Raw genomic sequence first — 57,671 nt, forward strand, 5'->3', positions numbered from 1 at the left:
GTGCTGGTGGTACTGTACGTCTTGCTGATCTTCTTGATGAAGCAGAAGAGCGTGCAAACAAGCTAATCGAAGAGAAAAACCCAGAATTAAGTGCTGAAGAAAAAGCAAAAATTGCAACAACAGTTGCAATGGCTGCGGTTAAGTACTCTGATCTTTCTAAGCACCGTACTACAGACTACATCTTCGATTGGGACAACATGCTAGCATTTGAAGGTAATACAGCACCTTACATGCAGTATGCTTACACTCGTATTGCGTCTATCTTCAAACGTGCGAATGTTGAACTGAAAGATCTAACATTCCCTATCGTTATCAATGACGAAAAAGAACAATCACTATTATCTAAGTTACTTCAATTTGAAGAAGCAGTGCAGTCTGTTGCTCGTGAAGGCCAGCCTCACCTAATGTGTACTTACCTGTTTGAACTTGCAGGTCTGTTCTCTAGCTTCTACGAAGCATGTCCAATTCTTAATGCGGAAGAAGCTGTTAAGCAAAGCCGCTTGAAGTTAGCTCTACTAACGGCTAACACGCTTAAGAAAGGCTTAGATCTACTAGGTATTGAAACACTAGAGCGTATGTAATTACCCTTTATGTGATAGCTACTTATAGCACTAGTGACTTATTGCACTAGTAACTGATTGAAGTAGCAACATAACAAAAAGCCTTCATTCGTGAAGGCTTTTTTAATGCGACAAAATCTAATCATTATTGCCCGAATCGTAATCCACCATCATGTAACCATGTCAGTTCTTGTTTGGTAGATAACCGCCCTTTTACTGCATTTCGATGTGGAAAGCGCCCAAATTCTCTAATTACCTGAAAATGACTATTGGCAAAAGCATAAAAACTGTCAAACACGGCTATATTCTCAAGCTGTACGTTTTTACGTAGTAAATCAAATCGAAATACACTTTCTTCTTGATCTTCTAAATCTTCTGAATGCTCTAACGGTAAATAAAAAAACACACGTTCAATTGACGCAAGTTCAGCATCTTGGTTAAGGGCTAAACCTCGCTTACAAATTGCCAACGCTAATAAATCATAACGAAAAGCCGCATTTAATCCGCGATAAATATTACGTGGAAATTGATCTAATAAAATAATTAAAGCAAGACGACCATGCGCGGTATCACTCCAATGATTAAGCTCACCATTACCCGCCATGCTTACCCACGATTGAAATTGAGAGATAATGTCAGCATCAACCTCAGCCCCACCTAAAAACCATAGTGCATGTTTATTATTCTGGGTCACTTCACCGTTTAGCTCACCAAACCAGTAATCAAGAATAAACTGATACTCAGCTACCATTGTAAGCCCCCCATTAATACACACTTTAACAACATTTTTATTGGATAATCATTATCAATTAAGTAACGATTACGTATCCTTAAAGGATAATACCAATTACGTTAAATTAAGCTTACTATAATAAATATTGCTCAAGCTTGTGAGCTAGAATGTACTGTTAAGGAATAATTACATGAATTTCACTCTTCATCCCCAATTAATGGCAGATACAACAATACTTGGCGATTTACCTTTATCTCGAGTATTACTTGCTAAAGAAGCCCTTGGACCATGGCTTATTTTAGTTCCTCGTTATGAATCGCTACGTGAAATTCACCATTTATCAGAACAAGATCAACAGCAACTTATGCGTGAATCATCAGCAGTTGCCGCCTTGTTAGAGCAAGACTATCAAGCTAAAAAGATTAATATTGGTGCGTTAGGTAATCTTGTGCCTCAACTTCATATTCATCATATCGCGCGTTTTAGTGATGATATTGCATGGCCAGGCCCTGTATGGGGAAATACAAAAGGTATTCAGCGTAGCGAAGAAGTACAGCAAGCTTTAGCAGAAGAATTACGTCAAGAACTGAGCAATATTGCAGGTTTTAGTGCCATTAACGCTTAGTTTTATTACTACGCTTATTATTACAGCACTCTTACATTTGTAGGGTATTTGATATAAAAAAAGCAGCCTGTAGGCTGCTTTTTTAATGGACGCTATTTACTGTTAACGCATAACGGTTACTGACAACTCATTCGCGGCTAAACATCGATACCACACATCTTTAGCTGTTTGGCAGCATTGTGTACTATCGCAGCCCACTAATTCCTTGCCTATTGTTCCTTTTCGAATCCAAACGGCAAGCATCGCATCAACACCGTCTTCAGACATACCAAAATGAATCGCAAGCTGCTTACGACTACTTCGCCCATGCTCGGCAATATACTGTTTTAATTGTTGTAAAATCATTCAAACAATAACCCTTCTAAATGAGATTGCTTTTTACCTTGTCGTTTCATCAACAAGTAAATTCCAACATTAATAATAATGAAGAACGCAATCCAAAATGAACTACTAGCAGGATGTTGTGTAAAATCTGCAATTTGATAGAACAATGATGCAAAAGTATATGCCAATAGCATTGTCCAACCGGCAATAAAGCCCGCAAACTTCTTACCAAACTCACGCACATACGCGCCCATAGCTGCCGCACATGGCGTATAAAGCAGAATGAATATCAAATAAGACATTGCTGCTGCGCCACTAACAAAACGTGATTGAATGTTACCGTAAACAGATTGATCAACACCTTGCTCTTCAGCAACCGTCGTTTGGTTTTCAAGACTACCTACTTTAATACCAAGAGGATCACTAAAACTTAGTGCTGCAAGATTATCACCAATAGAAGCAACCGCCTCTTTCAAGCTTCCAACAAGATCATACTCTTCGCTATTACCATTCAGCGCGGGAGCATATAAACTATTAAGCGTACCGACTACGGCCTCTTTAGCAAAAATACCAGTAATAATACCTACGGTTGCGGGCCAGTTATCGGCTTTAACACCAATAGGTTCTAATACTGGAGTGATCACTTGTGCTGCATGTGATAATACTGATTTTGACGTATCTTCATTACCAAATGAGCCATCAGTACCTAACGAATTGAAGAAACTTAAAATTGTCACTACAACGACAATCGTTTTACCCGCACCAAATACAAAACGTTTTAGCTTCTGCCATGTTTTAATAACAACATTACGCATTGTTGGTAATTCATAGTTCGGCATTTCCATGATAAAGCTATCACTAGAGCCTGGGTAAAGCGTATTACGTAAAATCAAGCCGGTCATTACCGCAGCAACAATACCTAAGATATATAAAGCAAAAACAACATTCTGACCATTATCAGGAAAGAAAGCCGCTGCAAATAATGCATAAACAGGCAAACGTGCACCACATGACATAAACGGTGCCATTGCTGCTGCCAGTTTACGTTCACGCTCTTGTTCTAAAGTACGTGTTGCCATTATTGCGGGTACGTTACAACCAAAACCAAGTACCAACGGCACAAACGCTTTACCCGGTAAGCCTACTTTTTGCATCACTTTATCAAGTACAAAAGCAGCACGCGCCATGTAACCTGAACTTTCTAATACAGCAAGGAAAAGGTATAGACAGGCAATTACAGGAATAAAGGTCGCAACAGTTTGAACACCACCACCAACACCATTCGCAATAATCGTTACTAACCACACGGGTAAATGGTTATCTAATAAATAGTGGCCACCATCAACTAAAATTGCACCGAAACTAATATCAAAAAAGTCTATAAATGCACTACCCACGTTAATTGCAAACATGAACATCATGTACATTACTAAGAAGAAAAATGGGATACCAATAGCACGGTGTAGTAATACGCTGTCAATTTTATCAGTTAAACTATGGCTTAAACGACCTTCTTGACGACGAACCTTTTGACACAATTGATGTAAAAAAGTGTATCGCACATCCGCAACTTGAATATCAGGATCAACCAGTTCCAGCATTTTACTGCGAATAGTACAGGCTTGTTGCTTATGTTCTTCTGATAACGTGTAAATAACTAACGTATCATTTTCTAACACTCTAATTGATTGAGCGCGAGGATTTAGTTTTTCATCATGAAGAAATAATGGTTTTAATTGTTCAACCGCCGCTTCAAAATCATCACCATAATCTAGTGAAAAATCAGAAACAATAACCCCTTGAATTAGCATTTTATGAAGTTTAGATTTAAATTCGCCAATTCGTTCCATGTTATTAGCAGATAATGCAACAACCGGACAACCTAATGCTTTTTCTAATGCTTTAAGATCTAATACCTGTTGTTGACGCTTCAATACATCCATTTTATTAAGTACAACCACCATTGGTCGACCTAATTCACGCAGTTGTAACGTCATGTATAAACTACGTTCAAGCGATGACGCATCAACAACGTTAATAATAATATCGGCTGGTGTTGTTAAAATTGCTCGGGATGCAATTGCTTCATCAAGACTGTTAGCATCATTCGCACTATCAAGGTTATAAATGCCGGGAAGATCGGTAAGAGAGAAATCATCACCATTATGTTGATAGAAACCAGTCTTCTTTTCAACAGTGACACCAGCCCAGTTACCCACCTGCTGTTTTGAACCTGTTAGTCCATTAAACAGTGTTGTTTTACCGCTATTCGGGTTACCAACGGTAAGAATGTCATATTGCATTATTTAACCTCAACTTCTATATCTTCAGCAATTTTTTTGCGGATTGCAATGTCAACACCACGCACTCGTACCTGAAGAGGATCACCTAATGGTGCTAAACGAATAACAGTAATTTCTGTATGTGGTAATAACCCCATAACCATTAATTTTTTACGCGTTACTACAGGTAACGCAGACATATTAATCACTGTACCGCTGTGACCACACGACATATCTGACAGTTTCATAACTAAATGGCTACCTTAATAAGAATTATTTACATTACGATATGGAGGATTTTACACTTTGATACGAAATTAGTCTTGTCTTAAATCAATTATTTCATGCCTGAACTTAAATAATAGTTATCACTTATTAAGTGTACTATTTTGACATAAATAACCAATAATTTAGCATTTTTATCACTTATCATTTGTTTTTAACGCCAACAAAAAAAGCGTACCTTTCGATACGCTTTTAAGAATAACTTTTTATATTTATATTAACTTGGCATTTTTATGTTTAATTGCTTTTTATACGCTTTAACATTACGCATAAATTGAGTTCGAGTACTACCTCTTAGCGGCTCGGCTTGTGGCAACGGCACTTTCATTGCATTGACTGGTCGCCCATTCTTGAGTAATTCAAAATGTAAATGTGGTCCTGTTGAGCGCCCAGTATTACCACTTTTTGCAATCCGTTGTCCCATTTTAACTTTATCGCCCACGTTGACTTGGCGTTTACTTAAATGCAAATAACGAGTCACATATTCACGCCCATGTTTGATCACAATATAGTTGCCCGCGAGCGAGTGATACTGTGATTTAACCACCACTCCATCACCAGCAGCGAGAATAGTAGTGCCAACAGGAACCGCAAAATCAGTACCATTATGTGGCGAGCGACGTTTGGTGATCGGATGTAGACGATTTGGATTAAATGATGAACTAATTCGGTATGATTTAAGCGTTGGTATCCGTTTAAAACCACGGTTCAAACTACGCGCATCTTGATCATAAAATTGGTCATCAGCCCCACGAACAATAAATATTGAATGTCCTCGACGTTGGCTTTTATAGTAAAATGCATTAATTTTACCTTTACCCACCGCTTTACCATCAATAAATTCACGATCTAATACCACCCCAAATGAATCACCTTTATGCGCATCGCGACCAAGGTTCATCTTCCACTGTAACGCTTTAACTACATTACCAATTTGGGTTGGCGTTAACCCGGCATCATGTGCAGAATTATAAAAACTACCCGAGACACGTCCAGTTAATATCACTGGCTTAATATCACCTTTTTGTTCAACTTCTTTATAGGTATACCCTTTTTTAGTTAGGGTATAAGTATCCGTCACTTTTTTACTACGAATAATACTCAGCGAAGTCAACTTACCGTCAGCATCAACTTCCCATTCTAATACTTGTCCTACACGTAACTGTTGTACTGATTTATTAGCATCAATTAAACGGTACATCTCTGATATAGGTAAACCATATTGAGAAAATATAGCCCCTAAGGTTTCCCCAGATGAAACTCGATGTTTAGATTCTGTTTCTGCGTGGGCTTGTACTAATTGTTGTTCAATTTCATCTTTTGGAGCCTGAAATTGAGGATCATTTTGATCTAAAGATGCACCCAGAGGTTCACTCTCGGATTCTGACAACTCAAGCCCCGTAAGATTAATTGGCACACTAATCGGGGCTGGCTTTTTAAAACTGGGGAAAGGGATTGTATGTTTAGATGGCTGCCATGCAATAGCAGCCACCATCAAAACAGTGGTTGAGAATAACGCAATTTTATGCTGCAGCGATAACATCTTCAATGATGCAACCGTAGCGATATAATATTTCATGATTAATTAAGACACTTACTAAATCGTTCTCCAAGTTCATTCAGAAAACGGACATATCCCCCCTTGCCCTCAACGATATCCGTTGCCATTGGGTCAAGAGTCCCTATTTTAACATTCGTTCCTTTGGTTACAGACTTCACAACAGCAGGCGAAAATTGTGGCTCACTAAAAACACAATACGCTTGGTTGTTTTTTAATGCTTCACGAATAGATAATAATGTTTTAGCGCCCGGACGACGATCAGGTTCAACGGTAAAGTGTCCCAGATTATCTAACTTAAATTGTTGCTCAAAATAGCCATAGCCATCATGAAAAACATAATAACCTTTATCACTTAATGGTTTTAACTGCTTATTAAGCTGAGTAACCGCTAACTGAACTTCTGTTGTGAATGTAGAAAGATTAGCTGTATATGTATTTTTATGCAACGGGTCATACTTGATCAATGCCTTAGTTATGACATTTGCTGCTTGCACTGCTTGATCTGGTCCTAGCCATAAATGAGGGTCGATTCCATTATGGTTATGGTGATGCCCTTCATGTTCAGATGCATGATCATGTCCTTCATGCGCGTGATCTGCTTCAATTTCAGTTTCATGTCCTGCATGTTCTTGCTCATCTTCCGCATAATAACGAAAGTTAATCTCATGTTGTTGACTCAATGCAATATTTTCAGGTTTTGATGCCATTGTTTTAACTAAAAATGACTCTAATTCAGGTCCAACCCAAACCACAAGATCGGCTTGTTTTAACTTTCTAACATCAGAGGGACGTAATGCATAATCGTGTGGTGATGATCCTGATGGAATAACAAACTCACTGGTTGCTACACCTTGAGTTAATTCACTAACAATAAGATTTAAGGGCTTAACAGTAGTCACCACATTAAAGGTATCAGATGCTAATGCCGAGCCAGAAGCAACAAGAGCAGTAGCACAAAATAGAGAAGTTAAACGGTGCATGATTTTTCCCATAAAATATAAAAACAAAAATTATTGATTATCAGTAAAGAAATTTTTCTCTATTGGCTATAATCGGCGCGTATTAACAGTAACACATGTAAAACATAGATGTTATAATATAACATAACATTTTGACAAACTCTTATTTTAAGCATGCTTTATGACAACATTAGTAGAATTACAATCACTCACAGTGGCCTTCTCTGGACGTAATGTTTTAGATAATGTTGCACTCAAATTAGAGCGTGGTGAAATCACAACTCTTATTGGTCCTAATGGCGCAGGTAAATCCACGCTAGTTAAAGTAATCACTGGATTACAAAAACCAACATTAGGAAAAGTCATTCGTCAGAAAGGAATTCGCATTGGTTATGTACCACAAAAACTACACCTTAATAGTACGTTGCCACTTTCCGTCGATCGATTTATGCGTTTAGCTGGTCGTTATTCATTGGAACAACGCCAAGAAGCATTGACCATGGTTAACGGTTCACGCTTAATTGATAGTGACATGCACCGTTTATCAGGTGGTGAAATGCAACGGGTATTATTAGCTCGTGCATTGTTACAAAAACCTGATTTATTAGTCTTAGATGAACCCGTTCAAGGGGTTGATGTGACGGGACAATTAGAGCTATATCGCTTAATTCAGCAATTACGTGATTTACTCAATTGTGCAATATTAATGGTTTCACATGATTTACATCTGGTCATGGCAAAAACCGATAAAGTAATTTGTTTACAACATCATATATGTTGCTCTGGCAGCCCATTTAGTGTGACCAACCACCCTAAATATATTGCATTATTTGGCCGTCAAGCCAGTGAACAACTTGCGTTATACCAACATCAGCATAACCACCAACACGGTGATTCAACAACACCATCAACGTGCTGTAATAATCATCAGGATAATAATAAATAATGATTGAGTTTCTACTTCCCGCATTAATTGCGGGTATTGGGATTGCCTTATTAGCAGGTCCTTTGGGATCATTTGTTGTATGGCGAAAAATGGCTTATTTTGGTGATACGCTGTCGCATGCGTCATTACTGGGCATAGCTTTAGGATTTTTGTTTAATATTAACTTAAACCTTGCGTTAGTTATTTGCTGCTTAGTCCTCGCGGTTATTTTGGTAACCTTACAAAAGCAACGTTATGTTGCAACAGATACCCTACTTGGTATTTTAGCCCATAGTGCATTATCACTTGGCTTAGTCGCGGTGAGCTTTTTAGACAATGTTCGTATTGATTTAATGGCGTATTTGTTTGGTGATTTACTGGCTGTTACGACCAACGACCTAATGTGGATTTATGGCGGTGGCACGATTGTGATCGCATTACTTATCTACTTATGGCGACCATTATTATCAATGACCATCAGCGAAGAAATGGCACAAGTTGAAGGCGTCAATGTTGATTTAATGCGATTATTATTAATGTTAATGGTCGGTATGGTGATCGCTGTCGCGATGAAATTTGTGGGTGCTTTAATCATCACCTCACTGTTAATTATTCCAGCAGCAACAGCGCGACGTTTCGCTCAGAGTCCTGAATCAATGGCCGTTATTGCCTCTATTATTGGTTCAATTTCAGTGGTACTTGGACTGGCAATGTCATGGCACTATGATACTCCTGCTGGCCCTTCCGTCGTGGTATCGGCCGCAGCACTATTTATGTTAAGTCAATTTAAGCCGACCCAACGCTAACCGTATTCATTACATAAAAATCACCAATAAAAAACCCGCAACACAATTGTGTAAGCGGGTTTTTATTAACTTAATTTTTATGCACTAAACGTTATACTCAATATTAACTTACCAATTGGTCACTTCGCGTAATGCCTTACCAATATCAGCCAAGCTTTGGACCGTTTTTACACCCGCAGCTTCAAGGGCTGCAAATTTTTCTTCTGCAGTCCCTTTCCCACCTGAAATAATTGCACCAGCATGGCCCATACGTTTACCTTCAGGCGCAGTAACACCTGCAATATATGACACTACAGGTTTAGTAACATTGGCTTTAATATATACAGCTGCTTCTTCTTCTGCAGTACCACCAATTTCACCAATCATTACAATCGCTTCTGTCGCCGGATCTTTTTCAAACATTTCAAGAATATCAATAAAATTAGAGCCAGGAATCGGATCACCACCGATACCAACACACGTTGATTGACCAAAGCCTTCATCGGTTGTTTGCTTTACGGCTTCATACGTTAAAGTTCCTGATCGTGAAACAATACCCACTTTACCTGCTTTATGAATATGACCGGGCATGATCCCAATCTTACACTCATCCGGTGTAATAATACCTGGGCAGTTAGGGCCGATCATACGTACGCCTTTAGCATCTAAACGTACTTTAACATCCAGCATATCTAAGGTCGGAATACCTTCAGTAATAGTAACAATCAGCTCAACACCTGCATCAATGGCTTCTAAAATCGCATCTTTACAAAAAGGAGCAGGTACATAAATGACGGTTGCCGTTGCGCCCGTTGCTTTAACCGCATCACGGACTGTATTAAATACAGGTAAGCCCAGATGCATCATGCCACCTTTTCCCGGAGACACACCGCCGACAAGTTGTGTACCGTAAGCAAGCGCTTGTTCTGAATGAAATGAACCTTGGCTACCAGTAAAACCTTGGCAAATGACTTTAGTATCTTTATTAATAAGTATCGACATTATTTACCCTCCGCAGCAGCAACAACTTTCTCAGCGGCTTCTGTTAACGAAGTGGCAGCAATAATATTGAGACCACTATCAGCCAGTTTTGCAGTGCCAACTTCAGCATTATTACCTTCAAGACGTACCACAACCGGCACTTTCACACCGACTTCTGCAATAGCACCAATGATACCGTCAGCAATCAAATCACAACGTACAATACCGCCAAAAATATTCACTAAAACGGCTTTTACATTACTGTCTGAAAGAATAATTTTAAACGCTTCTGTGACGCGTTCTTTGGTTGCACCACCACCAACATCTAAAAAGTTTGCTGGATGACCACCATGAAGATTAACAATATCCATCGTTCCCATCGCTAAACCAGCACCATTGACCATACAGCCAATATTACCGTCAAGTGCAACGTAATTAAGCTCCCACTGTGCAGCATGGGCTTCTCGTTCATCTTCTTGTGAAGCATCATGCATTTGGCGTAATTTAGGCTGGCGATATAATGCATTCGCATCAACATTCACTTTGCCATCTAAACAGAGAAGTGTACCGTTCCCCGTAATAATAAGAGGATTCACTTCAAGCAATGCTAGATCACACTCAGCAAACATCTTACCAAGCCCTAAAAATATCGTGGTAAATTGTTTTACTTGATCGCCTTGTAAACCGAGTTTAAAAGCTAATTCTCGCCCTTGATAAGGTTGAGGTCCCACTAAAGGATCTATCGCTACTTTATGAATGAGATGAGGTGTTTCTTCAGCTACTTTTTCAATTTCCACACCACCTTCTGTCGATGCCATGAAAACAATACGCTGTGAACTACGATCAACAACTGCGCCAAGATATAATTCGGTCGCAATACTAGATGCAGCTTCTACCAATACTTTTGTTACGGGTTGACCCATAGCATCCGTCTGGTAAGTCACTAAGTTTTTACCTAACCAACGTTGAGCAAATTGCTTAATACCTTCTTTGTTATCATGTAGCTCAACACCACCAGCCTTTCCTCGACCACCAGCGTGAACTTGACATTTTACCACCCATTTTTCACCGCCAATTTTACCTGTTGCTTCTGCTGCTTCTTGTGGGGTATCACAAGCATAGCCTTCTGGCACAGGTAAACCATATTCAGCGAATAGTTGTTTTGCTTGATACTCGTGCAAATTCATAATGTTTTATCCCTTTGGGACTCATTAAATCCATTTGAGATATTCTTTGATACCTCTTCATCACTACGTCATATTTACTGTTTTCATTAAACGGGAAGGAAGTTAACCGAATAATGAGCACTGATTCGGTTAACTATTTAGTCCTTTATACGTCGAGTAATAAACGGGTTGGATCTTCAAGTAATTCTTTAATTGTTACTAAATAACCCACAGATTCACGACCATCAACTAAACGATGATCATAAGAAAGTGCAAGGTACATCATTGGCAAAATTTCAACTTGACCATTAACTGCCATCGGACGATCTTGGATTTTATGCATACCTAAGATAGCCGCTTGAGGTAGGTTAATAATTGGCGTTGACATTAACGAACCAAATACCCCGCCGTTAGTAATGGTAAAATTACCACCAATAAGATCATCAACCGTTAATTTACCATCACGACCTTTAAGCGCTAAGTCACGAATACCTTTTTCAATCTCAGCCAAACTTAACTTATCACAATCTCGCAACACGGGGGTAACTAAACCACGAGGTGTTGAGACGGCAATGCTAATATCAAAGAAGTTATGATAAACAATGTCATCACCATCAATCGATGCATTCACTTCTGGGTAGCGCTTTAATGCTTCAACAACCGCCTTCACATAGAACGACATAAAGCCAAGACGAATACCATGGCGCTGCTCAAACACATCTTTATATTGCTTACGCAGATCCATAATTGGCTTCATATTAACTTCATTAAATGTTGTTAACATGGCGGTACTGTTTTTCGCTTCCAGCAAACGTTCAGCAACGCGCTTACGTAATCGTGTCATTGGTACACGCTTTTCACTGCGGTGCGCTAAAGGTAATTCATGCTCAATTTTAGCTTCCACTGTTTTTGGTGTCGCAGCGACTGCTACAATATTTTTCAAGTAAGTATCAACATCTTCACGAGTAATACGTCCACCAACACCGGTACCCTTTACTTTTTCAGCCGCAATACCATGTTCACCTAATAAACGGCGCACAGCAGGGCTTAATGCTTCGCTATTTTCTTCGTTTAATGACGCTGTATTACGTTTATTTGGCGATGATTCAGCATCAGCCAACACATCTAATGTTGGTTCGCCTGCAACAGCATTAACTCTGATTTTACCAATCAATTGCCGAGTTAATACTGTTGTCCCTTCTATCTCAAAAATAGCCTCTAACACACCATCTTCAGGAGCCGGAACTTCAAGTACAACTTTATCAGTTTCAATGTCAACCAAGACCTCATCACGAGTAACAGTGTCACCGGGTTGTTTGTGCCATGTGGCTACAGTTGCATCAGCAACAGATTCCGGAAGGTCAGGAACCAGAATTTCGATTGTCATATCGGTATTGTCCTTTTGTTCTCGTTCTAATTATTAGAATGGTCTTGAGATTCAATAGTTAATGCGTCTTCAACTAACGCTTTTTGTTGTTTCAAGTGTACAGACATATACCCTACAGCGGGTGATGCTGATGCTGGACGTCCGGCATAACGTAATAGTGATCCGGCAGGTAAAGCAGAATAGAAATTATGTTGACTAGAATACCATGCCCCTTGATTTTGAGGTTCTTCCTGACACCACACGAAATCTGTTACATGTTTATAATCTGCAATAGCCGCTTCAACATCTTCTTTCGGGAAAGGATACAATTGTTCAATCCGCACAATTGCAACATTCGTCTGTTCATTTTTACGGCGTTGCTCTAACAAATCGTAATACACTTTACCTGAACAGAATACCACCCGCTGTACGTTTTGAGCGGGTAATTCATCCACCTCACCAATGGCAGCGAAGAAAGTACCGTTCGCCAATTCATCCAATGTCGATGTACACAATGGATGACGCAACAATGACTTAGGTGACATTACAATCAGAGGACGGCGCATTGGACGTACAACTTGACGGCGAATCATATGATAAACTTGAGCAGGTGTTGATGGCACAACTACTTGCATATTCTGTTCAGCACATAATTGTAAATAGCGTTCAAGACGTGCCGATGAATGTTCAGGGCCTTGACCTTCATATCCATGAGGCAATAGCATGGTTAAACCACACATCCGGCCCCACTTTTGTTCGCCAGAACTAATAAATTGATCAATCACCACTTGAGCACCATTAGCAAAATCACCAAACTGCGCTTCCCAGATAGTTAAACCACTGGGCTCAGCGGTTGCATAACCATATTCAAACGCAAGCACAGCTTCTTCAGATAACACTGAATCAATCACTTCAAATGGCCCTTGACCATTGTGAATATGAGTTAATGGAATATAGGTACTGGCATCTTCTTGATTATGTAATACCGCATGACGGTGGAAAAACGTACCTCGACCTGAATCTTGGCCAGTAATACGGATTCGATGCCCTTCATCAACCAATGTTGCATACGCCAAGTTTTCAGCCATCCCCCAATCAAAGGCTTTCTCACCCGCAAACATGGCTAAGCGATCGTTATAAATTTTTTGAACGCGGCTTTGTAATTGATGACTGGCTGGATATTGGCATAAACGACTACCAAGCTCTTGCAAACGCTGCTCATCAACTTTACTGTTCCAATCAATTGTCCAGTCATGACCTAAATAAGGAGCCCAATCGACAGAATGTAATTTCATTGGTCGCCATTCTTTAACAACACACTCACCACGATCTAATGCATCACGATATTCATTCACTAAACCTGTTGCGATATCTAAACCAAACGCACCAATTTCAGTTAAATAGTCAGCATATAATTTACGTGGCGTTGGGTGCTTTTTAATTTTTTGATACATCAATGGCTGGGTAGCATTGGGTTCATCAGCTTCGTTATGACCATGACGGCGATAACAGACCAAATCAATCACCACATCACGCTTAAACTCATGGCGATAATCAAACGCCAGTCGCGTCACAAAAGCAACCGCTTCAGGATCATCCGCATTTACGTGGAAAATAGGCGCCTGTACCATTTTAGCAATATCAGTACAGTATTCAGTTGAGCGTGTATCTTGTGGGTTTGACGTCGTAAAACCCACTTGGTTATTGATAACAATACGAACCGTACCGCCAACACTATAACCACGCGCTTGAGACATATTAAAGGTTTCAGCAACAACACCTTGACCTGCAATAGCTGAATCACCGTGAATAGTAATCGGCAACACTTTATCGCCAGTATCATCACCTAAACGATCTTGTCGTGCTCGCACTGAACCGACAACCACTGGATTTACAATCTCAAGGTGTGATGGGTTAAATGCTAATGCTAGATGAACATCACCACCAGGGGTTGCAAAATCAGCAGAAAAACCTTGATGATATTTCACATCACCGGTTCCCCAACTTTCACCATGTTTACCTGCAAATTCATCAAATAAATCTTGCGGCTTTTTACCTAATACGTTAACTAACATATTTAAGCGGCCACGGTGAGCCATGCCCACAACTACTTCACGCACACCTTGTGAGCCTGCATGACGAATTAACTCTTTCATCATTGGAATCATGGCATCGCCACCTTCTAATGAGAAACGTTTTGCTCCTGGGAATTTTGCACCTAAATAACGCTCAAGACCTTCAGCTGCCGTTAATTCATCAAGAAAACACAATTGTTCTTCAGCAGTAAAAGACCCTGTACCCATGACTGATTCAAGTCGCTGTTGGATCCAACGTTTTTCATCAGTATCAGTAATATGCATATATTCAGCACCAATTGACCCACAATAGGTCTTTTTAAGTGCGGCATATATTTCACTGAGTTTCATGGTTTCTTGGCCAATCGCAAACGAACCAACATTGAATGTTTCATTGAAGTCATCAGCGGTTAACGAGTGAAACTCAGGATCGAGATCAGCAACATGATCACGTTGCCATAACCCCAAGGGATCTAGATTGGCATTTTGATGACCACGAAAACGATAAGCATTGATTAACTGCAATACTTTAACTTGCTTAGCATCAACATCAGGATCGTTAACGACAGCACTTAAAAAATGGGTTTCTTTTGCTAGACGTCTAAAGTAATCACGTACACGAGAGTGAGGCTGTTCAATAATTACGTTATTAACAATAGGCAGATCAACAAATACTTTTTGCCATTGGATATCAACTAACTCTGGATCGCTAAGATACAACTCGTAAAGATCTTCTATATAAGTTGCGTTGGCGCCAGCTAAATGTGAAGACTCAAGCCATGCCTTCATAACGCTATTCTGCATTATTTTCCCTTAACTACTGATTTATCGCCATTGGCATCGGTCTAATACCGAGCATTCCGGTTAGTGAGTCTTGCAAACAACATTGACTCACTAACATATCGATATTTTTAAACTGCTCGCTTAAGCAGCATAGATTTTATGTGTCCAATCGCTTTGGTGGGATTTAATCCCTTAGGACAAACATTTACACAGTTCATTATGCCATGGCAACGAAAAACACTAAATGCATCATCGAGATCAGATAATCTTTCATCCGTTGCCGTATCACGGCTATCAATTAACCATCGATAGGCCGCCAATAAACCGGCGGGGCCAATAAACTTATCAGGATTCCACCAAAATGATGGGCATGCGGTTGAGCAACAGGCACACATAATACATTCATATAGACCATCTAACTGCGCACGATCTTCAGGTGATTGCAGATTTTCTCTTGCAGGCGGAAGAGTGGCATTATCAATTAGAAATGGTTTTACTTTTTCATAGTTACTGTAGAACTGGCCCATATCAATGATTAAATCACGAATCACGGGCAACCCTGGTAACGGACGAATAACAATCGCACTGGTATTAATTAAAGCTGATAATGGCGTAATACAAGCTAAACCATTCTTACCATTCATATTAATACCATCAGAACCACACACTCCCTCACGGCAAGAGCGACGGAAAGACAAGCTAGCATCTTGTTCTTTAAGTAAAATTAACGCGTCTAGTACCATCATATCTGAGCCATCAGGTACATCAAGCTGATAATCTTGCATATACGGAACATCATCAGCATCTGGGTTGTAACGGTAAATTGAAAAATTCAGTTTCATCGTGGTGATCTCCCGTTAATAAACACGCGCTTTCGGCGGAAACGCTTCACGATGAATCGGTGCCATATTGACATCACGTTTCGTCATCGCTTCTGTTTCTGGATTATAAATAGAATGGCATAACCAATTTGTATCATCACGATCGGGAAAATCAAATCGAGCATGAGCACCACGACTTTCAGTACGGTAATTAGCGGCAATCGCTGTTGCCATTGCGGTTTCCATGAGGTTATCTAATTCTAAACATTCAATACGCTGAGTATTAAACTCGGTTGAAGTATCATCTAATCGTGCATGCTGCAAACGTTTACGAATCACTTTAAGTTCTTCCAAGCCCGCAGCCATTGCCTCGCCCTCTCTAAATACTGAGAAGTTATTTTGCATACACGCTTGCAAATCTTTACGAATTTGAACCGGGTCTTCGCCTTCTTGGGTATTGTTCCAGCGATTAAGACGAGCAAGAGACGCTTCAATATCAGCATCTGTCGCGGGTGTTGCATCGGCTTGCGCTAATAATGTTTGACCTAAATGCAGGCCTGTTGCCCGTCCAAAGACAACTAAATCAAGTAATGAATTGCCACCTAAACGATTAGCACCATGCACTGATACTGATGCTATTTCACCACAGGCAAACAAACCTCGAATTTCTTCATCAACACCTGCTGCATTTTGTTTCAATGCTTGGCCTGATACTTGAGTTGGCACACCACCCATCATGTAATGACAGGTTGGAATTACGGGAATAGGCTCTTTAACCGGATCAATATGCGCAAATGTACGTGATAACTCACAAATACCTGGTAAGCGCGATTCAAGTACGTCTTTACCTAAGTGATCAAGTTTTAACTTCAAGTGAGGACCCCATGGGCCATCGCATCCACGTCCTTCTCGAATTTCAACCATCATTGAGCGAGCAACTACATCACGACCAGCTAAATCTTTGGCATTTGGCGCATAACGCTCCATAAAGCGTTCGCCGTCTTTGTTAAGTAAATAACCCCCTTCACCACGACAACCTTCAGTCACTAATACGCCAGCGCCTGCAATACCCGTCGGATGGAATTGCCACATTTCCATATCTTGCATTGGTACACCAGCACGCAATGCCATACCGACACCATCACCCGTATTAATATGGGCATTAGTGGTTGATGCATAAATACGCCCAGCACCACCAGTAGCTAAAATTGTCGCTTTAGCTTTGAAGTAACACACTTCACCCGTTTCCATGCACAAAGCAGTACAACCCAAAATAGCGCCATCTTCATTTTTAACTAAATCAAGGGCATACCACTCAGAAAATATTGTGGTTTTATGTTTAATGTTTTGCTGATAAAGCGTATGGAGCAATGCATGGCCAGTTCGATCAGCTGCGGCTGCAGTACGTGCCGCTTGCTCACCACCAAACTCTTTTGATTGACCACCAAATGGACGCTGATAAATACTTCCATCATCAAACCGAGAAAAAGGTAAGCCCATTTTTTCAAGTTCAATGACAGACTTAGGTCCATTTTTACACATATATTCAATCGCATTCTGATCACCAATATAATCAGAACCTTTAACGGTATCGTACATATGCCATTGCCAGTTATCAGGATGCGAATTACCTAATGCAACAGTGATCCCTCCTTGTGCCGACACTGTATGAGAACGGGTAGGAAATACTTTTGATAACAAGGCACATTTTAAGCCTTGTTCTGATATTTGTAGTGCGGCGCGCATACCTGCACCACCAGCACCGATAACAACCGCATCAAATTCACGAATAGCAATAACCACTACACACCCCACACAATGAAGAAACCTGAAAATAGATAAATAAATAGAATCGTGACAATAACAAACTGCAAACAAGCTCTTAATACTGCAGGTTTAATGTAATCAGTCAGTACTTGCCATAAACCAATCCACGCATGAATTAAAATGGATACCAAAGCGAGCAGAGTAAAAACTTTAGTGGTCAGTTGCCCAAAAAATGCTTGCCAAGAAACAAAGGTTATTTCAGGGCCAAACGCAAAAAAACCTACTAAATAAAGAGTATATAACGTCAGAATAATGGCAGTTACACGGATTAAAATAAAATCATGCACACCATTACGTCCAACAGAAGAGACATTGGCTACCATACTAATACTCCTGCAAATAAGGATAATATGGCCACAATAATAAAGCTCACTTTGGTACTCGTAATACCTATATCCATTTCTTCAAAATACCCCAGATCCATCAATAAGTGACGAATACCTAGAACAATATGATAAAACAGTGCAGTTAATATTCCCCATAATACAAACGTCACTATCCCACTGTCAGTAATACTGACAGCTGTAGAGAAACCGTCGGGAGAAGATAAAGACAAGTTCAGGAGCCATAATAAAATAGCGATAGCAACGAACGTAATCACGCCCGATACTCGATGTAGGATTGATGCGATCGCCGTTAAAGGAAAACACATAGTTTGTAAGTCGAGGTTAACTGGTCGAGGTTTCTTTACTTTCACATTTTGCTCACTCAGCTTTATTAAAGCATTTTATTTTTATTAAACGCATTGATTGTTTCTATAGTGAGCCATCAAGAAACAGTTAAAAAATGCTACGCTATCATTAAAAGCAAAGTGTTGAGCAATATAATCGCTTTGTCTTTCAACCGCATTCCTTACGCAGTCCATTAACAACATTTCATCTATACTACAACCAAATATCAACGTAACTATACCTAGCGTAACATTCAAAAACAAACCTAGTTACATGTTATTACACGCCAAGTTCACAAAAAACACACAAATATAGAAAAGTTATTAACAACTGCACATTAATGAATACAAAAATTGACAATTGGCTTACCTGGCGGTACAACAAATATACATCCGTTTCGGATTCAGGATTCTACAAATAACAAAGGAGATTGTTATGGCAGATAAGAAAGCTACTCTTCATATAGAAGGGAAAGCACCTATCGAACTGCCGATTATCGAGGGCTCAGAGGGCCAAGATGTAATCGATGTGCGAAAACTAGGCGCAAGCGGTTTTTTTACATTTGATCCAGGTTTTCTAGCGACAGCCTCATGTGAATCTCAAATCACGTATATTGATGGTGATAAAGGAATTTTGTTACATCGTGGCTTTCCTATCGATCAATTAGCGAATAATGCTGATTACTTAGAAGTTTGTTACGTTCTGCTTTATGGTGAAGTACCTACCCGTGCTGAATATGAACAATTCCGTACTACCGTTACACGTCACACCATGGTTCATGAACAAATTGCGAGTTTCTTCCATGGCTTCCGCCGTGATGCCCATCCAATGGCAATTATGTGTGGTGTTGTCGGTGCATTATCAGCGTTCTACCATGATTCATTAGATATTAATAATGATCTTCACCGTGAAATAACCGCTTTTAGACTACTATCAAAAATGCCTACTTTGGCGGCAATGTGTCATAAATACACCACTGGTCAGCCATTTATTTATCCGCGTAATGACCTTGATTATGCAGAGAACTTCCTACATATGATGTTTGCTACGCCATGTGAAGAGTACGAAGTTAGCCCTATTGTTTCTCGAGCAATGGATAAAATTTTCACCCTTCATGCTGACCACGAACAAAATGCATCAACCTCAACGGTTCGTTTAGCCGGATCGTCTGGTGCTAACCCATTTGCTTGTATTGCAGCGGGTATTGCATCACTTTGGGGGCCTGCACACGGCGGCGCTAATGAAGCTTGTCTAAAAATGCTTGAAGAGATTGGTTGCGTAGAAAATATTCCTGAGTTTATTGAGCGCGCTAAAGATAAAGATGATCCATTCCGCTTAATGGGCTTTGGACATCGGGTATATAAAAACTATGACCCACGTGCAACAGTCATGCGTGAAGCCTGTCACGAAGTACTTGACGAACTAAAGATTGACAATCCATTACTTGATGTTGCAATGGAACTTGAACGTATTGCACTGTCGGATGAATACTTTGTCAGTAAAAAGCTATATCCGAATGTTGATTTCTACTCGGGTATTATCCTTAAAGCGATTGGTATTCCAGTATCAATGTTTACGGTTATTTTTGCGATGTCACGTGTTATTGGCTGGATTGCGCATTGGAACGAAATGCACAGTGATCCGACGAACCGTATTGGTCGTCCACGTCAGCTTTATACGGGTTATTCACAACGAGAGTTTAAACCTCTCCATGAACGTGAATAACTGAGGTTCGAGGTTCGAGGTTCGAGGTTCGAGGTTCGAGGTTCGAGGTTCGAGGTTCGAGGTTCGAGGTTCGAGGTTCGAGGTTCGAGCAGAATAAAAAAGGTTGAGACTAAGGCTCAACCTTTTTTATTCTATTAATGATAGGTTATTACACCATTTTGGAAATAATACCAATCACTGCAATTTGTTATACTGGATTATTAATATCTATAAATTCAACATCAAAACCATGTTCTTTTGCTAGCCATTCACCTAATGCCTTAACACCATAACGTTCTGTCGCATGATGCCCTGCTGCAAAATAATGAATGCCAAGTTCACGTGCAATATGGGTTGTTCGTTCAGAGACTTCGCCAGAAATAAACGCATCACAACCTTGCTCTACCGCAAGTTCAATATAATCTTGACCACCACCAGTACACCAACCCACTTTTTTTATTAGTGCTGGTGCATTATCACCAATATGTAGTGGTTCACGTTGCAATGCCATCGCAATACGCGCTGCAAACTCTTCCCCTGTTAATGGCGTATCAAGTTCACCATAAATAGCAATTGAACGAGGGTTATTAATTTCTAATCCACCACTAATATCTAACCCAAGACGCTGCGCTAACTGAACGTTATTACCCACCTGTTGATGTACATCGAGGGGTAGATGATAGGCGTAAAGATTAATGCCATTCTCAATCAATGCTTTAATACGACGATATTTCATTCCTCGAATTTCAGCAGACTCTCCTTTCCAGAAAAAACCATGATGAACAAGAATAGCATCTGCATGTTCTGCAATGGCACGATCAATCAATGCCTGACAAGCAGTAACACCCGTAATTATTTTAATTATCTCGGCGTTACCTTCTATCTGTAATCCATTCGGACAATAATCTTTCATCAAGTGTGGTGATAAAAAATCATTTAACAAAGCTTCTAATTTAAGATTATTCATTGCCCATCCTTTTTTAATAACGTTATGCTATTGACTCTACAACATCTTATTCAAAAAATATCAGCCTTTAGTGACAATCTCAATCAACAAAATCAATCCCCCACAGTGCTTATATTATTATAAATACAAAAAAAGCCGCCATCGGCAGCTTTTTCAACAACAAATTGTCATTCTCAATAGACTCATTAGCGACGCTGAGTACCATGATCAAGTCGTGACAACCATAATGGTTTAGTGCTTGTCTGTGACCAATATCGGTACATATAACTGGTTAATCGTGTACGTTTATTAACAGGAATCAAAAGCAGCACAGGTAAACACACTAATCCTAATAAAACTGTATAAATACGACGAGAGATAATATTCGTCATTGAAAACTGGGTGTACATTGCTAGCTCCTGACCTTATAAACCTATTGGTACTTTAATCCAATAAATGAAAGAATACTACAGAAACTCGGTCAATGATTAGTCAATAATGGTAAAGAAAACGTTTACTTCGAGGAATGTGTCAATATGTTACAGAATCATAATTCTAATTATCAAACGACCGCTGATTTTCATGCGCTGTTGACGATGCCTAATCTTGTTACTTATGGTGATTACAGCATCAGCAATCAATGGCTACACCAATTTTCAAAAAAAGCCATTATTCCGACGAATGTTAACTACCACGGTAACACCCGTTTAGGATTTTATTATCAATGGCTATGGCAACAATTAATCATTCATCATCCAGATTACAGCCTGATTGGCGAAGAAATTCAATTACAGTGGCAACAACAAACTGTCGGGGCTATTGATTTTTTAGTTCATAACCATTGCAGTGATGAAATTGAACATTGGGAAGTGGCTATCAAATTTTATTTATGCTTCCAGCATCAATGGCCAGGTCCAAATGCTAACGATAATTTAGATAAAAAGACAAATAGAATGCAGGATCATCAGCTGCAACTTACCGCACATCCCGCCTTTGAACACCTTGATTATTCAATACCCACCCAACGTCGGTTAATTATGCAAGGACGTTTATTTGATGCGTGGCCAGAGACTCAATCAGGCTCTTCTATAGTTATTAACCCCACCAGCTTGAAAGGTCATTGGTGCTATTGTTCACAAGCATCGGCACTGACGCTACGCACATTAGAAAAACGTCAATGGATAGCACCGCCCCTCTTTTCACAATTAACAGCAACACTTGATATTGCTAACGTTACTGTTCCCACTCAAGCTATTGATAATAATAACATCGTATGGTTTATTATGCCAAATCATTGGCCTCTGCATAATCGCGAGCTATAAAAAAACGCCCTAATACTCTTTCAATAAAAAAGAGAGTAATTAGGACGTTTTTTCGAATGCATTATCCGTTATGACACTAAGTTATTATAAACCAGCATCACCAAAGACTTTACTTACGATATCTTGTGCTTCTTTTTCGATAAGGGCTAGATGCTCTTTACCTTTAAAGCTTTCACAATAAATTTTGTAGATATCTTCTGTACCTGATGGGCGAGCTGCAAACCAACCATTTTCAGTGGTTACTTTCAAACCACCAATCGCTGCACCATTACCTGGAGCATGTGTTAGTCGAGCCAGAATAGGTTCACCAGCCAAGGTTTTAGCCGCAACCATTTCTGGTGACAACTTACTTAACACTGCTTTTTGTTCTTTATTAGCAACAGCTTGTAGGCGAGCATACTCTGAACTACCAAATTTAGCGGCAAGTTCATCATAATATTGTTGTGGATTCTTACCTGTTACTGCCGTAATTTCCGCAGCAAGTAGACATAAAAGAATACCGTCTTTATCTGTTGACCAAGGCGTACCATCTTTACGTAAGAAAGAAGCTCCCGCACTTTCTTCGCCGCCAAAGCCTAAAGTACCGTTATATAGGCCATCAACAAACCATTTAAAGCCCACTGGAACTTCAACTAATTCGCGACCTAATGCCGCAACGACACGATCAATAATTGCGCTTGATACTAACGTTTTACCAACCGCAACTTGCTCACTCCAACCACTACGGTGACGGAAGAGGTAATCAATACACACAGCCAAATAATGATTCGGATTCATCAAACCAGCGGGCGTTACAATACCGTGACGGTCATAGTCAGGATCATTACCAAACGCTAAATCATAATTATCTTTATACGCAAGTAAGCCTGCCATCGCGTAAGGCGATGAACAATCCATACGCACTACACCATCTTTGTCCAATGACATAAAACGGAATGATGGATCGATAGATTCATTAACTAAAGTTAAGTCTAGTGCATAGTACTGTGCAATCTGACGCCAATATTCAATACCCGAACCACCAAGAGGATCAACACCCAACTTTAAGTTCGCTTTCTGAATAGCATCAATATCAATAACATTAACTAAGTCAGCTACATAAGGTGCAACTAAATCTTTCTGAATAACAAATTTAGAAGCAAAGGCATCTGTGATTGATACACGCTTTACGTCAACCATGCCATTAGCAATAATCTCATTAGCGCGCTGTTCAATCGCGGTAGTTAACTCACTTTCAGCAGGACCACCATGAACAGGGTTATACTTAATACCACCATCTTGCGGTGGATTATGCGATGGAGTAATGACAATGCCATCAGCTTTATCAGCATGCTCTTTATTATGACAAAGAATTGCATAAGAAATGCCAGGGGTTGGTGTATAACCCAACCCTTCTTGAACCACAACCGTAACGTTATTCGCTACCAATACTTCTAATGTTGAAGTAAATGCAGGCTCAGATAAAGCATGGGTATCCTTACCTAAAAATAGCGGTCCAGTCAAACCATTAGCAAGACGAACCTCAGCGATTGCTTGAGCAATAGCCCAAATATGATGCTGGTTAAAGGTACCTTTATCTGCAGTACCACGATGTCCTGAAGTACCGAAGGCTACTTTTTGTAACGGATCAGTCGCATTAGGCTCAATCAGAAAATAATTAGCAACAAGCGCTGGAATATTATGCATATCTTCTTGCTGAGCGCGTTGACCCGCACGAGGATGGATTGCCATTGTTTTATCCTTGTAAATACTCAATCGTGATTATATCTCACCACAAACTTTATCAATAATATCAGAGCCAAAGCCCATTTTTGTCATTAATTGATCAATCATCTGACGCTTTCGGTCAGTATTAGTATTTGTGATCACCCAAAATGGGGTGGTTGAGATAGCTTTTGGCTTCGTCGTTTTACCACTTGCGAGCAATGTTTCTTCATCATGGGCAAAATAAACACGCGTACGCCCTTTAATTGCTGCCGCTTCAGCAAAACCATCAGCATCAATATGATAAAGAGAAGATAAGATCAGCATAAAACGGCCAATTGCTTTTTCTTGCGCCGCAAATTCATCTGAAATTAACACCGTACGCATTTCTTTAACGCGATCCATGGTTGGCTCATTGCCTGCATCTCTGCTCACAACAATCCCTTTAGGACGAACAGGCATCACAACTTCAGGTTGCTGCAATTGTTCCTCTGGCACCATAAGCAAGCGACGTAAAATATCAGAAGCGCTTTCACCAATATGTTGCGTTTGGCTAGCGATATAACGATATAGCTCTTCGTCTACCTCAATAGTCTTCATGGTATTATTCATTATCATTCCGTTTAAAATTCTGGGTACGATTATAGCCTGATCCGAGGTTATACTCTATGGTAAATACCACACCTAACTAGAGAAAATAGCCTGTGAATCTTCATTTTCGTGCTGAAGGCAAGGGTAAAACGATCGTTTTGATCCATGGCTTGTTCGGCAGCGCAGATAATCTTGGTCTTTTAGCCCGAGAATTAAAACTCCATTACCAAGTGATCAGCGTCGATCTTCGTAACCATGGTTTATCTCCACATAGTGATCTATTCAGCTATCAAGATCTGGCTCAAGACATTATTGATACTCTTGATCATTTAACCATTGATCAATTTGATGTTGTTGGTCATTCGATGGGCGGTAAGGTTGCGATGACACTATCAGCATTAGCGCCTCAACGGGTTAACCACTTAATTATTCTCGACATGGCACCTATAGCATATAAAGGTCACCGTCACCAAAATGTATTTACCGGTTTACGCGAAGTTAATCACCACGCAATCACTAAACGCAATGAAGCTGAACAATATTTAGCGCGTTATATCAACGATCCAGGTGTTCGACAATTTTTATTAAAATCATTAGTAAAAACAGAAACGGGTTATCAATGGCGATTTAACGTCGAGGGATTAATAACTAACTACGCCACGATTATGGGTTGGCAGCCAGCATCTCAGCCTTTCATTGGTAAAACATTATTTATTAAAGGACAGCTCTCTGATTATATAGAGCCGCAATATCGTGATGCGATAATGACGCAATTCCCTAACGCTAAAGCACATGTGGTTGCCAATACGGGTCATTGGCTTCATGCTGAAAAGCCAGACACTGTAAATCGCATTATTAATCAATTTTTGAATCAATAAACATAAATAACTTACTATCAGAATCAGTGGTTAACTACATTAGACGACAAGACTAACTATTAAACCCCTGACTCTACTGTGATATAGTGCGCTATAGTTTGATAGCAACGAAAGTAGGCTTACTGCTATCTTCTGCTCTATAGTAATACAATTAAAGCAGCCTCTAGACCAGCTAACGTTATTGACTAAGAGCTATCATGTCCTTTTGATGTAGGGCAACAATCACCAATGATAATATTTGGGCGAAAAAACACCAAATCGCCAGCAAAAAGTAATTATCGTTGCGTCGTTTATACTGATTTCTGTAAACTGCCCAATAGCAGTTAACAATTTAATATAGGTAATATCTACTATGGCGAGCGTTGGACTCTTCTTTGGTAGCGACACAGGTAACACCGAAGCTGTCGCTAAAATGATTCAGAAGCAACTAGGTAGCAAGCTAGTTGAAGTAAAAGATATCGCAAAAAGCAGCAAAGAAGATATCGACAACTTTGATCTGATACTACTAGGTATTCCTACTTGGTATTACGGTGAACCACAGTGCGATTGGGATGACTTTTTCCCAGAGCTTGAGCAAGTTGATTTTTCAACTAAGCTTGTTGCTATCTTTGGTTGTGGTGACCAAGAAGATTACGCAGAATACTTCTGTGATGCGATGGGTACAGTACGTGACATCGTAGAAAGTAAAGGCGGCACAATTGTGGGTAATTTCTCAACTGCTGGCTATGAGTTTGAAGCATCAAAAGCACTCGTTGATGATGCAAACTTTGTCGGCTTATGTATTGATGAAGACCGTCAACCAGAGCTAACAGCACCGCGTGTTGAGCAATGGGTTAATCAAATCTTTGATGAGATGTGTCTTGCTGAACTTGCTGACTAAGCACTGTGCAGTTAAAAGCATCAATAAAAAACGCGCTTAAAGCGCGTTTTTTATTATCTCTATAATCATTACTCTAAACATGCAATTTTAATATCAGTAATACAATTTTTAAAAATATAGAACAGCAAAATAACCATTATCTTTTTAATGTCTGAAAATCAATCTGTGCATACTTATCCCATACAAAATATTACTCACCTGATATTTTTATCTTTTTGATTTAAAATATAAATTCATAAAATAATCATCACCGCTAAGCAACATTATGTGATTACCTGCTCCAAAATAAAAACACTAAATGTAATGTTAGCTTAGCTAAACAAAACAGCGAGTAATCAAACAAAGCGGCGCACTATATAAACGGATATGATAAGTTATTTTATTACATAATATTTACAATATTGCAAACTCAAGAAAAGTGACACTTCTGCTAGATAACTGACCTTTTAAGGTTTATTGTTATCGTTGCGTCACTTATAATGAATCTATATGAGAAAGACTACTGCAACATTTTTGCAGCTAGCCAACAGGAAAATCGGATGTCAGATAATAATCACGCGCTAAAGCAAGCTGGTCTTAAAGTAACACTTCCTCGTCTTAAGATTTTAGAAGTGCTTCAACAACCTGATTGCCAACACATCAGTGCTGAAGACCTGTATAAAAAACTCATCGATATCGGTGAAGAAATTGGCCTTGCGACCGTTTACCGTGTCCTTAACCAATTTGATGATGCAGGCATTGTAACTCGTCACCACTTTGAAGGTGGTAAATCAGTATTCGAACTCGCCACGCAACATCATCATGACCACTTAGTTTGTCTTGATTGTGGCAAAGTAATTGAATTTTCAGACGAAATGATTGAACAACGCCAAAAAGACATCGCGGCACGCTTCAATGTTCGTTTAACAAATCACAGCTTATACCTTTACGGTCACTGCATAGACGGCAACTGTAATGCTGATGAAACGTTGCATGATGAAAAATAACAATGACTAGTTATTTTCACCCTAAGAACCAGTGATCAATATCACTGGTTTTTTATTACAAGAAATAAGCATTATAAAAAAAGCGCCTATTCCATCACTGAAATAGGCGCTTTTTAACAAATATTAATGACTAATTAGTCACCAATTTTTGCCCAAGTATCACGTAGACCAACAGTGCGGTTAAACACTAAATGGTCAGCACTTGAATCTTTGTTATCGGCACAGAAATAACCAATACGTTCAAACTGGTATGCTTTTTCAGCTTCAGCCGTCACCAATGATGGTTCAATAAAGCCGTGTAATACCGTTAGAGATTCAGGGTTAATCACTGATACGAAATCATCAGCAGCACCTGGATTTGGCACTGTAAATAAACGATCGTATAAACGAATTTCAGCAGCAATACCCGCCTCAGCAGATACCCAGTGAATAACACCTTTTACTTTACGACCGTCAGCTGGGTTTTTACCTAGCGTATCTTTATCGTAAGTACAGTAAATAGTAGTGATATTACCTTCAGCATCTTTTTCAATACGCTCAGCTTGAATCACATAAGCACCACGTAGACGTACTTCTTTACCTAATACTAAACGCTTGTACTTCTTGTTCGCTTCTTCGCGGAAGTCTTCACCTTCAATATAAAGTTCACGGCTAAATGGAACCTCACGCGTGCCCATTTCTGGCTTATTCGGGTGATTAGCAACCATTAATGTTTCAGTCTCACCGTCAAAGTTTTCAATAACAACTTTAACAGGATCTAAAACAGCCATTGCACGAGATGCATTTTCATTAAGGTCATCACGAATACAAGATTCTAATGAACTAATCTCAATGGTGTTATCTTGCTTAGTCACGCCAATACGCTTACAGAATTCACGCATAGAACCAGGCGTAAAGCCACGACGACGTAAACCAGAAATAGTAGGCATACGTGGATCATCCCAACCGTTAACTAATTTATCAGTCACAAGTTGGTTTAACTTACGCTTAGACATCACAGTGTATTCAAGATTCAGGCGACTGAATTCATACTGATGTGGTGTGCAATCAATAGTGATATTTTCAAGAACCCAATCGTATAAACGACGGTTGTCCATGAATTCTAGCGTACAGATAGAGTGCGTAATGCCTTCTAGCGCATCAGAAATACAATGCGTAAAGTCGTACATTGGATAAATGCACCACTTATCACCGGTTTGATGGTGATTTGCAAAACGAACACGGTAAATAACCGGATCACGCATAACCATAAATGGTGATGCCATATCGATTTTTGCGCGCAGGCACATTTTGCCTTCTTCAACTTCGCCGTTCTTCATTTTTTCAAACAAGGCTAAGTTTTCTTCGACACTACGATCGCGGTAAGGACTGTGCTTACCCGCTTGCGTTAATGTACCGCGATATTCGCGCATTTGCTCAGGACTTAGCTCATCAACATACGCTAAGCCTTTATTAATTAATTCAATGGCAAACCCATGAAGCTGATCAAAGTAGTTTGATGAATAACAAATCTCACCACTCCACTCGAAGCCTAACCAGTTAACATCATTTTTAATAGACTCAACGTATTCAATGTCTTCTTTTTCAGGGTTAGTGTCATCGAAACGTAAGTTACATTGACCCTGATAGTCCTGAGCAATACCGAAGTTCAAACAAATAGATTTCGCATGACCGATATGCAGGTAACCATTCGGTTCTGGCGGGAATCGGGTATGTATGCTTGTATGTTTGCCACTTGCTAAATCCGTATCAATAATTTGACGGATAAAGTTAGTTGGACGAGCTTCAGATTCACTCATCTATTACACCTCGTGTACTTACAGGATTGAGAATTATGTACAGTTCATCAATATGAACTATGACTTTACACTATACCTCAATGCCGCTACGCAAAAAATCAAAAACGCAGTTATAACAAACAATAGTTGTGAATTTAATTAATAACGCGCAATAAAAAGCCGACGATGGTCATCCCATCGTCGGCAATCGCGCGATCATATAATGATCGGAGCTTATATTGTTGTTAGTCGATTACAGTGATGTAACACGACTGAAACGTTTACCATTACCACTTACAGCACGAATTTCAACTTTACCTGTCACACTTGGTTGTGCTTTCGCATCATAAGTGTTCCATGTTTTACCTTCATCCGTTGAGTACTGTAGTGTTAGACCTGGCATGCTTACGTTCATCGCAAGTTTACCATTTTCGATCTTAGCGCCAGGTACTGGTACACGGTATTGAATACCCGCAGCATCAAGTTTCGCAAGTTCACGTTGGCCTAATACGTTAGCAAAACGCTGCCATTCATTGTGAAGTGCTTTCTTGTTTACATGGTTAGAATCTTGAGAATATTCGACACCTACTTGGTATTCATTTTCCCACTCGCCTTTATGCCATGCACGCTCAGCGGCGGCTAATACGCGAGGGAACACCATGTATTCGTACTGCTTATCATTACCTACTGTCTCACTCCAAAGCTGAGCAGATAGGCCATAGAAACCTTTCGATTTCACTGTACCTTTACTTGTAAAGCCATTGCCATCACGATCAAGTGATGTTTCAGCATTTTGGGGTAAGTTCTCTGGCGCAAAACCAAACATCTTACGGGTATCTGTTGCACGTGTTGCCCAGTAATAACCACGCTCAATTGGATCTACTTCGTATGGCATATCCATGTAAACATAATCAGGGTTTGATACTACAACATCGTAGCCTTTATCAGCCCATTCGTAAGCTGATGCACCGCCGCCCCAGTATAGAACGTCCCAGAAGTTTACACGCACATTATCAGTACCAAACGCTTTGGAATCTGAAGAGTGCTTTAAGCCATCTTGCCATGCTTGGAAGTTTTTAATCCCTTTACTATTAACCACTTCACTGATTTGCTCTGCAAAATGACTTGGTAGGTGATCATAATCAGCCACAACACCTTCTGCGATCAATTTCTGACACATTGGTGACTTCTGGTATGGCTTATTTTGCTTAGATTGGTCAATAGAACCTGTCCAAGCTGTTTTCTCTGCTGCGTTAAGATCTTGGAAACCAGCATTTAACTTAATATTTTTCGCTTCATCACCACCGAAGTGCCATGTATTTAGCGGCATACCCGCTTCTTTATGCATCGCTTGAATTTCAGTAATTACTTTATCAACAAACTTTGTAGAAGAATCCATACATGGGTTGATGAAACTACGCTTATCGTAAAACTGTACTGTGGTTACGTTTGACGTATCTTGTGGATCCATTAAACGGTATTCGTTTGCTTCATCCATCTTGCCTTCAGCAGCAAGACGTTTATAACGCGCTTCCATCGCAACTACAGCTGCACGTGCGTGCGCTGGCATATCGATTTCAGGAATGACTTCAATACCACGGGCTTTCGCGTATTTCAGAATATCTAAGTAATCTTGCTTGCTGTAGTAACCAGAGCCATCTGTGTCTGACGTTGGACCTGAACCTAGTTGAGGTAACAGACATGTTGTTTCAGATAGATCATGACAACGCTTACTACCAATGTCTGTTAGCTCAGGTAAACCTGGAATCTCAACACGCCAACCTTCATCATCTGATAGGTGGAAGTGGAACTTGTTCATCTTGTATGCTGCCATTTGGTCTAGCGTACGAAGAATCACAGCTTTTGAGTGGAAGTTACGGCCAACATCAACCATTACACCACGGTAATCAAAACGCGGTGCATCGGTAACTTCTAACGTAGGAATGCTGTTTTTAGCACCTGTACTCATTAGTGAAATCAACGACTGCATACCATAGAATGCACCTTGGTCATCAAAACCAATAACCGTTGCACCTGTTGGTGTTACATCTAACGTGTAAGCCCCTGCAATTTGTTGATCTTTAGCAAATGAACCCGGTAGAAGGCTCACTTTTACTGGGTATTGACCTTTAGTGTTAACACCTAATACGCCAAGACGCTCATTCACAGCAGCCATCATGTCAGCTGGCAGTGTGAAGTTGCTAATTTTAATACCGTTTGCTAATGAAACAGTTTTACCGGTTAGCTTAGTACTTAGTGGTGTAGGAACAATAGTTGCTGCCACTTCTGTCGTTGCTAACACATTAATGTCTTGGTTCTTTTTAAAACGTGTTTCAGCGGTTGCAAGCACATTATTATCTGCTTTAACTCGCTTAAATTGATCACCTTTCAGAGGAACAAGGTAATCACCTGGATTCGTAGAGTCAGTGCTCTTGATTGTTTGTGCTGCGGCATCGCCAGAAGTCACGTATGCACGAGGCATGTAATCATTTTCAAACAACGTCCAGTATTCGCCAATGTAAGGAATAACAACCGTCTCACCTTCAGCAAATCCATCAAATTTATCCGTTGGCTCTAGCGTATGAAGATCACCCGTTACGTGTGTAACTTTGAATTGGTCGTTTTGAACATCAAGAATTTGACGAATACTGCTGAAATAAATTTTCCAATCAGTGCCCGTCACCGCTGGACCATTATTTTTTAGCGTCAAATTAATTAGATCACAAGATGCCCATTCTGCGCCAAGCGTCTTACACTGCAGGCCTTCTTCTGCACCATGTTGAGTAACGATTTCATAAGTAACATCAAGGTTATTAGCTAAATTTTCAACAACCTTCTCATCATTATTGCCTTGTGTTGCACAACCCGTTACGGCTAGTGCAATGAAAGATGCTAACGCTGTAAGTTTAATAGTCATGAAATATTCCTTTCTCCCGATATCCCTCTAAATGAAGGGATAATCTATATAGAGCCCAAAAGTTGGGTACTCAAAATGCCGGTCTTGATATCTTATAATTAAAATATCAGGACCGGTCTAATTGAAAGTGTTGCGGTATTTCGTGTGTCGCTTAATTACTTAAAAATTCAAATAACTATGGAAGCTTTACTGCTGATAGGTCTTCTGATGCTGGGATCTTTTTCATCTCGCCAGCAACGATTTCAGCAAGAGGGCCAAGGATAACTTGTAGGTTGTTTGCACCTAATTTAACCACACCCATTGCACCTAGTGCTTTTAATGTCTTTTCATTAGCAAGGCTGCTGTCTTTTAGAGTCAGACGTAGACGAGTAATACAAGCATCAATATTTTCTAGGTTACCGTGACCACCAAGCGCTTTTAAATATTGCTTAGCTAATTCACCCGTTTCAGTTGAACCACGTACTGATGATACTTCTTCTTCATCATCTTCACGGCCAGGTGTCTTAAGGTTGAACTTAAGAATAACAGCGCGGAAAATAAAGTAGTACAGAGCGAAGAACACAATACCTTGAAGGATTAGCATGTACCAGTTAACAGCGAGTGGATTACGTGCTGACAACACCATGTCGACAAGACCAGCAGAGAAACCAAAACCTGAAATCCAGTGCATAGACGCTGCGATGTATACAGAGATACCTGTTAGCGCGGCGTGAATAACATAAAGAGGTGGAGCAAGGAACATAAATGCAAATTCTAGTGGCTCAGTAACACCGGTAAAGAATGATGCAAAACCAGCAGCAATGAATAATGAAGCTACACGCTCTTTATTTTTCACTTTAGCTGTTTGGTACATAGCAAGTGCAGCACCTGGTAGACCAAACATCATGATTGGGAAGAAACCAGCCTGGTACATACCAGTAATACCTGGGGTACCTTTACCACTCAAGAAATTAGGAATATCGTTAATGCCTGCAACATCAAACCAGAATACTGAGTTTAGTGCGTGGTGAAGACCCACAGGAATCAATAGACGGTTAAAGAATGCATAGATACCAGCACCGGCAGCGCCTAGACCTTGAATACTTTCACCGAAATGTACTAGTCCGTTGTAAATAACTGGCCATACAAACAGTAATACTGCAGCAATACCAATACCAGCAACAGAAGTTAAAATTGGGATTAAACGCTTACCGCTAAAGAATGCTAATGTCTTATGCAATTCAACGTTAGAGTAACGATTGTAAATTTCTGCTGATACGATACCAACTAAAATACCAACAAACTGGTTATTAATCTTAGCAAAAGCAACAGGTACAGCACTTGCGTCAATACCTTGAATCATTGCTACTGTACCAGGTGCAAGTAACGTGGTTACAACAGTGTAACCAACAAAACCTGCTAATGCTGCTGCGCCGTCTTTATCTTTTGACATACCGTATGCAACACCAATTGCAAACAATATAGACATGCTATCAATAATTGAAGAACCCGCTTTAATCAAGAACGCAGCAATTGCTGAGTTTGCGCCCCAACCTGACGGATCAACCCAATAGCCGATACCCATTAAAATTGCCGCTGCAGGAAGTACTGCAACTGGCACCATTAGTGCTTTACCTACTTTTTGAAAATATCCAAGAATATTCACCCTTAGTTCCCCCTATGGTTTTCTTAGATGCGATAGTGATAGCTTTTTTTTGCCATCTCTTTTTTTTGTCCTTTGCAGTTTATGAATTTTATTTCGCTCCGCAAATTAAAACATCGTCATTTGTGATCTTAATCACCGACCGGAGATAGAACTGAGTGATTTTGCTAGCTCGATCATAAAACTTATTTTATCATTCGAAACAAAGGCGATATGCCACTAAGATTTTTTCTGTTTTAACTATCTTCAACGAGGTGTCAACGTGAGACTAATCCCGCTTAATAACGCTAAAGATGTTGGTTTATGGTCTGCTCGCTACATTGCTGACCGCATTAATAAGTTCCAACCAACAGCTGAGCGTCCATTTGTGCTAGGTCTACCTACAGGTGGTACACCACTTCCGACATACCAGCGTTTGATTGAATTATACCAAGCTGGCGAAGTAAGCTTTAAGAACGTCGTGACTTTCAACATGGATGAATATGTTGGCATGGCGTCTGATCACCCTGAGTCATACCGTAACTTCATGTACAACAACTTCTTTAGCCATATTGATATACAAGAGCAAAATATCAACCTGCTTGATGGCAACACCACAGATCACGAAGTTGAATGTCAACGTTACGAAGACAAAATCAAAACCTATGGTCGTATTAACCTGTTCATGGGTGGCGTGGGTAATGATGGTCATATTGCTTTCAATGAACCTGCATCATCATTAGCGTCTCGTACGCGTATCAAGACGTTAACGCACGAAACACGTATTGCTAATTCTCGTTTCTTTGAAGGTGATATTAACCAAGTACCTAAATACTCATTAACGATTGGTGTCGGTACACTATTAGATTCTGAAGAAGTAATGATTCTGATCACAGGTCACAACAAGGCACAAGCACTACAAGCGGCTGTTGAAGGTTGTGTAAACCACCTATGGACAATATCTGCATTGCAGCTGCACCCTAAATCAATGATCATTTGTGATGAACCTTCAACTCAAGAACTTAAAGTAAAAACTGTTAAGTATTTCCAAGAGTTAGAAGCAGAAAACATTACACACATCTAAATAATAACCACTGTCTTTTTACGGAAAACCGCATTTATTGACAGCCGTTCTAAGACATTAAATAAACGCCGCCTTGTTGACGGCGTTTTATTTTTCACTTTAAAATCAAATACAAAAAAGCATAATTATCACTATTGACAATACAGTCATGGTCTACAATTCGATCCTTAGCGATACTTCACTTCTCGATAGCTCTCATTACGTATTTTACGTGACCAATACCACAGCCCCAGCAAGCACCGACAACGATTACTTTATTTTTATTCATAAGAAAGTATATTACGGTGATAACAAATGTATTGAAAACTGCAATACATTAAATAATTCAGCACTAATACTCATCAAAATCAATTAAACTAGTGTCGAACATATAGGTAGCGCTTTGATAAATAAAGATAATGAAAGCAAATCATCATTATCATCTTCAGGCGATAATTATTAACGCTAATTACGAGCAGAATTAAACTATGACAGGCGGACAAATTGGTAATGTTGATCTGGTCAAGCAGCTAAATAGTGCTGCTGTATACAGACTTATCGACTTGCAAGGCCCTATCTCTCGCATCCAGGTTGCTGATATTAGTCACCTCGCTCCTGCAAGTGTCACTAAGATTACCCGCCAACTGCTAGAACGTGGCTTAATAAAAGAAGTCGCTCAGCAAGCATCAACGGGAGGAAGAAGAGCAATATCTCTAACGACAGAATCAGTCGGTTTTCATTCGATCGCAGTACGTATTGGCCGTAATAATATTGAAATAACCCTTTATGACCTCAGTGGTAAACATATTACCGGTGCGGCCTATCCGTTTTTATATTCTGACCAAAATGAACTAGCCGAAGGTCTAATCAAATATATTCAAGAATTTATTGATAATAATCAGAATGTAATGAAAGAACTGGTGGCATTTGGCATTATTCTTCCAGGACTTGTTAATCCAGAAAGTGGCACGGTTACTTACATGCCAAACACTGAAGTGCATGACTTTGAGCTTGCACATATTATTCAAGACATTTTTGGTATTATTACTTTTGTCGGCAATGATATTCGAGGCCTCGCGCTGGCAGAACACTTCTTCGGTGCTAGCCGAGACTGTAAAGATTCAATTTTAGTCAGTATGCATAATGGTACTGGCGCTGGCATTATTGTTAATGGTCAGGTCTTCCTTGGTCAAAATCGCAATGTCGGAGAGATTGGTCATATCCAAATCGATCCACTAGGGGATAAATGTCAATGTGGTAATTTTGGTTGCTTAGAAACGGTAGCCTCTGATCCTGCAGTGATTATGCATGTTCAAAATCTACTCAACCAAGGTTATCCAAGTAGTTTGCAAGACTTGGAAGAAGTCACTATGCCAGCGATTTGTGATGCGGCCAATAATGGTGATGAACTGGCCATTCAAGCGTTACTGAAAGTCGGTCACCACCTTGGTAAAGCATTAGCGATGACGATTAATTTATTCAACCCTCAAAAGATTATTCTGGCAGGTAATATTACTCAGGCACAAGCCATTGTATTGCCAGCAATACGTCGTTGCGTTGAAAACCAATCATTATCTGCTTTTAATCACGATTTACCGATTGTCGCATCAGAGCTATATAATCAACCCACTATTGGCGCTTTTTCAATGATCAAGCGTGCAATGCTTAATGGTGTACTGCTACAGCGCCTGCTAGAAGACTAAGTATCCGCGATACCAATTTATAAGAACAAATAACCACCGTTCTTATAAAACAACCATCATAAAAAAGGGGGGATTAATCTCAAATGATTAATCCCCCTAATGCTATTATTGTTATCAATTATATTTCCGAACACTATCTTGCAAGGATGTAGTCTAAGCTATGGAGTTACTGTATATTAGCGCGGCCTTTCTGGCCGGTTTCATCGCCCTTCGTTGTAAATTACCCCCTCTGGTTGGCTTTTTAGTTGCTGGCTTTATGCTTAATAGTTTTGGTTTTCAACCTACTCCAGCATTAACGACTTTAGCCGATCTTGGCGTAACCTTATTATTATTTACTATCGGCTTAAAACTTGACATAAAAACCTTACTTAACAAAGAAGTATGGGGTGGCGCAACCATACACAATCTGTTATCTACCGCCCTTTTTACGTTATTTCTTTTAGTCCTAAAACAATTAGGACTGACAATGTTTGCCGAGATGGCACTTAGTCAATTAATACTGATTGGCTTTGCATTGTCATTTTCTAGTACTGTTTTTGCCGTCAAACTGCTGCAAGACAAAGGAGAATTAAACGCTAAATATGGCACCGTTGCTATTGGCATTCTGGTTATGCAGGATATTTTCGCAGTACTATTCCTCGCCATATCCAGCGGTAAAATTCCTGATATAACAGCACTTGGTTTATTTGCTCTGCCCTTGCTACGCCCATTGTTATATCGCATCCTAGATAAAGCAGGTCACGGTGAAATATTAGTCTTGTATGCTGTTATGCTCGCACTGGTTGCAGGAGCGGGTTTATTTGAAATTGTCGGCATGAAACCAGATCTAGGAGCGTTGATATTAGGTATGCTAATGGCGGGTCATCCTAAAGCATCAGAGATGGCTAAGTCATTGTTTAATTTTAAAGAACTGCTATTGGTGTGCTTCTTTTTAAACATTGGTCTCGCGGAATCCCCTACCATCAACGGCATGTTAATGGCCCTCGTATTAATGCTACTACTGCCTCTTAAAGGAATTCTTTATTACGCAGTATTCCATTTATGCCGCTACCGTGTACGAACCTCAATGTTAGCAACCTTAACCCTATTTAATTATAGTGAATTTGGCCTTATTGTGGGTGGCGTCGCCTATAAAATGGGGTTGTTACCCGGCACATTCTTAGTCGCTATGGCTATCGCCGTGTCATTATCGTTTTTACTGGCAGCGCCACTGAACAGTATGAGTCATAAACTCTATACTGAAGCCGCTAAACGACTAAAAGAATTTGATCCTGATCGCTTAAATTGTCACGACAAACTGATTGATTTAGGTAATGTCAGTATTCTTATTCTCGGTATGGGTCGTATCGGCTCTGGTGCTTATGACGAATTAGAAAGTCGTTATGGTAAACAGATTATTGGCGTTGAAACTCGTCGTGAATCGGTAGAGTTACATCGCCAGCAACAACGTAATGTCATTCATGGAGATGCGACCGACCCTGACTTTTGGGAACGGGTTATCAAAAATCACCATATTGAGCTTATTTTATTAGCAATGCCAAATGGTCCAGCGAATATCTATGCTTTAGATCAGCTCAAAAGTCGTAAATTCCAAGGAAAAATAGCCGCTATAGCCAAATACAGTGATGAAGAGACACAATTACACCAACAAGGTATTGATGCAGCCTTTAATATTTATAGCGAAGCGGGTAGCGGTTTTGCTCGTGATGTCTGTGATCACCTCCAACCTCAAATAATCCCACGAAAACCACACTAAATTACACTTCAAAACTTAGATATTTCGCAGAGAAAAATAAACAGTAGCGATGCTGTTGTTTATTTTCTCAATTAAAAAACTCTGCAAAAATAGATAATATTCATAAAAATCCAATTTAAATAGATAATATTCACCAGCAATGCTTTATTTAAATATAATCATAATAAATAGTTGTAATTTATTAACGAATGCGTAATTTTAACAATCAACGAAAAGCAAAATCACTATAAACATCAATTACCATAATGATAACTTATTCGCTACATGATACATTTTCATCAATTATGGATAATAAAAAATAAAACGTTTGGAGTAGTATTATTATGTGTTCAATATTCGGCATCCTTGACATCAAGAGCGACGCTTCAGTACTTCGTACAACAGCCCTTGAATTATCAAAAAAAATGCGTCATCGCGGTCCTGATTGGTCAGGAATTTATGCGTCAGACAATGCTATTCTAGTTCATGAACGTTTAGCGATTGTTGACTTAAATAGTGGTGAGCAACCGCTATATAACACGGATAAAAGCCATGTACTTGCGGTCAATGGTGAAATTTACAACCACAAAGAATTACGCGCTGAGTTTGCACCTAACTACCCATTCCAAACAGAGTCGGATTGTGAAATTATCTTAGCGCTTTATAAGGAAAAAGGACCGGAGTTATTAGATTACCTCAACGGTATCTTTGCCTTTATTCTGTATGATGAGCAAGAAGATGCTTACCTTATTGGTCGTGACCACATTGGTATTATCCCGCTTTATCAAGGCTATGATGAACATGGTAACTTCTATATTGCTTCTGAAATGAAAGCACTGGTGCCAGTATGTAAAACAATCAGTGAATTTCCTCCAGGCACTTACCTTTGGAGTAAAAAAGGCGAACCTGTTCGTTACTACAAACGTGACTGGATGGAATTTGATGCAGTTAAAGACGCAACAACCGATAAAGTAGCATTAGCAGATGCCCTTGAAAGTGCGGTTAAACGCCAGCTAATGACAGATGTACCTTATGGTGTATTACTGTCTGGTGGTCTAGATTCTTCTGTAATCTCTGCGATCACAAAGAAATTCGCCGCTAAACGTATTGAAGATGATGAACAATCACAAGCTTGGTGGCCAACACTGCACTCGTTTGCGATTGGTCTTGAAGATGCACCCGATCTAAAAGCCGCGAAAATTGTAGCCGATGCCCTTGGTACGGTTCACCACGAGTTAACCTATACTGTCCAAGAAGGCCTAGATGCCATTCGTGATGTTATTTACCACATTGAAACCTATGATGTCACCACGATCCGCGCCTCAACACCGATGTATCTTATGTCACGTAAGATCCGTGCTATGGGGATTAAAATGGTGCTTTCAGGTGAAGGTGCTGATGAAATCTTTGGTGGTTATTTATACTTCCACAAAGCACCTAACGCTAAAGAATTCCATGAAGAAACCGTGCGTAAGTTATTAGCGCTTAACATGTTTGATTGTGCACGTGCTAACAAATCAATGGCGGCATGGGGCATAGAAGCTCGTGTACCCTTCTTGGATAAAGAATTCCTTGATGTTGCAATGCGCATTAACCCTCAAGATAAAATGTGTGGCAACGGTAAAATGGAAAAACACATTCTTCGAGAGTGTTTTGAGCATTATTTACCAGAAGCGGTTGCATGGCGTCAGAAAGAACAATTCTCTGATGGTGTAGGTTATAGCTGGATTGATAGCTTAAAAGAAGTTGCTGAAGAAAAAGTGACTGATAAGCAGTTAGAAACAGCTGCATTCCGTTTCCCATATAACACGCCAACAACAAAAGAAGGCTATGTTTACCGTGAAATTTTTGAAGAACATTTCCCGCTAGAAAGTGCCGCTAAATGTGTACCAGGTGGCCCATCGATTGCTTGTTCTAGTGCAAAAGCCATTGAGTGGGATGAGAGTTTTAAAAATGCCGCAGACCCATCAGGTCGAGCGATTGCAGCTGTGCATAACCAAGCTTACAAGAAATAGATAAATTAACGTTATAAAAAAACCGCCATCGAAAATGGCGGTTTTTTTTATGGTTAATAACAACGTGTTATTAACGTTCCCAGTAAGCTTCTTCTAGGCTATCTTCACGCTCAGGTAAGCCGCGAGAAAGACGAGGTGAATACTGAGCTAATACTTCATAACTTACCCGGTTTGCATACAAACAAACCTGAGAGAATGATGAGTACGTTAGGAACGAATATTGGTGCTTACTTGAATTTGGCACGTTTTCTTTATGATAACGGTTAGCAGACATATCATGCAGTAATGCAGATAATGCACCATCACCGGCACCATTAGTATTTTTGATTCGCTCTGGGCCACCCATGTATGGAGCAATATGTGAATAAACCTTAGTTGGATTCTCACATGTCGATTTAATCATAGGGCGGCTAAATTCATAACGGTTAAATTCAGCAATATCACCAGGTAATAACGGTAATGCAGTCTCACGTTTTGCTGATTCTTCAGTATAACCCGCAGTGTATAAACCAACAGGGCCAGCAGTACACAAAACAAGATCAACCCATTCTAGCGTTTTATCTGCTGCAACTAATGGATCAGACTCACCTGTTAACGCTTCACCTTCGTCTTCATTCATTGCAACCACGGTTACATGGTCGCGTAAGAAATCACGCCACCATTGTGGATCGTCTTGAATAACGAATTTAGTACCCAACGTTAATACCACTGGTACGTCATATTTCTTAGCGTACTCAATGGCTTTCATTGTCGCTGCTGGCATAGGATCGCCAGGCTTACAACGTACAAGATAAGCCGTTATAACTAATGCTGATGCATTTTCAAATACACACTCAGGAATGCTATCAGGTCTAAGTTGGTTCATGTTACCTTCGTTTATCGCGAAGGTACGCTCACCATCTTTAGAGATCAGCGCAAAACAACGGCCAATTGGACCATTGACAGGCTGTAGATAATTCATATCCATACGGCTTGAAGTATTACAAAGATAACGGTAAGCATAGCTACCAATTTCAATGTCTTTACTCATTACACCTAATAATACGGACTTATCATCAGCTAATACTGAGTAATTATGTAACGTATTACCAATCGTGCCACCAGCAAATTCATGAGTCACAAGATTATTATCTTTTAACTCATTATAAAGTGCTTCTGCTTTTTCATCGGTAATCACCAATGAATGGCCTTTACTCAGCTCATAACGTTCCAGAAATTCATCATCAACGTAGGCTTCAATATCAACCAATGTTTGATCGATACCCACAACATGAGTACGTGTTAAACGCTTCTCTATCTTCGTTTGACTTAGAAGTGGATCGCGAGCATGTACAGGGAAATAATGCTTAGATTTTCGTTGGCCTGGAAATTTCATGTCAATGGGCTGTCAAGTTGTAAATTTTGCGAATTCTATCACAGAATTTGGTACATAAAAGCAAAAGCTATCATCGGTTTTACGAATAATAGCCACAAACAACAACGCAAACGTTATCGTACATATAATGATGTTTATCTCTATATCAAGATTACCATCCTTGTGTATGCTGTTTAATCAAGTTTTCCATCATCAATATATGAGCAGGACTGTCATTTAAGCATGGGATCAAATTAAACTCTTTACCACCAGCTTCAATAAATACCGCTTTACACTGCTCTGCAATTTCTTCTAGTGTTTCCAAACAATCAACCGAGAAAGCAGGACACATCACATCTAAACGTTTAATACCTTTTTCAGCTAATGATTTAATTGTCGCTTCCGTATACGGCTTCAACCATTCTTCCCGTCCAAAGATAGATTGATAACTCATGCTCATTTTCTCACGTGGCATATCCAGTAATTGAGCCAATAATACCGTGGTTTGATGACAATGGTCTGGATAGGGATCGCCATTATCTGCATAACGCTGAGGAATACCGTGGTATGAACACAATAGATAATCAGGTTGCCCTTTCTCTGCCCAAAACACCTCAACAGACTGAGATAACGCCGCAATATAATCAGGGTGATCATAGTAATGATTCACAAAACGGAGTTCGGGTAATTCAGGCACTGTTTTTAACTCTTTAGCAATACGATCAAAAACTGCGGCGGTTGTCGTTGCCGAATATTGTGGATATAACGGTAGTACGATAACGTGCTTACATCCCTGCTGTTTTAGCTGTTGCAAGCCTGATTGAATACTGGGCTCACCATAGGTCATACCTAATGCAACGGGAACATTTAAAGATTGTTGTAAGGCTTGTTGCTGACGACGTGAATACACCATTAACGGTGAGCCATCATCCATCCACACGGATTGGTATAATTTAGCCACTTTAGGTGAACGTATTGGTAAAATAATGCCATGTAAAATAGGACACCATAACCAACGCGTCATATCAACCACACGCTTATCATGCAAAAATTCCGCTAAAAACTGTTTCACGCCAGCGGTTGTTGGTGCATCAGGAGTACCAAGATTAACCAGTAATACCCCATAGTTATTATTAATTGTCATCGGTATTTATCCTTTATCTTTTACTCATCACTGAAAACAACTTACTTCCAGCTTCTTTTTAATACATTTAAATAACAAAAAATACGCAATTTCGCTATAACATTTTATACCACTGTTATATTAAAACCAAAAAAAACGAGCATTACCAATTGGTAAGCCCGTTTATTTACATCGTTATTAGCTATGAAAAATAATTAGCTAATTAACAATGCTATTTATGCTAATGCTTTCTCAAGCTGTGCACTTACTTCAACAACAGGTAACGTACCATCAAACTTAAGGTACTTAGTATTACCAGCAGCCGCTTCTTTACCGTAGTATTCGATAAGAGGTGCAGTTTGGTTATGGTATACCGTTAGACGTGCACGAACTGTTTCTTCTTTGTCATCTTCACGAATAACAAGCTCTTCACCTGTTACGTCATCTTTACCAGCAACCTTTGGTGGGTTGTAAACAGCATGGTAAGTACGACCAGAAGCAAGGTGAGCACGACGACCCGCCATACGTTCCACAATCACATCGTCAGCAACGTCAAATTCAATAACGTAGTCAACAACAACGCCATTTTCTTTAAGACCATCTGCTTGAGGAATTGTGCGAGGGAAACCATCAAGTAGGAAACCTTTTGCACAATCTTCTGCAGTGATACGCTCTTTAACAAGACCAAGAATGATATCGTCAGACACAAGTTGACCTGCATCGATCACTGATTTTGCTTGCTTACCTAGTTCAGTGCCCGCTTTGATTGCTGCACGTAACATGTCACCAGTGGAAATTTGTGGAATACCAAATTTTTCCATGATGAATTGAGCTTGAGTACCTTTACCTGCACCGGGTGCACCCAGAAGGATAATGCGCATTGTGTTCCCCTTTAAAATAGAGTGGAAATTTGCAAAAAACTGAAAATACACTGATTAGCGCTCAGTCGCAAGCTTGGCACTATGACCAAGCCGCGATTGAATGATTTATCAGAATAGTCTGTGATTTTGATTAATTAATTGATTATTTAACCAACAACTTGTTTACGGCAGCTAAGAACTGTGAAGGATCATCCATCGTACCGCGTTCAGCAAGCATTGCTTCACCAAACAATAATTCAACCCAGCGACCAAAGACTTCTTCGTCAGCTTCATCCGCCATTTGCTTCACTAAGCTATGCTCTGGATTTAACTCAAAGATGTACTGCACCTCTGGCGCTTCATGACCAGCAGCTGCAAGCAATTTCGCCATTTGTGTACCCATTTCGTTTTCGTCTGTCACCATAACGGCTGGAGTATCATGCAGTTTAAACGTTGGGCGTACTTCTTTAACGCGCTCACCAAGGTATGTTTTGGTGCGATCAGTAACAGAAGTGAATTCTTTTTCTGTTTCTTTCTGCTTTTCTTTTTCTTCTGCATTATCAAATGAAGACAGATCAAGATCAGATTTTGTGATCGCTTGGAATTTCTTACCTTCAAATTCAGGTAAGTGACCCATTAGGTATTCATCAATACGATCGTACATCAAAATAACTTCTAAGCCTTTAGCACGGAATTGCTCAAGGTGTGGACTATGCTTAGCCGCGTTAAAGTTATCTGCCGTTAAATAATAGATCTTCTCTTGACCTTCTTGCATACGGCTAATGTAATCGGTCAACGAAACAGTTTGCTCAGCAGTATCATTATCTGTTGATGAAAAACGTAGCAATGCCGCAATTTTATCTCGGTTGCTAAAGTCTTCTGCCAAGCCTTCTTTTAGCACCTGACCAAACTCTTTCCAGAATGATTGATATTGCTCTGGCTCATTTTTTGCCATGCGCTCAAGCATTTGCAATACACGCTTCGTACATGCTTTACGTAGAGCTTGAGTCACTTTATTGTCTTGTAATATTTCACGTGAAACATTTAATGGTAGATCATTTGAATCAATTAAACCGCGCACAAAACGTAAGTACGTTGGCATGAACTGTTGTGCATCATCCATAACAAACACACGTTGCACATACAATTTAAGACCATGCTGGCCATCGCGGTTATTTAAATCCCACGGTGCTTTTGATGGAATGTATAACAAACTCGTATAATCTTGCTTACCTTCAACACGGTTATGACTCCATGTTAATGGCTCGGCATAATCATGGGCAACGTGATTATAAAATTCTTTATACTCATCATTGCTGATATCTGACTTATTACGCGTCCATAACGCTTGTGCTTTGTTAATTTGATCCCATTTTGTCCCTGTTACCTTGCCTTCTTCATCTTGTTCTTCTGTTTGAATAAAGACAGGAATACCAATGTGATCAGAATATTTACCAACAATTTCACGTAAACGCTGTTCATCTAAGAACTCTTGCTCATCAGCACGTAAATGTAAAATAATCTCAGTACCACGGTTTGCTTTAGTGATGGTCTCGATGCTGTAATCGCCCTCACCTGCTGATATCCAGCAAACACCTTCATCAGCTGTAACTTCAGCACTACGTGTATTCACCGTTACACTGTCAGCCACAATAAATGCAGAATAGAAACCGACACCAAACTGACCAATCAGTTGTGAGTCTTTAGTTTCATTTTCATCTAATTGTGCAAAGAATTCTTTAGTACCTGATTTCGCAATCGTACCTAAATGTTCAATCGCTTGTTCACGTGTCATACCAATACCATTATCACTAACGGTTAAGGTGCCAGCTTGTGGATTAATTGCCAGCTTTACACATAAATCTGCATCGTTACCGTATAAATCGGTTTTTGATAATGCTTTAAAGCGCAACTTATCCGCAGCGTCTGATGCATTAGAAATCAGTTCACGTAAAAAAATCTCTTTATTAGAGTAAAGAGAATGAATCATTAAATGCAGTAGTTGTTTTACTTCTGATTGGAAACCACGTGTTTCCTTTTTGTTATCAACTGTTTGCTCGCTCATTTCGACTCCAAAAAAATTTATGAGTAGTATATAAAGATAAATATGGTCAAACTGTATGATTTCAACCTAAAATAACATGTTTTTTATTTTTATATTTTTTGAGTAACGGTTTTATATTTTTAGATTCAGACAGTATTCAGATAAAACAGATAATAATATTGTTTATATAAAACCCTTGGCAAGGCTAAACCAATGACAACAAATGCAACTAAGTATTTGATTGGAAATCGTTTTATTTTCGATCCTAATGACAACAGCTTAATAGATAAATGTGATAATAATGAATTAACTCGGCTTGGTAGTAATGAAAGTCGAGCATTAAGTTTGCTCATTGAAGATCCTAGCCTAATTATAACTCGCCAACGTATTCATGATTATGTATGGCGAGAACAAGGTTTTGAGGTTGATGATTCTAGTCTAACACAAGCAATTTCAACCTTACGCAAGGCATTAAAAGACTCAACCAAATCACCTGAGTTTATTAAAACCGTGCCTAAACGTGGCTATCAAATGATTGCCAGTGTAGAAGGTTACATCTGTCAAAAACAACGATTAGAGCCTAATTCTGGTATCGATAATCCAGCGATTTTGTCTTCGCCACCAGCGTTTGAACCGATTCTGTCTTCGCCGCGTAAAGAGGCTTACCTCAATACCATGACCTCGGTATATTGCTCGCAAGATAAAGAATCAACCCAAAGTAAATCAACGTTAATTTCGTGGAAAGGCTGGTTGGCACTCACGATTGCTTTTATATTACCGATTATTGTTAACATCAGCATGCCGCCAAAATCAGCGGCATTTACGCCTTTATTTAATGTTGATGGCGTAACGATCTATGTTCCAAAGAATAATCCAAAGATAAAAGAATGGCATAATATGATTCAACTGTGTGTCAGCAATTACATCAAGTATCACAATAATTCAGATTTAAAACCGTCTGAAGTAATTGTTACTGGCGGTCAAAACAACCAATTGTATCTAAACTATTTACATGACAGCAAGGTGCCAACAGAAAACGTAACCGTACGTTTACTGACGAGTGATAAGGATAATATAAACTTATGTCGCTAACGGCCTCTAACCAATTGACACACTTATTACACCGATACTGGCCATTTTTGATTTTAATTAGCTCTATTGTATTGTGCTCATGGGTGTATTTTTCAACCGACTACAAACAACAACAATTATTGATGTCACGTGAATGGCAAAGTACCACCATTAGTCAAATAGAGTCGTTACCACAAGATTCACTGAAAATGTTACGAAAAGTAAAACAAAGCAGCAATATGGTGTTTTTACCTAATCACACTTATTCACGGATCACGATCCTTGAATTACACAGTGATGAGCCACAACCATTAATGATTCATATTTCAGAATCAGGTCGGTGGAATGTTAGTGGTGGTTATTTGCTCACCGAACCATTAGAGTTTAAAGATATTACCTCGGGTTCAAATCATGATTTTGATAGTAAACAATTAAAAATCATTAGAGATATATTTAAAATGAATGCACAAGAAAGTTGTCGTATTGATACCATTAATGAGCAGACGTTATTACTGACTAGCCTCACTCATGATTCTAAAGTGCTATTTTCAACCAAGTAATATAACGAAAGCATCAGCTATTCTTAAATAACAACCAATAAAAAACCGCGCTCAAAGAACGCGGTTTTTTTATTGCAAAAATAACGAGTGTTATAATCGCTGCCGTCCAGCAATAGAATGCGATAACGTGGTGCCATCAACCAATTCTAACTCACCACCGACAGGCACACCGTGAGCAATTCTACTCGCGGGCACATCATATTCATGACAAAGTTCTGCAATATAATGAGCTGTTGCTTCGCCTTCAACCGTAGGGTTAGTGGCTAATATCAATTCATTAATTACTTCTTTTTGCAAACGAAACTCTAGTGTATCAAGACCAATATCAGCAGGACCAATGCCATCAAGCGGCGACAAATGGCCCATTAATACGAAGTAACGTCCTGAAAATTGGCCTGTTGCTTCTACTGCTACAATATCTGCTGGGCTTTCGACCACACAAATAATACCGTTCTCTTTACGTCGAGGATTATCACAAATAGCGCAAATATCATCTTCAGTAAACGTACGGCAATCACGACAATGACCAATTTCAGTCATCGCTTGATTTAATGCCTCAGCTAGCTGCAAACCACCCTGACGATTTCGTTGTAGCAAATTAAAAGCCATACGCTGTGCTGACTTAGGACCAACCCCAGGCAAACAACGTAAAGCTTCCATCAAATGCTCCAGTAAATGACTGGTTCGCATTGATTAAAATGGAAGCTTAAAGCCAGCTGGTAAGTTCATACCGCCGGTAACACCTGCCATTTTCTCTTTTTGTGTTTCTTCGATACGACGCGCTGCATCATTAAATGCGGCTGCAATCAAATCTTCAAGCATATCTTTATCATCTTCCATTAGGCTTTCATCGATTTCAACACGACGTACGCTATGGCTACCTGTGATAGTCACTTTAACAAGGCCAGCACCAGATTCACCAGTAACTTCCATGCCTGCAACTTCTTCTTGCATCTTTTGCATGCGCTCTTGCATTTGCTGCGCTTGCTTCATCATGTTGCCCATACCGCCTTTACCAAACATAACTCTTCTCTCTCTATCTGGTCTCTGGTTAAAAATCTTTAAACAGGTCGAATACTGTCTTCATCCAGTTGTGCAGCAAACCGCTGACAAATGAAATTAACATTAGGATCGTTGGTTAAACTCTCTCGTGCTTGTAGCAATTTTTGTTGATACAAGCTTTCACGTAATTCTAGGGGTGTTTGACCTTGCTCACCCAACACAACCGATAATTGTACTGGTGTTTGCAATACATCATTCAAAGCACTATTTAATTGTGCCGTTGCGCGCTCAGCTTGTAAGTGTTTCTGAGCTGAACGTAAATACAATGTGATGTGATCATCTATTCGCTCAAAAGCAGAGTTCAATGCTAATTGCTGAATTAATTTTGGCACATCGAGCTGAGTCACTAACTGTGACCAACTATCCTGATTTGCAGCTTCATTGACAAGTAATTTCGCCATCTCAGGTGTTTTTTCATGCTCTAAAGCGCGCTTCAATACTCGCGGCGTTAACTCTGGCTTAACCACCGTTTCAACAACGGGTTTTACCATCGGTTTCCAGCGATATTCATCATCATCTGCAACATTACCAGAAGCTGTCGACGCCGGCATCGCATTGGTTTTCATTGATGGCATTGCCGTTTGCTTATTCGCAATCCGATCCATCACAGAAGTTGCGACTTTTTTAGCTGGCGCCGTTAGGGGCTTTTTTAGCGATGTTGCTGCTGTTTGCCCTTCTTGACCACGTTTGGTTTGGCTACGTAACTGATTACGCGCTGCTAATAACCCAGAAGCCGCAGATTGTCGTGGTGGCGCACTATTTGTTTGTGGTTGCGATGGCGACGGTATTGATGTTGACGGCACAGATACAACGGCGGTACTGTCTGTCATCGTTTGAGTTGGCATTACTGGCGGCGGCGGTGTTAATGGCGCTGGCTGCAATGCGGGGTCAGGTTGTACTGATGACTGTATTGATGGTGTTGACTGTACTGCCGAGACGGATTGCGGCTCAGACATCGGCATTGAAACGGCAGATGGTGTTCGCTGCGGTTCTGAGGTTGGCATCATTGCTGGCGGTACGTTATTCGTTACAGGTGTTTGCATTTGTGCTTTTAATGCTTGTACCCGTGATACACCACTTACTGGCGTATTCACCGGTGCCGCTAACGTACTTGGCATCACTTGATGGTTAGCTACAGGTTGGCTACTCGGTACTACAATCGTCTGTGGTGTGATACTCCCGCCACTAACCGGACGGAAAGCAAGCATACGTAATAACACCATTTCTAAACCTGTACGGCCATCAGGGGCAAACGAAAGATCTTGACGACCTTGTAAGCAAATCTGATAACACAATTGTACATCTTGTGGTGTCATTAATTGGCTGAGTAAATTAATTCGCTCGGCATCAGGCAAGCTATCATCAAGACTCGCAGGAAGTGCTTGGAACATTGCAACACGGTGTAACTGTGCGGCTAATTCTCGCAGTAAACTATCCCACTCAATGCCAATAGAGGCTAACTGTTGTAAGCTCGCCATCGCTGTATTAGCATCAACAGTTGCAACAGCTTCAAGTAATGCCAACGCTTGATCGGTATCTAATGTACCCAGCATTGCCGCTACAATTTCAGCGGTAACATGACCATTACCTAATGCGATAGCTTGATCTGTTAAACTTAATGCATCACGCATACTGCCTTCAGCAGCACGCGCTAATAACGCCAATGCACGCGCTTCATACACGACTTTCTCTTCCGTTAGGACTTTATCCAATTGTGCATGAATTTGTTGATGATCAAGATGCTTTAAATGAAACTGCAAGCAACGCGATAAAATCGTTACGGGTAATTTTTGCGGATCAGTGGTCGCCAAAATAAATTTTACATATTCTGGTGGCTCTTCTAATGTTTTCAATAACGCATTAAAGCTATGACGTGAAAGCATGTGCACTTCGTCAATCAGATAAACTTTAAAGCGACCACGTGCTGGCTTATATTGCACGTTATCCAATAATTCACGTGTATCTTCAACTTTAGTACGTGATGCAGCATCAATTTCTAGCAGATCAACAAAACGTCCTTCGTCGATTTCACGGCAGGTTGTACATTTACCACAAGGCGTCGATGTGATGCCTTGCTCACAATTTAACCCTTTCGCAAAAATACGGGCAATCGTCGTCTTACCTACTCCACGTGTACCACTAAGCAGATAAGCATGGTGAAGCCGATTTTGCTCTAGGGCATTACCTAACGCAGTTAATACATGCGATTGTCCAACCACATCTGCAAACTGGTAAGGACGCCATTTTCGGGCCAGAACCTGATAACTCATTTATAAATAACCTTAATCAATCTGGACTGCATCTGGTGTAACGAAACTCGCCACTCTTTCTTTTATTCTCGCTATCGTAGCTATAATGATAATAACCGATATTACGCATTATAAAACAAAGAAAACAAACGAAATAGTAATGAGATAGGTAACACATTGAATTTAACATCAATGCTAACATAGTGCAGTTTAGTGAGCGAGAGGGCGCTAGAGTAAGCGCCCAATGATTAGCCAACTATCACCATCATTTAAAATATAATCAGATGATATTGCTAATTAAATATTAGTGACCAGGGAAATCACAAATAGAATAGACGTTAAGCCCCAAACCTTGTAAGCGTGCTTCTCCACCGATATCAGGTAAGTTGATAACGAATGCAGCATCGCGAACATCACCGCCTAAACGACGCACTAAGTTAGTGGTTGCTTCAATTGTGCCGCCAGTCGCCAATAAATCATCAACCAGTAACACTTTATCACCAGCAACAATCGCATCTTTATGAATTTCTAGCGTATCTTTACCGTACTCAAGTTCATAACTTTCAGCAATCACTTCACGTGGTAGTTTGCCCGGCTTACGTACAGGAACAAATGCTACACCTAATGATAATGCTAATGGTGCACCAAATAAGAAACCACGCGCTTCAGTACCAATAACTTTAGTGATACCTTGATTTTGATACTTTTCAGTCAAAAGAGCGATCGTAGCACGGTATGCTTCAGGCACTTCCATCAGGCTCGTTACATCACGAAAAAGAATACCTGGCTTAGGATAATCTTGAATTGATTTAATGCTATTGGTAATTAAATTTAATGTTTCTTGATTCATCATTCTTTCCGTACTTACTCTAACTACAAATAGAGTAATCTTAAGTTAAAGCCTGCTAATTGCAGACCAAGCATAAAAATAGAGCCGTTAATAACAGCCATATTTTTATGTGATAATCGGACATTTTATGGGTTTTCGTCAGGTTCAGCAACTGACGCAGGATCAAGTTGAATATCAACAACGGGTAAGCGATTAAAACAATATAATAAAATCGTCAAACCCACCAACAACATCAGCTTATGCCACCACAATGGCACCATAACAATGGAAAAAGTAAAACTTAGCACGATCATGATCAACCCACGCCGTTTTACTACCGACGTTACTGCCCCATGTTGATGCCAATTAACTAAAATCGGCCCTAATTGTGGATGTTGATGTAACCATTTATTTAACTTAGGAGAGCCTCTCATAAAACAGGCACTCGCCAATAATAAAAAGGGCGTCGTTGGTAATAACGGCAAGAAAATCCCTAGTACACCTAAGACAACTGCAACCCAACCAATCGCAACTAAAACATAACGTATAATTCGACTCTTCACTGTCACTTCTTCATTCAAGGTTTGTCACCTCAATCAATATATTTAACAATCCACAAGCATTTTTTATTACACGACCTACACCTTGTAACAATAATTAGCGTTAATGATTAGTATTTATTACTAATCATTGATGAACGCTATATCACAACAAAAAATAACTCATATTTATTAAATTCGTTTAAAGAATTGATTCAAATCACAACAGTACATTAAATCTCGATTAGACTAATAACACTTAGAGGTACTGCATTAGATTTTTATTTAGCCGCAGTATAACAACACTCAATCAAAGCTCTGCTTATTATATTTTTTGCCGACTTTCCCATTGAATATCATCACTATGGCTATCACGATATGAATTATAAAAATTTTCAGTATCCGCTAGAAACTGAATACTTATCTCTAGCAGAACAATTAAAAAATGAAATGTTAATCAATCATTTAAAAAATAATACTACCGAAATAAATACTACCGATCTAAATGATCTTATCGTTATGGCTAAATCATCTTTTATTCCTAATCTTTTTGATATGGCAATACGACTAGAAAAAGTAGATGCCGCTGTATGCTCATTTAAATTAGGTATGTATGGCTTATGTGCTGATTGCGAAGAAGAAATAGAATATAGCGATCTTGAACAAGACCCTGCTCAACCTCGTTGCCAATCATGCCGTGAACATAGCCGCTATCACCACGTTTAATTATCGCTATAAACCACACGTTCAATACTAACAAATTCAAAAAAATAAAAGGCACTTTCGGTGCCTTTTATTTTTTAGTTACAAACTGGCTACATTTACATTGTACTATTAGTCAAATTGATGGCCTAATTAAAATCTTTTTCTGCCATCCAAATTTTAAATGCTTTTTTATCGTTATTTGAAGCTTTGGTATACCACATTTTCAGTTGTGTTAAAGCATCACCTGTAATTTCGATTTTTCCCGTCTTATTATCAACATTAACCGCAACTTGTTGTAAATCTACTGCATTACCTTTCTCAATAACAATACCATTATCACTATTATAAGCAGCAACAAGCGCTTCAATATCGCTATAGGCTGCAAAGCCCTCTCCTTGTAACTCAACGGCCGTCAATGGTTTTACAGACCCATCTTCCATTGCTAACTGCCACGTCGCACCACGGTCAAAGAAAGCTTTTGCTTGAGATTCCGTTGTTAAGCGAGGCAAAATAATTTCAGCATTCGTATTAGCTAAATCAATATCAAACAAATAAGGACGAGTGGTATAAATTGTTGATTTTGAGCCACGCTTAACTTCACCGTCAAAACGTACCACAACTTGGTGTTTACCCTCAGACAGTTCAACGCTGTTCACAGCCTCCCAACCTTGGCTTTTTACTTCTTTACCGTCTACAGCTAATAACTGTATTTTATCCGCCACAGATAATGTTGCAGCTTGTGAACTGGCTGAAAATAATGCCACTAATAACCATAATGTGTTTTTCATACTGGATCCTTAATTTTTTGTTTTTTATTGGCTGATTATTGCTATCACTACGGCTATAAATTAGCGTGATAACAATAACCGCCCTTGTTAAGTAAAACGAAAATCAGCAAAAAGCCGCCCAGAAGGCGGCTTTATATAACGATTCTTATTTCAACAGATTAGAATGTTACTTCAATACCAGCTAGGTAACCGAAATCTGAATTACTTGATTCATTTGTCTCAAGGAACTTAGCGTCAGTTGTACCGATTTCAGCGTATACATTAACGTTGTTATGCATTTTCTGAGTTACGTTAGCGTATACCGCGTAAGTATCGCTTTTATCATCACGACGGTCATAATTGTTGTAACCAATAGCAAACGTTGTTTTATCCATCGTGTAATCAGCAGCAATTTGGTAAACATTGCCACGTAACTTCTCTGCACCAAATGAATTTTTATATTCAAGTTGACCAAAAGAGGCGGCTAAACCAAATTGACCAAATGCATATTCAGCTTCTAAGTTGTAACCTTCAACATCAATAACACCAGCAGGTTTAAATGTTGTTCCAGGAATATTGTCAGCAGTGTAGTAGTAAACACGAGCGTCAAGACCACCAACACGGTAACCAATACGCGCATCAGTTACGTAAGTATTAGCGTCTTGAGAAATATCACCACTACCGTCAGAAATTAGACCATTGTCTTTCATATCATGAGAAGCACCAAAATAGAAAGTACCGTTATCATAAACATACTTAACTACGTTGTTACCATTTGTTTGTACGAAGTCAATTCCTTCAGAACCTAACTCGTAATCTTTACCAATACCTGAATCATCAGACACTAAGTATTGACGACCAAATGTTAATGTACCAAAGTTGCCAGAGAAACCAGCCCATAACTCATCACTCGTTACATCGCCATCTTCAAATTCAAAAGCCATACCAGCAACTGTGGTTAACTGCTCTGAAATTTTAATACTGGTTGTTAGCGCAAGATCTGCGTCATCAATACGTAATTTAGCATCGTTTTGTGGCTCATAATCTTCAAAGTATTGCACTTCAGCAGCACCAGAAAGATCAACTTTAACGCCATTTGCGTCGTAAAGGTTGATGCCCGCATTTGCAGAACCAGCTGCAGTTAGAACTGCTAGCGCTAATAGAGTTTTTTTCATGATATGTCCACTGCCTTTCTTATTGGTTGTAAATCTCAATCCTGAGATTCCCTGTCCTTATATTCCCCTGTGCTGTACGCATTTTAAAAAACAAAACGCTAAAACATGCATGGGAGTAATTTATGGCTCACATCCTGACAGAAGTTCAATATTTTTGTCAAATCTTCTAAATAAAATATAAAAAAACACAAAACACATCACAAAAACAAATACTTAAGTTAAAAACGAGAGATATTAATCACAAAGAAATAAGTAAAAAAATGCAATTAACATTAAATTAATACCTATGAACAATTGTGTATTACATGCTTTATCCACTTTATAAAACAAAAAAAGCAGCATAAAAGACCATTTAATACTTATATATCTAGTTTTTTAATTTGCAGGAAGATAACTCACTTTAAGCCAATGTAACGGGAATGAAAAATCGTGAGCAATCCCTCACTTTAAAATATAAATAGCGAGAATTTTGTTACCGCTCACATTTAGTGCTTCATGCTATAATGCATTTCCCGGTTCTGATGAAGTTTTCACCATGCTACACAACACCATAAAAAGCGATATCAAACAGTGTTACACCAACCTTAGTCATCAACTCGATAACTTTATTCCTCGTCGCGCACAAAACTATTTAGTCGCAGAAATAGCCAAAACACTGGCAGGCGAATACCATAAAAAAAATCGAGTTCTTGTGGCAGAAGCTGGAACGGGTATCGGTAAATCTCTAGCCTATTTAATTGGTGGGATCCCTTTTGCCTTATTCAATAATAAAAAACTATTGATCTCTACCGCCACGGTTGCACTTCAAGAGCAATTAATTACCAAAGATCTCCCATTATTTAACCAAATCTTCCCTCGTGAATTTAGCTTTATTCTTGCTAAAGGTCGTCAACGCTATTGTTGTAACCACAAATTAGAGGCCAGTTGTTCAACAGATAGCGAACTACAACTAGGAATGTGGGAAGAAAAACCGAAAAAGTCCGATCTCGATTTGCTTAAGCGAATGCTCAAAGCTACTGGACAAAACAAATGGGATGGTGATCGTGATAGCTGGCCAACAACGATTCCAGACAAAGTATGGCAACAAATCATGGCAGATAAACATAGCTGTCATGCAGGTATGCCTAAACACCGTAGCTGTCCCTTTGCTAAGGCACGTGAACACCTCGATAAAGCAGATGTTATTGTTGCTAACCATGCGTTATTAATGGCTGACATTGAATTAGGGGGCGGTGTGATTTTACCAGAACCTGAACAAACTATTTATGTGATCGATGAAGCGCACCATTTACCGCGAGTAGCACGTGATTTCTCATCGGCGGCTTCAAGTTTAAAAGGGGCTGCAACATGGCTTGAGAAGCTTAATCAAATTGTATCTAAATTTGCAGAATTAGCTGACTATCAAAAAGCCAATCGGTTCCAAAATGCAATTCAAGACAACATTCAACACTTAGTCCCGACCTTAAACCAAATTGCTAATAATATTGACTCAAGCAAATTCAATAAAGATGGTGTCTATCGCTTTGAACATGGTGAATTACCCGCATGGCTCGAAGAAGAAGCCAAAGGTTGTAAAGAAGCCAGTAAGAAAACATTACAATCGTTAGGTAAAATTCAAGATCTTATCACTGAACGTACCAAGGAAAATGCCATTATTCCACGGTTAGGTGAGCAAGCACTTACTGAAATCGGGTTTTATCTACAACGTCTTGAAAATTTAGAAAAAGTTTGGTCTTTAATGGCACAACCAAACCATAAAAAAGGCGCACCACTTGCGCGTTGGATAGAAAAAAGCCCTGAACGTGAAAATGATTACATCATTGAAGTGTCGCCATTAGAAGTCGGTTATCGACTTGATCAACTACTATGGAGCCGTGCGGCAGGCGCGATTTTGGTGTCAGCAACATTACGTGCATTAAATCAATTTACCTTCTTTTGCCGTCAAGCGGGCATATCAGAATCTGAAACAGAAGGTACACGCTTTCTTGCTCTTGCATCACCGTTTGATTACCAAAACAATGCTCGTTTAGTGATTCCAGATTTAAAATTGGAGCCACAAGCAGAGAAATTTACCGATTTATTAATTGAAGTGTTACCCGAATACCTTGAAGGTGAAACGGCCAGCTTAGTGTTATTTTCATCTTATTGGCAGATGAACAAAGTCACAGAAGCGCTACGCCCATTAGCCAAGAAAAATAAATGGCAATTATTGGTTCAAGGTGAACAATCTCGTAACGAAACCCTAAAAAAACATAAAGAAAATTGTAAAAATGGCATTCCAAGTATTTTATTTGGTACGGGTAGTTTTTCTGAAGGTCTTGATTTACCTGGTGATTTACTGAAAAATCTGATTATTACTAAAATTCCATTTGCGGTACCTACGTCTCCTGTAGAAGAAGCTCATGCTGAATATATTGAAAGTAAAGGCGGTAACCCTTTCTTACAAATTTCCGTGCCAGAAGCCAGCAAAAAACTGATTCAATCTGTAGGTCGTTTACTGCGTAAAGAACGTGACTCTGGTAGAGTAGTTATTTTAGACCGTCGTATTATTAATCGTCGTTATGGCAAGGCATTGCTTGATTCTTTGCCTCCATTTAAACGTGTGATTGAATACAACTAATCATCTTAACTATAATAAAAAGCACTAAAATGATTGATATGATTGAACCAAGTACATTATTGATACTTGGGGTTGTTGCATTAGCAGCAGGTTTTATTGATGCAGTAGCTGGCGGTGGCGGCATGCTTACCGTTCCTGCGC

General features: G+C 39.6%; 50 protein-coding genes (2 of these 50 only partly in view). 18 read left to right on the forward strand and 32 right to left on the reverse strand.

Going from position 1 to position 57,671, the window contains the following annotated elements; genetic code table 11:
- Positions 1–581 carry the end of an arginine--tRNA ligase gene (argS, locus tag CIK00_RS01545; RefSeq protein WP_101767165.1) on the forward strand. Its footprint begins 1,150 nt before the window's first position, so 581 of the gene's 1,731 nt are visible here — the last part of the coding sequence; the start codon falls outside the window, past its left edge; it ends in the stop codon at positions 579–581.
- 124 nt (positions 582–705) lie between these two features.
- On the opposite strand, the gene CIK00_RS01550 is transcribed toward argS, so the two are convergent.
- A complete protein-coding gene (locus tag CIK00_RS01550) occupies positions 706–1,311 on the reverse strand; it encodes a DUF924 family protein (protein ID WP_101767166.1) in 606 nt (201 codons plus the stop codon).
- A gap of 172 nt (positions 1,312–1,483) precedes the next feature.
- Here CIK00_RS01550 and CIK00_RS01555 point away from each other — a divergent pair, with 172 nt between their 5' ends.
- Positions 1,484–1,918: an HIT domain-containing protein gene (locus CIK00_RS01555; protein ID WP_101767167.1), complete on the forward strand. Its 435-nt coding sequence runs from the start codon at positions 1,484–1,486 to the stop codon at positions 1,916–1,918.
- Positions 1,919–2,020: 102 nt separating this feature from the next.
- Here CIK00_RS01555 and CIK00_RS01560 read toward each other — a convergent pair whose 3' ends face one another.
- From CIK00_RS01560 to znuA, 5 genes are all read right to left on the reverse strand, one after another.
- The gene (locus tag CIK00_RS01560; RefSeq protein WP_101767168.1) at positions 2,021–2,263 is read right to left on the reverse strand and encodes a FeoC-like transcriptional regulator; all 243 of its coding nucleotides are present in this window, start codon (positions 2,261–2,263) and stop codon (positions 2,021–2,023) included.
- Positions 2,260–4,545 (reverse strand): Fe(2+) transporter permease subunit FeoB, encoded by a 2,286-nt coding sequence (feoB, locus tag CIK00_RS01565; RefSeq protein ID WP_101767169.1) that lies wholly within the window; start codon positions 4,543–4,545, stop codon positions 2,260–2,262. Before feoB ends, CIK00_RS01560 begins: the two co-directional genes overlap by 4 nt.
- Complete coding sequence (locus CIK00_RS01570) at positions 4,545–4,772, reverse strand: FeoA family protein (protein WP_101767170.1); 228 nt, start codon at positions 4,770–4,772, stop codon at positions 4,545–4,547. The genes feoB and CIK00_RS01570 overlap by 1 nt, the downstream gene beginning before the upstream one ends.
- 254 nt (positions 4,773–5,026) lie before the next feature.
- On the reverse strand, positions 5,027–6,388 hold the full coding sequence (gene mepM / locus CIK00_RS01575) for a murein DD-endopeptidase MepM (RefSeq protein ID WP_101767171.1): 1,362 nt from the start codon (positions 6,386–6,388) through the stop codon (positions 5,027–5,029).
- 2 nt (positions 6,389–6,390) lie between these two features.
- Positions 6,391–7,350 carry a zinc ABC transporter substrate-binding protein ZnuA gene (gene znuA / locus CIK00_RS01580; RefSeq protein WP_101767172.1) on the reverse strand — a complete coding sequence of 320 codons (960 nt, stop codon included), beginning with the start codon at positions 7,348–7,350 and terminating at the stop codon, positions 6,391–6,393.
- Positions 7,351–7,510: 160 nt separating this feature from the next.
- Here znuA and znuC point away from each other — a divergent pair, with 160 nt between their 5' ends.
- The gene (znuC, locus tag CIK00_RS01585) at positions 7,511–8,275 is read left to right on the forward strand and encodes a zinc ABC transporter ATP-binding protein ZnuC (RefSeq protein WP_101767173.1); all 765 of its coding nucleotides are present in this window, start codon (positions 7,511–7,513) and stop codon (positions 8,273–8,275) included.
- Positions 8,275–9,060, forward strand: a complete 786-nt coding sequence (znuB, locus tag CIK00_RS01590) for a zinc ABC transporter permease subunit ZnuB (protein ID WP_101767174.1) — start codon at positions 8,275–8,277, stop codon at positions 9,058–9,060. Before znuC ends, znuB begins: the two co-directional genes overlap by 1 nt.
- A gap of 108 nt (positions 9,061–9,168) precedes the next feature.
- On the opposite strand, the gene sucD is transcribed toward znuB, so the two are convergent.
- The 8 genes from sucD to sdhC form a co-directional block, all read right to left on the reverse strand.
- Positions 9,169–10,041 carry a succinate--CoA ligase subunit alpha gene (gene sucD, locus CIK00_RS01595; RefSeq protein ID WP_101767175.1) on the reverse strand — a complete coding sequence of 291 codons (873 nt, stop codon included), beginning with the start codon at positions 10,039–10,041 and terminating at the stop codon, positions 9,169–9,171.
- Positions 10,041–11,207, reverse strand: coding sequence for an ADP-forming succinate--CoA ligase subunit beta (sucC, locus tag CIK00_RS01600; RefSeq protein WP_101767176.1), 1,167 nt, complete (start codon positions 11,205–11,207; stop codon positions 10,041–10,043). The genes sucD and sucC overlap by 1 nt, the downstream gene beginning before the upstream one ends.
- A gap of 145 nt (positions 11,208–11,352) precedes the next feature.
- Positions 11,353–12,573 carry a 2-oxoglutarate dehydrogenase complex dihydrolipoyllysine-residue succinyltransferase gene (gene odhB, locus CIK00_RS01605; RefSeq protein WP_101767177.1) on the reverse strand — a complete coding sequence of 407 codons (1,221 nt, stop codon included), beginning with the start codon at positions 12,571–12,573 and terminating at the stop codon, positions 11,353–11,355.
- 26 nt (positions 12,574–12,599) lie between these two features.
- Positions 12,600–15,431, reverse strand: coding sequence for a 2-oxoglutarate dehydrogenase E1 component (gene sucA, locus CIK00_RS01610; protein ID WP_101767178.1), 2,832 nt, complete (start codon positions 15,429–15,431; stop codon positions 12,600–12,602).
- 107 nt (positions 15,432–15,538) lie between these two features.
- The gene (locus tag CIK00_RS01615) at positions 15,539–16,252 is read right to left on the reverse strand and encodes a succinate dehydrogenase iron-sulfur subunit (RefSeq protein WP_101767179.1); all 714 of its coding nucleotides are present in this window, start codon (positions 16,250–16,252) and stop codon (positions 15,539–15,541) included.
- A gap of 15 nt (positions 16,253–16,267) precedes the next feature.
- Complete coding sequence (gene sdhA, locus CIK00_RS01620; protein WP_101767180.1) at positions 16,268–18,034, reverse strand: succinate dehydrogenase flavoprotein subunit; 1,767 nt, start codon at positions 18,032–18,034, stop codon at positions 16,268–16,270.
- Complete coding sequence (sdhD, locus tag CIK00_RS01625; RefSeq protein ID WP_101767181.1) at positions 18,034–18,381, reverse strand: succinate dehydrogenase, hydrophobic membrane anchor protein; 348 nt, start codon at positions 18,379–18,381, stop codon at positions 18,034–18,036. The genes sdhA and sdhD overlap by 1 nt, the downstream gene beginning before the upstream one ends.
- Complete coding sequence (gene sdhC, locus CIK00_RS01630; protein WP_227990255.1) at positions 18,375–18,776, reverse strand: succinate dehydrogenase cytochrome b556 subunit; 402 nt, start codon at positions 18,774–18,776, stop codon at positions 18,375–18,377. Before sdhC ends, sdhD begins: the two co-directional genes overlap by 7 nt.
- Positions 18,777–19,164: 388 nt before the next feature.
- On the opposite strand from sdhC, the gene CIK00_RS01635 reads away from it, so the two are divergent.
- On the forward strand, positions 19,165–20,454 hold the full coding sequence (locus tag CIK00_RS01635; protein WP_101767183.1) for a citrate synthase: 1,290 nt from the start codon (positions 19,165–19,167) through the stop codon (positions 20,452–20,454).
- Positions 20,455–20,641: 187 nt separating this feature from the next.
- Here CIK00_RS01635 and CIK00_RS01640 read toward each other — a convergent pair whose 3' ends face one another.
- Together CIK00_RS01640 and CIK00_RS01645 are read right to left on the reverse strand one after the other, a co-directional pair.
- Entirely contained in the window at positions 20,642–21,400 is a 759-nt protein-coding gene (locus tag CIK00_RS01640; protein WP_101767184.1) for a Nif3-like dinuclear metal center hexameric protein, read from the reverse strand.
- A gap of 185 nt (positions 21,401–21,585) precedes the next feature.
- The gene (locus CIK00_RS01645) at positions 21,586–21,789 is read right to left on the reverse strand and encodes a DUF2517 family protein (RefSeq protein WP_101767185.1); all 204 of its coding nucleotides are present in this window, start codon (positions 21,787–21,789) and stop codon (positions 21,586–21,588) included.
- Positions 21,790–21,915: 126 nt separating this feature from the next.
- Between CIK00_RS01645 and CIK00_RS01650 the strand changes: the two genes are divergently transcribed.
- Positions 21,916–22,701: a DUF1853 family protein gene (locus CIK00_RS01650; protein ID WP_101767186.1), complete on the forward strand. Its 786-nt coding sequence runs from the start codon at positions 21,916–21,918 to the stop codon at positions 22,699–22,701.
- 84 nt (positions 22,702–22,785) lie between these two features.
- Here CIK00_RS01650 and pgm read toward each other — a convergent pair whose 3' ends face one another.
- Positions 22,786–24,432, reverse strand: a complete 1,647-nt coding sequence (gene pgm / locus CIK00_RS01655) for a phosphoglucomutase (alpha-D-glucose-1,6-bisphosphate-dependent) (RefSeq protein ID WP_101767187.1) — start codon at positions 24,430–24,432, stop codon at positions 22,786–22,788.
- A 30-nt stretch (positions 24,433–24,462) separates the two neighbouring features.
- Complete coding sequence (gene seqA, locus CIK00_RS01660; protein ID WP_101767380.1) at positions 24,463–25,005, reverse strand: replication initiation negative regulator SeqA; 543 nt, start codon at positions 25,003–25,005, stop codon at positions 24,463–24,465.
- A gap of 104 nt (positions 25,006–25,109) precedes the next feature.
- Here seqA and CIK00_RS01665 point away from each other — a divergent pair, with 104 nt between their 5' ends.
- From CIK00_RS01665 to fur, 3 genes are all read left to right on the forward strand, one after another.
- On the forward strand, positions 25,110–25,874 hold the full coding sequence (locus CIK00_RS01665; protein ID WP_101767188.1) for an alpha/beta fold hydrolase: 765 nt from the start codon (positions 25,110–25,112) through the stop codon (positions 25,872–25,874).
- A gap of 352 nt (positions 25,875–26,226) precedes the next feature.
- The gene (gene fldA / locus CIK00_RS01670; RefSeq protein ID WP_045072059.1) at positions 26,227–26,754 is read left to right on the forward strand and encodes a flavodoxin FldA; all 528 of its coding nucleotides are present in this window, start codon (positions 26,227–26,229) and stop codon (positions 26,752–26,754) included.
- Between the two features lie 539 nt (positions 26,755–27,293).
- Entirely contained in the window at positions 27,294–27,740 is a 447-nt protein-coding gene (gene fur / locus CIK00_RS01675; RefSeq protein ID WP_101767189.1) for a ferric iron uptake transcriptional regulator, read from the forward strand.
- Between the two features lie 134 nt (positions 27,741–27,874).
- On the opposite strand, the gene glnS is transcribed toward fur, so the two are convergent.
- The 3 genes from glnS to nagE form a co-directional block, all read right to left on the reverse strand.
- Entirely contained in the window at positions 27,875–29,539 is a 1,665-nt protein-coding gene (gene glnS, locus CIK00_RS01680) for a glutamine--tRNA ligase (RefSeq protein WP_101767190.1), read from the reverse strand.
- Between the two features lie 232 nt (positions 29,540–29,771).
- Positions 29,772–32,435 (reverse strand): beta-N-acetylhexosaminidase, encoded by a 2,664-nt coding sequence (locus CIK00_RS01685; RefSeq protein ID WP_101767191.1) that lies wholly within the window; start codon positions 32,433–32,435, stop codon positions 29,772–29,774.
- A gap of 175 nt (positions 32,436–32,610) precedes the next feature.
- Complete coding sequence (gene nagE / locus CIK00_RS01690) at positions 32,611–34,080, reverse strand: N-acetylglucosamine-specific PTS transporter subunit IIBC (RefSeq protein ID WP_101767192.1); 1,470 nt, start codon at positions 34,078–34,080, stop codon at positions 32,611–32,613.
- 259 nt (positions 34,081–34,339) lie between these two features.
- On the opposite strand from nagE, the gene nagB reads away from it, so the two are divergent.
- The 4 genes from nagB (at position 34,340) to asnB (ending at position 40,572) form a co-directional block, all read left to right on the forward strand.
- On the forward strand, positions 34,340–35,140 hold the full coding sequence (gene nagB, locus CIK00_RS01695) for a glucosamine-6-phosphate deaminase (protein WP_101767193.1): 801 nt from the start codon (positions 34,340–34,342) through the stop codon (positions 35,138–35,140).
- Between the two features lie 467 nt (positions 35,141–35,607).
- The gene (nagC, locus tag CIK00_RS01700; protein ID WP_101767194.1) at positions 35,608–36,822 is read left to right on the forward strand and encodes a DNA-binding transcriptional regulator NagC; all 1,215 of its coding nucleotides are present in this window, start codon (positions 35,608–35,610) and stop codon (positions 36,820–36,822) included.
- Between the two features lie 160 nt (positions 36,823–36,982).
- Entirely contained in the window at positions 36,983–38,578 is a 1,596-nt protein-coding gene (locus CIK00_RS01705; RefSeq protein ID WP_101767195.1) for a cation:proton antiporter family protein, read from the forward strand.
- 323 nt (positions 38,579–38,901) lie between these two features.
- Entirely contained in the window at positions 38,902–40,572 is a 1,671-nt protein-coding gene (asnB, locus tag CIK00_RS01710) for an asparagine synthase B (protein WP_101767196.1), read from the forward strand.
- A gap of 70 nt (positions 40,573–40,642) precedes the next feature.
- Here the strand turns inward: asnB and CIK00_RS01715 are convergent, their stop codons facing one another.
- From CIK00_RS01715 to htpG, 4 genes are all read right to left on the reverse strand, one after another.
- Positions 40,643–41,947 (reverse strand): inosine/guanosine kinase, encoded by a 1,305-nt coding sequence (locus tag CIK00_RS01715; protein WP_101767197.1) that lies wholly within the window; start codon positions 41,945–41,947, stop codon positions 40,643–40,645.
- 151 nt (positions 41,948–42,098) lie between these two features.
- Positions 42,099–43,070, reverse strand: coding sequence for a ferrochelatase (gene hemH, locus CIK00_RS01720; RefSeq protein WP_101767198.1), 972 nt, complete (start codon positions 43,068–43,070; stop codon positions 42,099–42,101).
- A gap of 215 nt (positions 43,071–43,285) precedes the next feature.
- The gene (adk, locus tag CIK00_RS01725) at positions 43,286–43,930 is read right to left on the reverse strand and encodes an adenylate kinase (RefSeq protein WP_101767199.1); all 645 of its coding nucleotides are present in this window, start codon (positions 43,928–43,930) and stop codon (positions 43,286–43,288) included.
- Positions 43,931–44,072: 142 nt separating this feature from the next.
- The gene (htpG, locus tag CIK00_RS01730) at positions 44,073–45,974 is read right to left on the reverse strand and encodes a molecular chaperone HtpG (protein WP_101767200.1); all 1,902 of its coding nucleotides are present in this window, start codon (positions 45,972–45,974) and stop codon (positions 44,073–44,075) included.
- Positions 45,975–46,166: 192 nt separating this feature from the next.
- Between htpG and CIK00_RS01735 the strand changes: the two genes are divergently transcribed.
- Together CIK00_RS01735 and CIK00_RS01740 are read left to right on the forward strand one after the other, a co-directional pair.
- Positions 46,167–47,045: a winged helix-turn-helix domain-containing protein gene (locus tag CIK00_RS01735; protein WP_101767201.1), complete on the forward strand. Its 879-nt coding sequence runs from the start codon at positions 46,167–46,169 to the stop codon at positions 47,043–47,045.
- Positions 47,036–47,584: a regulatory protein ToxS gene (locus CIK00_RS01740; protein ID WP_101767202.1), complete on the forward strand. Its 549-nt coding sequence runs from the start codon at positions 47,036–47,038 to the stop codon at positions 47,582–47,584. The genes CIK00_RS01735 and CIK00_RS01740 overlap by 10 nt, the downstream gene beginning before the upstream one ends.
- A 90-nt stretch (positions 47,585–47,674) precedes the next feature.
- On the opposite strand, the gene recR is transcribed toward CIK00_RS01740, so the two are convergent.
- The 5 genes from recR to CIK00_RS01765 form a co-directional block, all read right to left on the reverse strand.
- Positions 47,675–48,274, reverse strand: a complete 600-nt coding sequence (recR, locus tag CIK00_RS01745) for a recombination mediator RecR (protein ID WP_101767203.1) — start codon at positions 48,272–48,274, stop codon at positions 47,675–47,677.
- A 3-nt stretch (positions 48,275–48,277) separates the two neighbouring features.
- Positions 48,278–48,607, reverse strand: a complete 330-nt coding sequence (locus CIK00_RS01750) for a YbaB/EbfC family nucleoid-associated protein (RefSeq protein ID WP_101767204.1) — start codon at positions 48,605–48,607, stop codon at positions 48,278–48,280.
- Positions 48,608–48,645: 38 nt separating this feature from the next.
- Positions 48,646–50,916: a DNA polymerase III subunit gamma/tau gene (dnaX, locus tag CIK00_RS01755; protein ID WP_101767205.1), complete on the reverse strand. Its 2,271-nt coding sequence runs from the start codon at positions 50,914–50,916 to the stop codon at positions 48,646–48,648.
- 283 nt (positions 50,917–51,199) lie between these two features.
- Positions 51,200–51,745 carry an adenine phosphoribosyltransferase gene (gene apt / locus CIK00_RS01760; RefSeq protein WP_101767206.1) on the reverse strand — a complete coding sequence of 182 codons (546 nt, stop codon included), beginning with the start codon at positions 51,743–51,745 and terminating at the stop codon, positions 51,200–51,202.
- A gap of 125 nt (positions 51,746–51,870) precedes the next feature.
- Complete coding sequence (locus tag CIK00_RS01765) at positions 51,871–52,305, reverse strand: YbaN family protein (protein WP_101767207.1); 435 nt, start codon at positions 52,303–52,305, stop codon at positions 51,871–51,873.
- Positions 52,306–52,641: 336 nt separating this feature from the next.
- Here CIK00_RS01765 and CIK00_RS01770 point away from each other — a divergent pair, with 336 nt between their 5' ends.
- Positions 52,642–52,989, forward strand: a complete 348-nt coding sequence (locus CIK00_RS01770; protein WP_101767208.1) for a conjugal transfer protein TraR — start codon at positions 52,642–52,644, stop codon at positions 52,987–52,989.
- A 125-nt stretch (positions 52,990–53,114) separates the two neighbouring features.
- Here CIK00_RS01770 and CIK00_RS01775 read toward each other — a convergent pair whose 3' ends face one another.
- Together CIK00_RS01775 and CIK00_RS01780 are read right to left on the reverse strand one after the other, a co-directional pair.
- Complete coding sequence (locus tag CIK00_RS01775) at positions 53,115–53,756, reverse strand: YccT family protein (RefSeq protein WP_101767209.1); 642 nt, start codon at positions 53,754–53,756, stop codon at positions 53,115–53,117.
- A 158-nt stretch (positions 53,757–53,914) separates the two neighbouring features.
- The gene (locus CIK00_RS01780) at positions 53,915–54,910 is read right to left on the reverse strand and encodes a porin (protein WP_101767210.1); all 996 of its coding nucleotides are present in this window, start codon (positions 54,908–54,910) and stop codon (positions 53,915–53,917) included.
- 535 nt (positions 54,911–55,445) lie between these two features.
- Between CIK00_RS01780 and dinG the strand changes: the two genes are divergently transcribed.
- Both dinG and CIK00_RS01790 read left to right on the forward strand, forming a co-directional pair.
- Positions 55,446–57,530: an ATP-dependent DNA helicase DinG gene (gene dinG, locus CIK00_RS01785; protein ID WP_101767381.1), complete on the forward strand. Its 2,085-nt coding sequence runs from the start codon at positions 55,446–55,448 to the stop codon at positions 57,528–57,530.
- Positions 57,531–57,559: 29 nt separating this feature from the next.
- On the forward strand, positions 57,560–57,671 hold the 5' end (the start) of the coding sequence (locus CIK00_RS01790) for a TSUP family transporter (RefSeq protein WP_101767211.1). Its footprint extends 662 nt past the window's final position; 112 of the gene's 774 nt are visible here — the first part of the coding sequence; it begins with the start codon at positions 57,560–57,562; its stop codon lies beyond the right edge, outside the window.

The organism is Photobacterium carnosum, from assembly GCF_002849605.1.
Lineage (GTDB): Bacteria > Pseudomonadota > Gammaproteobacteria > Enterobacterales > Vibrionaceae > Photobacterium > Photobacterium carnosum.

Excerpts from the sequence above, each read along its gene's own strand:
- CIK00_RS01570 (WP_101767170.1), bottom strand. The coding sequence starts at position 4,772 with ATGAAACTGTCAGATATGTCGTGTGGTCACAGCGGTACAGTGATTAAT.
- znuC (WP_101767173.1), top strand. The coding sequence starts at position 7,511 with ATGACAACATTAGTAGAATTACAATCACTCACAGTGGCCTTCTCTGGA.
- CIK00_RS01740 (WP_101767202.1), top strand. The coding sequence starts at position 47,036 with ATGTCGCTAACGGCCTCTAACCAATTGACACACTTATTACACCGATAC.
- feoB (WP_101767169.1), bottom strand. The coding sequence starts at position 4,545 with ATGCAATATGACATTCTTACCGTTGGTAACCCGAATAGCGGTAAAACA.
- CIK00_RS01780 (WP_101767210.1), bottom strand. The coding sequence starts at position 54,910 with ATGAAAAAAACTCTATTAGCGCTAGCAGTTCTAACTGCAGCTGGTTCT.
- nagC (WP_101767194.1), top strand. The coding sequence starts at position 35,608 with ATGACAGGCGGACAAATTGGTAATGTTGATCTGGTCAAGCAGCTAAAT.
- odhB (WP_101767177.1), bottom strand. The coding sequence starts at position 12,573 with ATGACAATCGAAATTCTGGTTCCTGACCTTCCGGAATCTGTTGCTGAT.
- sdhD (WP_101767181.1), bottom strand. The coding sequence starts at position 18,381 with ATGGTAGCCAATGTCTCTTCTGTTGGACGTAATGGTGTGCATGATTTT.
- dnaX (WP_101767205.1), bottom strand. The coding sequence starts at position 50,916 with ATGAGTTATCAGGTTCTGGCCCGAAAATGGCGTCCTTACCAGTTTGCA.
- sucD (WP_101767175.1), bottom strand. The coding sequence starts at position 10,041 with ATGTCGATACTTATTAATAAAGATACTAAAGTCATTTGCCAAGGTTTT.
- znuB (WP_101767174.1), top strand. The coding sequence starts at position 8,275 with ATGATTGAGTTTCTACTTCCCGCATTAATTGCGGGTATTGGGATTGCC.
- CIK00_RS01640 (WP_101767184.1), bottom strand. The coding sequence starts at position 21,400 with ATGAATAATCTTAAATTAGAAGCTTTGTTAAATGATTTTTTATCACCA.
- CIK00_RS01645 (WP_101767185.1), bottom strand. The coding sequence starts at position 21,789 with ATGTACACCCAGTTTTCAATGACGAATATTATCTCTCGTCGTATTTAT.
- sucA (WP_101767178.1), bottom strand. The coding sequence starts at position 15,431 with ATGCAGAATAGCGTTATGAAGGCATGGCTTGAGTCTTCACATTTAGCT.
- fldA (WP_045072059.1), top strand. The coding sequence starts at position 26,227 with ATGGCGAGCGTTGGACTCTTCTTTGGTAGCGACACAGGTAACACCGAA.
- CIK00_RS01705 (WP_101767195.1), top strand. The coding sequence starts at position 36,983 with ATGGAGTTACTGTATATTAGCGCGGCCTTTCTGGCCGGTTTCATCGCC.
- znuA (WP_101767172.1), bottom strand. The coding sequence starts at position 7,350 with ATGCACCGTTTAACTTCTCTATTTTGTGCTACTGCTCTTGTTGCTTCT.
- CIK00_RS01715 (WP_101767197.1), bottom strand. The coding sequence starts at position 41,947 with ATGAAATTTCCAGGCCAACGAAAATCTAAGCATTATTTCCCTGTACAT.
- CIK00_RS01775 (WP_101767209.1), bottom strand. The coding sequence starts at position 53,756 with ATGAAAAACACATTATGGTTATTAGTGGCATTATTTTCAGCCAGTTCA.
- CIK00_RS01685 (WP_101767191.1), bottom strand. The coding sequence starts at position 32,435 with ATGACTATTAAACTTACAGCGTTAGCATCTTTCATTGCACTAGCCGTA.
- dinG (WP_101767381.1), top strand. The coding sequence starts at position 55,446 with ATGCTACACAACACCATAAAAAGCGATATCAAACAGTGTTACACCAAC.
- CIK00_RS01615 (WP_101767179.1), bottom strand. The coding sequence starts at position 16,252 with ATGAAACTGAATTTTTCAATTTACCGTTACAACCCAGATGCTGATGAT.
- htpG (WP_101767200.1), bottom strand. The coding sequence starts at position 45,974 with ATGAGCGAGCAAACAGTTGATAACAAAAAGGAAACACGTGGTTTCCAA.
- seqA (WP_101767380.1), bottom strand. The coding sequence starts at position 25,005 with ATGAAGACTATTGAGGTAGACGAAGAGCTATATCGTTATATCGCTAGC.
- mepM (WP_101767171.1), bottom strand. The coding sequence starts at position 6,388 with ATGAAATATTATATCGCTACGGTTGCATCATTGAAGATGTTATCGCTG.
- CIK00_RS01550 (WP_101767166.1), bottom strand. The coding sequence starts at position 1,311 with ATGGTAGCTGAGTATCAGTTTATTCTTGATTACTGGTTTGGTGAGCTA.
- adk (WP_101767199.1), bottom strand. The coding sequence starts at position 43,930 with ATGCGCATTATCCTTCTGGGTGCACCCGGTGCAGGTAAAGGTACTCAA.
- apt (WP_101767206.1), bottom strand. The coding sequence starts at position 51,745 with ATGAATCAAGAAACATTAAATTTAATTACCAATAGCATTAAATCAATT.
- glnS (WP_101767190.1), bottom strand. The coding sequence starts at position 29,539 with ATGAGTGAATCTGAAGCTCGTCCAACTAACTTTATCCGTCAAATTATT.
- recR (WP_101767203.1), bottom strand. The coding sequence starts at position 48,274 with ATGCGAACCAGTCATTTACTGGAGCATTTGATGGAAGCTTTACGTTGT.
- CIK00_RS01635 (WP_101767183.1), top strand. The coding sequence starts at position 19,165 with ATGGCAGATAAGAAAGCTACTCTTCATATAGAAGGGAAAGCACCTATC.
- asnB (WP_101767196.1), top strand. The coding sequence starts at position 38,902 with ATGTGTTCAATATTCGGCATCCTTGACATCAAGAGCGACGCTTCAGTA.
- CIK00_RS01750 (WP_101767204.1), bottom strand. The coding sequence starts at position 48,607 with ATGTTTGGTAAAGGCGGTATGGGCAACATGATGAAGCAAGCGCAGCAA.
- CIK00_RS01555 (WP_101767167.1), top strand. The coding sequence starts at position 1,484 with ATGAATTTCACTCTTCATCCCCAATTAATGGCAGATACAACAATACTT.
- hemH (WP_101767198.1), bottom strand. The coding sequence starts at position 43,070 with ATGACAATTAATAATAACTATGGGGTATTACTGGTTAATCTTGGTACT.
- pgm (WP_101767187.1), bottom strand. The coding sequence starts at position 24,432 with ATGGCAATCCATCCTCGTGCGGGTCAACGCGCTCAGCAAGAAGATATG.
- fur (WP_101767189.1), top strand. The coding sequence starts at position 27,294 with ATGTCAGATAATAATCACGCGCTAAAGCAAGCTGGTCTTAAAGTAACA.
- CIK00_RS01560 (WP_101767168.1), bottom strand. The coding sequence starts at position 2,263 with ATGATTTTACAACAATTAAAACAGTATATTGCCGAGCATGGGCGAAGT.
- CIK00_RS01735 (WP_101767201.1), top strand. The coding sequence starts at position 46,167 with ATGACAACAAATGCAACTAAGTATTTGATTGGAAATCGTTTTATTTTC.
- sucC (WP_101767176.1), bottom strand. The coding sequence starts at position 11,207 with ATGAATTTGCACGAGTATCAAGCAAAACAACTATTCGCTGAATATGGT.
- CIK00_RS01770 (WP_101767208.1), top strand. The coding sequence starts at position 52,642 with ATGAATTATAAAAATTTTCAGTATCCGCTAGAAACTGAATACTTATCT.
- CIK00_RS01650 (WP_101767186.1), top strand. The coding sequence starts at position 21,916 with ATGTTACAGAATCATAATTCTAATTATCAAACGACCGCTGATTTTCAT.